This window comes from Clostridium moutaii, assembly GCF_041205085.1.
Lineage (GTDB): Bacteria > Bacillota > Clostridia > Clostridiales > Clostridiaceae > Clostridium_B > Clostridium_B moutaii.
Map to the genome: position 1 here is coordinate 1 of NZ_JBGEWD010000010.1, position 57,671 is coordinate 57,671.

A 57,671-nucleotide genomic window follows, 5' to 3' on the forward strand; every position below is an offset into this window, starting at 1 on the left:
TTCTTATATAAGTTTTCCTTATATTTTATTCTGTTTAATTTTCAAAGATCATCTTCAATAATCAAGAACTACTTTAGTTTATCACATTAGTTCAAGATTATCAATACCTTATAAACACAAACTTTTAACAAAGTTTCAATTTATACAGCTTTTATATTCTATCACCTTAATTAGATGGAGTCAACATGTTTTTTGATTTATTTCTATTAATTTTAAAAGTCACTTGCCTTGATTTATATATGGGATTTCCATACTCAAAAATAAATAGTGAAATATTTTAACTTTACTAAAATATTTCACTATTGAAAAAGCTGTATTTATTATTATGGTAAAAAACTATTCATCTTTAACTTCATCTTTAATTTCATCGCTACAATTTATTTTAGCAATTGCAACAACTCTTTGTTCATCACCTGTTTTCATAAGTGTGACACCCATAGTATTTCTACTTGTAGTTGATACTTCAGATACATTAAGTCTTATAGCTACATTACTGCTATTTATAAGCATAATTTCATCCTCATCTTTTACAATTCTAGCTCCAACCATTAATCCTGTTTTTTCTGTAACCTTATAAGTTATAATACCTTTTCCACCTCTTCTATGGATGGTGTATTCACCTATAGGAGTTCTCTTACCAAATCCATTTTCACTTATAACAAGAACATCCTGACTTTCATCTACAATATCCATTGCAACAGCTATATCTCCGTGCCTTAAAGTTATAGCTTTTACACCTGTAGTATTTCTACTTGTAGATCTTACATCTTTTTCACTAAACCTTATTGCATATCCATTTTTAGTAAAAACAAGTATTTCACTCTGCCCAGTAGTCATTTTAACTTGTATAAGTTCATCTTCATCTCTTAAATTTATAGCATTTAGACCACTTTTTCTTATAGAAGCATATTGGCTTATTTTAGTTTTTTTAATTAAACCATTTTTAGTTGCCATTATAAAGTAATTATCTTTATCTTGGTCAATTTCTTTAAAAGCTATGACAGCTTGAATCTTTTCACTTACATCTAAAGGCAGTAAATTAACTAAATTTGTACCTTTAGCAGTTCTGCCTGCTTCAGGGATCTCATATCCTTTTAATTTATATACCTTACCTTTATTTGTAAAAAATAAAATATGACTATGAGTTGAGGTGATAAATATATGTTCTACAAAATCATCTTCTTTTGTAGCCATGGCCTGTATTCCTCTTCCTCCCCTTCTTTGTGAAGAATAGGTATCAGCAGAAATTCTCTTTATGTACCCCTCATGGGTTAAAGTTATTACCACTTCTTTTTCTTCAATAAGATCTTCAATATTAAAATCATCATTGCTTATCTGTATCTCAGTTTTTCTTTCATCACCATATTTATTCCTTATTTCAATTAATTCATCTTTAATTATACTTAATAAAAGAGATTTATTTTCCAAGATTTCATTAAGATGTTTTATTGTTTCCATCAATTCATTATATTCATTTTCAATTTTCTCTCTTTCAAGTCCCGTAAGCCTTTGAAGTCTCATATCCAAAATAGCTTGAGCTTGTTTTTCTGAAAGATTAAATTTAATCATCAAACCATTTCTAGCATTTTCTGTAGTTTTAGATGCCCTTATTAAACTTATTACTTCATCAATATGATCTAATGCTATTTTTAATCCCTCAAGAATATGAGCTCTAGCTTGGGCCTTATCTAAATTAAATCTAGTCCTTCTTGTTATAATTTCTTCTTGAAATTGCAGATAATACACAAGTATTTGCTTTAAATTTAATACCTTCGGTTCATTATTTACAAGAGTTAGCATTATGATTCCAAAAGTATCCTGCATTCTTGTATGTTTATATAATTGATTGAGAGTTACATTTGGATTCGCATCCCTTTTTAATTCTACAACAACCCTCATTCCCTCTCTATCTGATTCATCTCTAATATCTGATATTCCATCTATTTTTTTATTTTTCACAAGTTCAGCCATATTTTCTATAAGTTTTGATTTATTAACTTGATATGGAATTTCAGTTATCAATATTCTATTTCTTCCATTTATCTCTTCAATTTCAGTTTTTGCTCTTACTAATATCTTTCCTCTTCCAGTTTCATAGGCACTTTTTATACCAGATGTACCAATTATTAATCCTGCTGTTGGAAAATCCGGACCTTTTATACATGTCATAAGTTCACTAATTGTAACTTGTGGATTATCTATTATCATTATCACACCATTTACAACTTCAGTTAAATTATGAGGTGGTATGTTGGTAGCCATACCAACAGCTATTCCAGCAGATCCATTTACAAGCAAATTTGGAAATCTGGATGGAAGAACAGAAGGCTCTTTTTCTTCACCATCAAAATTTGGAACAAAATCTACCGTATTTTTATTTATATCCCTTAACATTTCAAGGGTTATTTTATTCATTTTAGCTTCAGTATACCTCATAGCTGCAGCACTATCTCCATCTACTGAACCAAAATTTCCATGACCATCAACTAAAGTATACCTAATTGAAAATTCCTGTGCCATTCTAACTAAAGCATCATAAACAGCAGTATCACCATGAGGATGATATTTACCTAATACATCTCCAACAATTCTTGCACATTTCCTATATCCCTTTTCAGGAGTCAATCCCAATTCATACATAGAAAATAATATTCTTCTGTGAACTGGCTTTAATCCATCACGCACATCTGGAAGCGCACGACTTACAATAACGCTCATAGCATAATCTATATAACTTTTTTTCATTTCCTTGCTTATGTCTACTGGTAAAATTTTACCTTCATCAAACATCAACTACACCTCTTTACTATATATCTAAGTTTACAACCTTTTTAGCATTTTGCTGTATAAATTCTCTACGAGGTTCTACTTTATCACCCATAAGTATAGTGAAAATTTCATCAGCAGCCATGGCATCATCTACGTTTACTTGAATAAGTGTCCTAGTTTCAGGGTTCATTGTAGTATCCCAAAGCTGTTCTGAATCCATTTCTCCAAGTCCCTTATATCTTTGGATGTCAACGTTATTATCTTTTCCTCCTATTTCATTCAGCAATACTTCTAGTTCCTTATCTGAATATGCATAATACTCTTTTTTACTTTTAGATATCTTGTATAAGGGTGGTTGAGCTATATAAACATGACACTTTTCAACTAATTCTTGCATATATCTATAAAAAAACGTAAGCAATAATGTTCTTATGTGTGCTCCGTCTACATCTGCATCTGTCATTATTATTATTTTGTTATACCTTATTTTAGTAATATCAAATTCTTTTCCTATACCTGCTCCAAAGGCTGTTATCATAGCCCTTATTTCCTCATATCCAAGTATTTTATCCAATCTTTGCTTTTCAACATTCATTATTTTTCCTCTAAGTGGAAGTATAGCCTGAAACTTTCTATCTCTACCTTGTTTAGCTGATCCACCTGCTGAATCACCCTCTACCAAATATATCTCACATTCGGATGAATCTTTAGATGAACAATCTGCAAGTTTTCCTGGGAGAGATGTATTTTCAAGTATAGATTTACGTCTCGTTAATTCCCTTGCCTTTCTTGCCGCTTCTCTAGCACGAGATGCCATTAATGATTTATCCAATATTAATTTTGCTATTTGGGGATTTTCCTGCAGGAAATTATTAAGCGCTTCTCCCATTATACTATCAACTATACCACGTACTTCACTATTCCCAAGCTTTGTTTTCGTTTGACCTTCAAATTGGGGATCCATAAGTTTTATAGATATAACAGCAGTAAGGCCTTCCCTTATATCTTCTCCTGACAAGTTTTTATCATTTTCTTTTAATATTCCAAATTTTTTTGCATAATCATTAAAAACTCTAGTTAGTGCAGATTTAAATCCAGCTAAATGAGTGCCCCCTTCTACTGTATCTATATTATTGGCAAAGGAAAAAATATTTTCAGTATATCCATCATTATATTGAATAGCAATTTCTACAGAGTAGTCATCCTTTTTACCTTCTACATATATGGGATCTTTATGAATTGTCTGCTTATTTCTATTAAGATAAGTCACAAATGATTTTATTCCACCTTCATAGTGAAAAAGCTCTTCTCTATCATCTCTTCTATCTTTTAAAGATATTTTTATTCCCTTATTTAAAAAAGCCAATTCTCTAAGTCTTTGAGATAATATATCAAAATCAAACTCTATTTCATCAAATATTTCTGAATCAGGTTTAAAATGTATTTTCGTTCCACTCTCTTCGCTATCACCTATAATATCTAATCCAGTTACTACTTTTCCTCTTTTAAATACTTGTTTCCATATATGACCTTCTCTTTTTACTTCAACCTCGCAAATCTCAGATAAGGCATTTACAACTGATGCACCTACTCCATGAAGTCCACCGGAAACTTTGTATCCGCCGCCGCCAAACTTTCCTCCTGCATGAAGTATAGTCATTATTACTTCTACCGTTGGTTTTTTCATCTTATGATGCATTCCAACAGGCATTCCCCTACCGTTATCAATAACTGTTATAGAATTATCCTCGTGTATAGTTACATCTATTTTATCACAGTATCCTGCCAATGCTTCATCTATACTATTATCGACTATCTCATATACTAAATGATGGAGTCCTCTTGAACTGGTACTTCCAATATACATTCCAGGTCTTTTTCTAACAGCTTCTAAACCTTCTAACACCTGTATTTGATTTTCATCATAAACTTGTTTTTTTTCTTGTAGCATACCTATCCTCCTATTTATCTTAAAGTCTATAATCTAAAGCTTTTGATCTTTTAGTTAACGTGGATGAAGATATAGGTGATAAATAAATTTTACTTTTTTTATTTACTTCAGCAATGATAAAAGATTTAGGTTTATCTTTTGTGATCTTTTGAACAAATCCATCTTCTTCAGCCATCCTTAAAAATTGAGTTGTATCAGAGTTATATGTTGAAGTTTCAACATCAAATATTCCGATTACATCCTTTATTGGAACAACTATATTTTCACCTAAATGTAAAAACATAAATAATCTCCTTTCAAAAACTAAGTCATAATTACTTTACCATTCTTTACAACGAACAAACATGCTTTATCTTGAGAATCCTTTTTAATGTCATCAATTCCTGTGCAAGTTATAAATGTTTGTATTTTATTTATAGAGCCTAGTATATATCTTTGTCTATTTGCATCCAGTTCAGATAAAACATCATCTAATAGCAAAACAGGATATTCACCTATAATTTCCTTTATTATCTCAAGAGAAGCAAACTTCATAGTTAACACTGATGTTTTCTGTTGACCTTGAGAGCCAAAATTTCTAACATTAATGCCATTTATTCTTGTAACAAAATCATCCCTATGTGGGCCATAAAGTGTAGTACCTCTATCTATATCATTTTTTCTATTAATTTTTAATATTTCAAACAAATTATCTTCTGTTTTATTTAAATCTTCTAAGGGTGTTATATATTTAAATTCTATATCTTCAGCTCCCGAGGTTATGTCCTTATGAATAACTTTTCCTTTTTCACTAAGCCTTTTTATATATTTATTTCTCATATCTATTATAATCCCACCATATTTAGATAATTGCCTGTCATATACCTCAAGAATATCATCATTGCAATCTCTCCACCTTTTAAGTAAAGTATTTCTTTCATTTAAGTTCTTGTTGTATTGAACCAAATTAAAATAATATTTTTTACTGAATTTGCAAAGCTCGATGTCTAAAAATTTTCTTCTAAAAACCGGCGATTCTTTTACTATTTTTAAATCTTCTGGAGAGAACATTACTACATTAAAAACTCCCATAAGTTGAGATAACTTATTTACTTTTATAGAATTTATATTTATTCCCTTTTTACCTTCTTTAAATATCTTTATTTCTATATTTTTATCCAATGATTTTTTTTCTATATAAGCTTCTATATAAGTTTCTTTACCTTCCCAATTTATCAGTTCCTTATCTTTATTTGTCCTAGGAGATTTACCTATACTGCAGTAATATATACTTTCAAGTAAATTCGTTTTTCCTTGGGCATTATCTCCTGTAAATATATTCACACCTTTACTAAATTCAATATCAAGATTTTTATAATTTCTAAAATTTCTAAGTTTTAAATATTTAATATACATTTAAAAAACACCTATTTATAATTATATCACAATATGTAGTATACAATTAATAATAAATTTTTAATGCAGCTAAATAATTTTATAAGTTTCCTTTTTAAATTCAACGGTAAATCCTTTATAAAGTTTTTTACTCCGTCTTGTTTCCACTTCTCCATTTACCCTTACCATACCATCTTTTATAAAAAGCTTAGCTTCAGATCCTTGTGAAACAGCTCCACACCATTTTAAAAATGAGTCTAATTTTATTACATCTGTGTTAATTTTAATTTCATTCATTTTCTATTATCTCCAATTTATTTATTTTTAACTATTTAAAAGTCTAACTGGTAAAACTAAGTAAGTACAATCATCGTTAATTTTATTTTTAATTATACATGGACTTACACTGCTTGAAAATTTCAAAACAATTTCTTCTTCATCCATTATTTTTAAAACATCCATTAAGTATTTTGAGTTAAATGCAATTTGTAAATCATCTCCCTGCAAAATTATATTTAATTCTTCTCTTACCATTCCCAATTGAGAATTAGATGTTATTATCATAGTATTTTCTTCCAGTTCTAATTTCACCAAATTAGTATTGCTATCTTTAGCCATTAAAGATGCTCTTTCAATACAATTTAAAAGTTCATCTTTTTTAGCAGTAGCTATCATGTTAAATTCTTCAGGAATTATGGAATTGTATTTTATAAACTCGCCTTCTAAAAGCCTAGATATGATTTTTGTATTAACTAAATTAAACAGTATATGATTAGGTGTAAATGTTATATTTACACTCTTGTCATTATCCTCTAAGATTTTAGACACTTCATTCAGAGTTTTTCCTGGAATTACAGCATTTATTATATTGTCGGTGTTTAAATACTCTGATTTTAAGGCCAGTCTGTATCCATCTAAAGCTACTAAATTTAATTTTTTATTTTTTATTTCAAATAAGACTCCTGTAAGAATAGGTCTTGTTTCATCTTGAGCCGTAGCAAATATAACACTCTTTATCATATTTTTTAATATTTTTTGAGGTATTGAAAAAATCATATTTTCGTTTATATTAGGTATTTCAGGAAAATCTTCAGCATTCATATGTATGAGATTAAATTTTGATTTCTGACACAATATTTCTATAGAATTATTTTCTATAGTTGAGATACTTATATTGTCATCAGGCAATTTTCTTATAATTTCTCCAAATAATCTTGCGTCAATTACAACTGTTCCCTCTTCTTCAACTACTGCATCTATTTTAGTTTCTATACTTAGATCTATATCAGATCCTATTAATGTAATTTGGTTGTTGAAAGCAGTTATTTTTAATCCGTTCAATATAGGCATACTGGATTTTCCGGTTATTGCTTTTTGAGCTATAAATATAGCTTCCTGTAAATATGTTTTTTTACATATGATTTTCATTTTTATAGCATCTCCCTTATTGACAATATATTTTCTTAATAGAAATAGATAATTAACTTATTATTAGTAATAATAGTAGTAGAGGCTGTTAGTATGTTGATAAGCTATAGAAGCGTTAATATCACTGAAAAAAGTGAAAAAAATAACTGTGGATAAATAAGTATTAAAAAATAACATTATCCACATGATAAGAAAAAATAATAAATATATCATAATATCAACAATGTATCATAAAATAACTAATAACATCTGTTGATAATTATTTTTGATTTAGACGCTTTGTTAAGTCGCTTACAGCATTTTGAAGACTTTCATCTTGTTTTAAATTACTTGATATTTTTTCATAGGCGTGTATTACAGTAGTATGATCCCTACCTCCAAATTCTTCTCCTATCTTGGGTAGAGACATATCTGTAAGTTTTCTACATAAATACATTGCTATTTGTCGTGGAAAAGCTACATTTCTAGTTCTTCTGGCCGATTTGAAATCAGATACTTTTAAGTTGTAGTAATTTGCTACTACATCTTGTATTAGATCTACTGTAACCTGTTTTGACTGTTTACTTGAAATTATATCTTTTAATGCTTCTATAGCTAGATCTATGCTTATTTCTTTGTTTGTAAGTGAAGAAAAGGCAACTATGCGTATTAAGGCTCCTTCTAATTCTCTTATGTTTGATTTAATTTTTGTAGCTATATATACCATAACTTCATTTGGGATATTTAATTTTTCTACATCAGCTTTCTTTTTTAATATAGCCATTCTAGTTTCAAAATCTGGTGGTTGAATATCTGCTATAAGTCCCCATTCGAATCTGGATCTAAGTCTATCTTCTAGTGTAGGAATTTCTTTTGGTGGTCTATCACTTGACAGGATTATTTGTTTATTTGCTTCGTATAAGGCATTAAAAGTATGGAAGAACTCTTCCTGAGTTCTTTCTTTACCTGCTATAAACTGAATATCGTCTATTAATAGCACATCTACATTTCTATATTTGTTTCTGAATTCTACGTTTTTATCATCTTTTATTGAATTTATAAGTTCGTTGGTAAATTTTTCAGATGAAACGTAGGTTACTTTAGATTTATTATTATTATCTAATACATAATGACCTATAGCATGCATTAGATGGGTTTTTCCCAGACCTACTCCTCCATATATAAATAATGGATTATATGCTTTAGCAGGAGATTCAGCTACGGCAAGAGATGCAGCATGGGCAAATCTATTGCTGTTTCCTATAACGAAAGAATCAAAAGTATATTTGGGATTTAACATGGTAGACATTTCATCATTTATTAATACCGATTTCTTGTTATATCTTTTAGGTTTATCATCTGATGTTAAAGCTTCTTCAGATTCAGATAAAACTAAAAATTTAATATTATATTTTTTTGAAGTAATTAATTTTAATGCATTTGATATTAAATTTGTATATTTACTAGATAATATTCCTTTAGTCAAATCATTTGGTACACTTAATATAAAATTGTCATTTTCAATGGATACAGGAGTAATACTTTTAATCCATGTGTTAAAACTTACTTCGGTAATTTCACCTTTTATTATATTTAAAGATTGTTCCCATATTTCTTTTGGATGGGCATTCATTTTGTATCCTCCAGTCTTAGAAAAATAATTCCCAGTTTAGATGCTTCATTATTATATTTTGTTGACATATGTGTATAAAAATATTCACATGTGTATAATTAAGTTTATAATTTTAAAATAAAAAAATTGTAATTTTAATTATAGAAATAAATATTAACATTATTTACAATGAATAATGTTAGTGAAATAGTCAAAAATATAAAAATAAATATAATTTAAACAAGTTATGCACATTTTTATCCACAACTGTGGATAAGTAGTATATATTTTTAAAGTTATTAACAAGCCTCTATTTATAATATCAAAACCTAACAACCTATTCAAGAAATTATCCACAAAATATATATAAAAAATATTGATTATAAAACTTATACTTTTTAATTTGTATTGACATTGTAAGTTAGTGAATATATAATTTAATAGTAAAACTTTAGAATTTAGACTGAAAATAGATTAAGCTTTTTAAGAGTATGCTATTTAAATTATTTTCGTTTTATATTTTAGAAAGTTAAAACGATTATTTTGGGACTGTTTATTTAATAATGAGAATATTAGATTCCATATATAAAAACTGGACCTAGAAAGTCAATGTTAAATTTAGAAAGGAGTTGTATAAGATTATGTGGATGACTTATCAGCCAAAAAAGAAACAGAGAAAAAGAGAACATGGCTTTAGAAAGAGAATGAGAACTTTATCGGGAAGAAATGTTATTAGAAGAAGAAGACAAAAAGGTAGAAAGAAATTAACAGCATAGGCCGCTTTTGTGGCCTTTTTCTGCAAGCAGAAAAAAAGGAGCAAAAATGAAAGTTTACAGAATAAAAAAAAATGCAGAATTTCGTGTTGTATATAAGAGAGGAAGATCTTTTTCTAATAATTTGCTAGTTTTATATATCTACAGAAACAGGAAGAATATAAATAGATTGGGTATATCCATAAGTAAAAGAGTGGGAAAAAGCGTTGAGAGAAATAGAATAAAACGATTGATTAAAGAGATCTGTAGATTAGATATAAAGGATGTAAAAATAGGCTATGATTTGGTATTTATAGCTAGAAATTTATCAAACGGTAAAAATTATATAGAGATAGGTAATTCCACAAAAAATTTAATCAAAAAAGCAGGCTTATATAATAAATGAAAAATTTTTTAATTTTTTTAATTAGACTATATAGAAAATATATATCACCTCTAAAAAGACCATGTTGTAGATTTTATCCTACTTGTTCACAATATGCATTGGAAGCATTACAAAAATATGGTATCATAAAAGGTGGATTTATGTCCATAAAAAGGATATTGAGGTGTAATCCATTTTTCAAAGGCGGATATGATCCAGTTAAATAAATTTCAGGAGGTTTAATATTTTGCAATACTTAAATAATGCTTTTGTTCGGTTTTTTGATTTTTTACATAGTAGTGTAACTTCGTTTGTACCTAATCAAAATCTTTCCTATGGTATAGCAATAATTTTAATGACTATAATAATTAGGATTATAATACTTCCATTGGGAATAAAACAATTGAAATCTTCATTTGCCATGAATGAAATTCAACCGGAAGTTAAAAAACTACAGGAAAAATATAAAAAGGATCCACAAAGAGCACAAAAAGAAATGATGAAATTGTATAAAGAAAAAGGAGCAAGCCCTTTTAGTGGATGTTTACCACTTCTTATTCAGTGGCCTATTTTAATAGCTCTCTACTATGTTTTTAATAATTTATCTGGAATAAATGGTGTTAGTTTTTTATGGGTGAATGATTTAGCTAAGACAGATATATTTCTTGCTGTTATATCAGGAATAACTACTTATTTATCAGGGTTTTTAGTAATGCCTTCTACGGGTGAACAGGCAAAACAGAGTAAGATGATGAATATAGGAATGTCTGTATTCATGGTATATATGAGCATGAGATTTAAATCAGCATTAGTATTGTATTGGGTTGTTAGTAACTTAATTCAAATAGCACAAACTTTAGTTATTAAAAAGATTGAAATGAGTAAAAAAACTAGTAAGGCTTAGGGGGTGGCTATGTGGCATGAAGGTTATAGAAACCACAGGAAAAACTGTTGAAGAGGCACTTAAAAATGCACTATTAGAATTGAAAGTTGAAAAAGATAAAGTGGAAGTTGAAGTATTAGATGAAGGCAATAAAGGCTTTTTTAATTTTATAGGGGTACGACCAGCTAAAATAAAAGTTAAATTAAAAAGAGATTATATATATGATGCAAAAATATTTTTAAAAAATATTTTAGATAAAATGAAAGTAGAAGCTGAAATAAAAATAAAAGAAGAAAATAATGTAATAAAGGTATACTTGACTGGTTCAGATATGGGAATACTTATAGGCTATAGAGGAGAGACTCTGGATGCACTTCAATATCTTTTAAGTCTTGTAATAAATAAGAATCATGAGATGGAATATAAAAGAGTGGTTTTAGATACAGAAAATTATAGAGCAAAAAGAGAAGAAACATTAAAAAGACTTGCTAGAAGAGTGGCTGAAAAAGTTAGAAAAACAGGCAGAATAGTTAAGTTAGAACCCATGAATCCTTATGAAAGAAGAGTAATTCATTCTGCTCTTCAAAATGATTTTTATGTAAATACCTATAGTGAAGGACAGGAGCCTTTTAGAAGAGTTGTAGTTGATTTGAAGAAAGCCTAAAGGCTTTCTTTTTTACATGTTCGAGAAAATTGGTGAAAAGTTTGCTACAGTTTATGCATTAGAGATTAAAGGGAAGTGAAATGTGAAATGATGGAAAAGGTTAATACAATAGCAGCTATAGCGACGGCGTTAGGGGAAGGTGGCATATCAATTGTAAGAGTTTCTGGTGAAAATTCTCTTAAAATAGTAAATGAAATATTTAAGGGAAAAGATAATAGAAAACTGTTGGATATAAAACCTTACTCAATGAGATATGGTTTTATAGTGGAAAAGGAAACTCAGGAATTATTAGATGAAGTACTTATAAGTTTTATGAAAGCCCCTAGAAGTTATACGGCTGAAGATACTGTTGAAATAAATTGCCATGGTGGAATTTTAGCTGCTAAAAAAGTACTTGAGGAAGTTATTAAATCTGGAGCTAGGATGGCAGAACCAGGGGAATTTACTAAAAGGGCATTTCTAAATGGGAGAATTGATTTAAGCCAGGCAGAAGCGGTGATAGACATAATTAATGCAAAAACTGAAATCTCAATGAAATCTGCAGTGCAACAATCAAAGGGAAAAATTTCTGAGGAAATTAACTCATTAAGAGAAGAGCTTTTAAAAATAATTGCATCTATTGAAGCTACGGTGGATTATCCAGAAGCTGATTTGGAGGAAGTAACAGCTAATGAAGTATCTATAAAATTAAATAAAATATTAGATAGGATAAATTTTATATTGAGTACTGCGGAAGAGGGGAAGATAATTAGAGAAGGTTTAAATATAGTAATTGTCGGAAAACCAAATGTAGGCAAATCATCTCTCTTGAATTCATTGATTATGGAAAATAGAGCTATAGTTACAAATGTACCAGGTACAACCAGAGATGTTATAGAAGAATATATGAGTATAGAGGGGGTACCTGTAAAAATAATTGATACTGCAGGAATTAGAAAGACTAATGATCTAGTAGAAAAAATTGGAGTCAAAAAATCAAAAGAGAAAATAGATGATTCAGATTTAATCATACTGATGTTGGATTCAAGCAAAAAATTAGATGCGGAAGATAAGAAAATTATAGATTATATAAATAAGAAAAAATATATAATTTTATTAAATAAAACTGATCTAGGTGATAAAATAGATTTAGATGATATTTATAAATTGAATTCAAAATTTATAATAAAAACTTCAATTAAATCCGGCAGGGGATTAGATAAGGTTAAAAGTTGCATTAAAGATTTGTTTTTTAAAGGTGAAATTAAATCCACGGATCTATTTGTAACTAATATGAGACATAAAGAAGGTTTAATTAGAGCTAAAGAAAGCTGTATTGAAGCTTTACAAGTATTGAAAAATACTTCAGCCATAGATTTAGCCTCTATAGATATAAGGAATGCTTGGGCTAATCTTGGCAAAATAACTGGTGATACTTTAGAGGAGAATATAATTGATAAAATATTTTCACAATTTTGTTTAGGAAAGTAGGTAGTTAAGATTGGAATACTTTTCAGGTAAATATGATGTAATAGTTGTGGGAGGTGGGCATGCTGGTTGTGAAGCAGGACTTGCCGCAGCTAGAATGGGATGTAAGACTTTAATGTGTACCATGAATCTAGACAGTATAGGATTTATGCCTTGCAATCCTAATGTTGGAGGAACAGCTAAGGGACATTTAGTACGGGAGATAGATGCATTAGGTGGAGAAATGGGTGTAAATATCGACCATACATTTATACAATCAAGAATGCTCAATACCTCAAAAGGACCGGCTGTACATTCATTAAGAGCTCAGGCTGACAAAAGAAATTATTCAGGGAGAATGAAAAAGGTACTTGAGAGGCAACCTAATTTATATTTGAGGCAAATAGAGGTAATAGAAATAAGAACAGATAAATATGGAAAGATTAGTGGAGTACTTACCAAAAATGGAGCATATTTTGGAACAAAGGCTGTGGTTTTAGCTACAGGAACGTATTTAAAGGGGAAAGTGATTATAGGAGATGTAAGCTATAGTTCAGGTCCAAATGGATTTATGCCATCTAATGATCTTTCACAAAGTTTACTTAATTTAGGAATAGAACTTAGAAGGTTTAAAACAGGGACACCAGCTAGAATAAATAAGAGAAGTGTAAATTTTTCAAAAATGATAGAACAGCCTGGTGATAAAAAGATAATCCCATTTTCTTTTATGAGTGAAAACATAGATAGGGAGCAGGTGCCTTGTTATTTAACCTATACTACAAAAAGTACATTGAAGGTTATAAGAGATAACATAGGTAGATCACCACTTTACAATGGATCTATTAAATCCGTAGGTCCAAGATATTGTCCATCTATTGAAGATAAAGTGGTTAGATTTCCTGATAAGGAACAACATCAAATATTTATAGAACCTGAAGGAGAAAATACAGATGAATTGTATGTAGATGGTGCATCTACATCAATGCCAGAAGACGTGCAGATTGCCATGTATAGAACTATAGAGGGACTTGAAAATGTAGAATTTTTAAGAAGTGGTTATGCTATTGAATATGATTGTATAAATCCACTTCAGTTAAAACTTTCATTAGAGTTTAAAAAGATTGAAGGCCTATTTGGAGCGGGTCAGTTAAATGGAAGTTCTGGGTATGAAGAAGCAGCATCTCAAGGAATAATTGCAGGTATTAATGCTGCCCTTAAAGCTATGGAAAAAGAACCCCTTATTTTAAAAAGATCTGATGGTTATATAGGTGTTTTGATAGATGATTTAGTTACAAAGGGAACTGAAGAGCCCTATAGGATGATGACATCTCGTTCTGAATATAGACTGATACTTAGACAGGACAATGCGGATTTAAGGCTTACGGAGATGGGACATAAAATAGGATTAGTTGATGAAAAAAGATATGAGAAATATTTAAATAGAAAGCACAATATAGAGAAAGAATTAAAAAGAATTAAAAATGTTCAAATAACACCAAAAAAATATGTAATTGATTTTTTGAATTCGTTGAATTCTTCTGAATTGAAAAAGAGTGTTAGTTTATATGAGTTAATTAAAAGACCTGAGCTTGATTATTTTAATCTAGAACCTCTGGATGTAAATAGATCTGAATTGTGTCAAGATGTTCAGGAAGAAGTAAATATTATTTCAAAATATGAAGGATATATAGACAAACAGCTTGAACAAGTCAGTCAATTTAAGAAATTTGAAGATAAGTTTATACCAGAGAATATAGATTATCATGAAATTAAAGGATTGAGAATAGAGGCTATACAAAAATTAAATAAAATAAGACCTATGAATATTGGTCAGGCTTCCAGAATTTCTGGAGTTTCACCAGCGGATATTTCTGTTTTGCTAATTTACATGGAAAAAAGAAGCAGGGAAAAGGCCTTATCCGATGACTAGTATTTTGCTAAGATCCTCGCTTTATAAGATGTTGGATAAGTAATGATATACCTCTGGATAAGTTCCTCTAAGGTTCAGGCTGAGAAAAGTATTTCTTATGAGAAAACTCTACCTGAACCCAAGAATCACTTGATAGTTATTAAAATAATGATAAGTTTGGAGAAATATTATGAAGTATTTTCAGAGTATGAATGCAGCGTGTAATGATGTTGGGTTGAGTTTTAATGAAGAAAAATATAATAAGTTTATGAAATATAAGGATATACTTAAATCATGGAATAATAAAATAAATCTTACTGCAATAGTTGAGGATGAAGATATTGTTAAAAAGCATTTTATAGATTGCATAGAAATATTTAAGTTCTCACCTATAAAAGACATTTCAAATATTATTGATATAGGAACAGGAGCTGGATTTCCAGGTATACCTATGAAGATAGTTGATGAAGAAAAAAAAATCACACTTTTGGATTCATTAAATAAAAGGATAAATTTTTTAAATCAAGTTATATTAAGTCTTGAATTGAATAATGTAAATTGTATACACGGAAGAGCGGAGGATTTTTCTAAAGAATTGGAATATAGACAAAAATTTGATGCAGCTGTATCAAGGGCGGTGGCGAATTTAACCGTTTTAAGTGAATTTTGTATTCCATATGTAAAAATAGGTGGTTATTTTATAGCTATGAAAGGTCCTGCAGTAGAAGATGAAATAAAAGAGAGCAGAAGTGCAATTAATATTTTAGGTGGTAAAATAGAAGATATAATAAAAGTAGAAAATAATAATTTTAATCACAATTTAGTCATAATAAAAAAGATTAAAGGAACTCCCAAAGCTTATCCAAGGAAGCCGGGAATAGTTTCTAAGAAACCATTAAAATAAATGTAACAATTTGTCATACGAAATTTATATAAACTAGCAGGATTTTATAAAAAAATAAAGAAATGTTAATAATAGGAAACATAAGAGGGATGGTTAAATATGCAAAAAAATGTTAATTATATACCTGTAGATTTAATTTTACCTAATGTATATCAACCAAGAAAATATTTTGATGAAGAGAGTTTAGAAGGATTAGCTCAATCTATAAATGTATATGGAGTAATTCAGCCTTTGTCAGTGAGAAAATTAGGTGAAAATAAATATGAATTGGTTGCTGGGGAGAGAAGACTTAGAGCGGCAAAAAAGGCGGGATTAACTGAAGTACCTGTAATAATAGTAGATATAAGTGATAAAGAATCTGCGGCAATAGCACTTTTAGAAAATTTACAGAGAGAGGATCTTAATTTTTTAGAAGAAGCAGAGGCATATTATAATTTAATAAAAGATCATTCATATACTCAGGAAAAATTAGCTGAAGTTATAGGAAAGAAACAATCTACTATTGCAAATAAGATTCGATTACTTAAATTGGATAAGGAAGTTAAAAATGTATTATTGGACAAGGGTCTAACTGAAAGACATGCAAGAGCATTATTAAAGCTCCCAACATTAGAACTTCAGAAAAAAGTATTAAAAGACATAGTTAAAAAAAATTTAAATGTAAAAAAGACAGAAGAACTTATTAACAGGGAATTAGATAAAATTATAAGTAATAAAGCAAAGAAAAGCAAAACAAAAAAAATAAAGGGTATATTTTCTCCTAAAGTTTATATAAATACAGTTAAACAGATATTTGACAAGTATGGCTTAAATGCGAATTATGCTTCACAGGATCTTGATGAAGAAATACAGATAATAATTACTATTCCTAAAAAGTGATATGTTTCATGTGAAACATTTAGTATTTGTGGATTAAGTTTAATTAAATAATGAAAATTATCAAACCGTATGTCCGAATTAAAATGGTGTACGGTTATTTTATGCTACTTGAAAATAATTTATTTTTAAGTTAAATTTATATGAAAACTCTTTTATTATTTTAAATAAAAATATATAATTAAAAATAAGGTAAAAGGTAAGTCGAGGGGGTGATTAAGATAAAAGTGATATCAATATTTAATCAAAAAGGTGGAGTTGGAAAAACTACTACATGTATTAATTTAAGCGCATACTTAGCTATGCAAGGATATAAAGTATTGGATATAGATATTGATCCACAGGGCAATACTACCAGTGGATTGGGAATTGACAAAAGAAATGTGGAGAGTTCTATATATGATATATTAGCTTCAGAGGCTAATATGGATGAAATTATAAAAAAGTGTGAACTAATAGATAATTTTTATATAATTCCTTCTACTATGGAATTAGCTGGAGCTGAAATAGAACTTATAGATAGAAGAAGCAGAGAAAATATACTAAAGAATAAATTAAAAAGTTTAAAACAGAAGTTTGATTTCATATTTATAGATTGCCCTCCATCATTAGGTTTATTGACTATAAATGCACTTACGGCATCTCGTAGTGTTATTATTCCTATTCAATGCGAGTTTTATGCGTTAGAAGGAGTTGGACAACTAATAAATACCATACAATTGGTTAGAAAATCATTAAATAGTGGTTTAAAAGTTGAGGGAGTAATTATGAGTATGTGTGATATGAGAACCAATTTGTCCACCCAAGTAGTTTCAGAAGTAAAAAAGTTTTTTAAAGATAAAGTATATGAAACTACTATACCTAGGAATATAAGGTTGGCGGAGGCTCCAAGTTTTGGACTGCCTATAGTGCTTTATGATGATAAATGTAAAGGCGCAGAGGCCTATGAACTATTGACTAAGGAGTTTTTGCATAGGCAGGAGGAGTGAACAGAGTTTGAGTAAAAAATATGGATTAGGTAAAGGACTTAAAGCATTAATACCTGATAATACTTTTGAGAATGTAGGAAAAGGCGAAGGCAATATAAATTATATTAATGTTGATTTTATAGAAGCTAATGGGGAGCAACCTAGAAAAAATTTTGACAAGGATAAAATTATACAGCTTTCTCAATCAATAAAAGAACATGGTATAATACAACCACTTATACTTAATAAAATTGGAGATGATACATATAGTATAGTAGCAGGCGAGAGAAGATGGAGGGCTGCTAAACTTATTGGTGTTAAAGAAATACCTGCCATTATAATGAATTTGTCAGATGGAGAGATTTTAGAAATTTCCCTTATAGAAAATATACAGAGACAGGATTTAAATCCTATAGAAGAGGCTTTAGCTTATAGAAAATTAATTGATGATTTCAATTTAACTCAGGAAGAATTAAGTAATAAAATAGGAAAATCCAGAACTGCAATTTCAAATTGTATGAGACTTTTGAATTTGGATGACAGGGTTCAAAGATATCTTATAGATGGAGTTATAAGTGAAGGGCACGGAAGAGCGCTTTTGAGAATAGAAAATGGAGAAATGCAATATAAATTAGCTGAAGAAATAATAGATAAAGATTTAACAGTCAGAGATATAGAAAAAATTATTAAAAATTTAGATTCTAATGAAACATCTAAAGAAAAGGTTATTAAGAAGCAAAATATTTACTATTTGGATATAAAAGAAAAATTGGAAAATTTGTTTGGAACTAAAGTTTTGCTAATGGATAAAAAAAATAAAGGAAAAATAGAAATAGAATATTATTCTCAAGAAGATTTACAGAGAATATTAGACATACTAGAAATTTAACAAGTTTTTAATGTTTCACGTGAAACATTCGTATAATGGGAAGGGAGAAAAATATGCAAAATATCATTAATTTAATGAACAGTTTACAGCTATATGTTGTAATTGGCTTATTTGTAGTAGCAATAATACTGATAATTATGAATGTAATAATTTTTAAATCATTAAATAGATTAGAAAAAAGATATAAAAGACTTATGCGAGGTTCAAATAATAAAAATTTAGAAGAACTTATTATAAAATATCTGGACAATATAGATAATGTTAAAAAGGAATCTGAAGATATTAAAAAGTTATATGATAATTTAAGTTTAAGGATAAAATACTGTATTCAGAAAATATCAATTATAAGATATAGGGCTTTTGAAGATGTAGGCAGTGATCTGAGTTTTTCAATTGCATTGTTGGATGAAAAAAATGATGGTGTAATAATTACTGGAATATATGGAAGAGATGAAAGCACTACTTATGCAAAACCTATAGACAGTGGAATGTCCAGATATGAATTATCTCAAGAAGAGAAACAGGTTTTAGAAGAGTGTATAAATAAAAGAATATAATGTTGTTTACATAAAAAAACTCCTTAAGGGAAAATTATTTTCTAAGGAGGTTTTTTATATGAAAATATATATTCCAAGTGATTTAAATTATATAGGAAATGAATTACAAAAAAGAGGATATAAAATAATAAATGACAGTGAAGATACAAAATATGATACTATAATTTGTAAATTAAAAGATAACGGGCTTGCAAATTTACATATAAAAAATAAAAATACTTTAATAATAGATTTAGGAAGAAAAAATATAGAAGAAATAGAATATATACTTAAAGATAGAGCTTTCTAAGGCATCAAGCTTCTATATTTTGAAGAAGATTATTTGAATTTTTTCCTCCAACAGTTTTTAATATGGAATGATATACTCCTCTGGAGATTGTGTCAGCAAGCTGCATAACAGTAAATAACCTGGTATTTTGCAATACCATAAATTCCATAGCACCACATATATTTACGATACCTGTAATACTTAAATCTCCCACCTGGGGCAGAGATTTATTCATAGCAGATCCAGGATGAAGTGGTTTGGTTTCTATTATTATTTTACCAACATTTTGTATTGCACCTAGACAGGCATCAATTGCTATAATAAATGGATTATTATATTTAGAATGTATTTCGTTTATAACATCTGCAATATTCTTTGCATGTACTGGATATTGTAAATTACCGTATAATTCAACTTTATTTCGTATTAAAAATTTCAATTTATCTCCTACTATAGGGCCTAAACTATCTCCAGTAGATCTGTCAGTACCTATGCAGAGTATTATTATGGTTTTTCCAGATCTCATAATAGGATATATTTCATTGCTTATGACATCTCTTAAAGTAAATATTGAGTTTGAGGATGCCGGATCTATTACCATTTTTTTAATCATAATAAAACCTCCTATAATGTAGTTTTTACCATAAGGAGGTTATTTATACATATAATTATATATTTTAACTTAAAATCCTATAACATATCCAATTTTCTAAATATGTTAAAAAAGATAACTAATGATATACAGAATATCACTCCTAAAAGTCCATTGATCTTCAATCCAATAAATAAAGATGCTAAGACTGCTACAGGATGTATGCCCAGAGAGGAAGATACTATTTTAGGTTCAATAATTTGTCTTATAATTGACACTAAAAGATAGGATATAATTAGTCCGAGGCAAATAACGTAGTTATTCGTTGCAAATAAATAAATAAGAGCAAGAGGGATATATATAATTCCGATTCCTATAATAGGAAGTATATCTGCTATAGCACAGATAGTGCTTAGTATTAAAGCATACTTAATTTTAAATATTGAAAATACCAGCAAGGTCTCTATAAAGGTAAGAGATATAATCATCATATATGATAATAAATAATTTCCCAGCATTTTTTTACTTTCATTGTATATTCTTAACACTTTAGTTGTTTTATTATCAGACAGCAAATTGGATATATTCATTTTGGATGAAGTCATGTCTTTTGTAAAAAAATATGTAGTTAGCAGTGTAAAAAGTATTACCATTAATAAATAGGGTATTGTAGCTACTAAATTTACCAGATAACTTACTAATTTACCGGAAAAGCTTACTGCCAGATTTGATGCTTTATTAATAAATCCTGCAAAGTTCTTTTCAATAGAATTTATTATGTATGGATCTAAATTATTATAATATTTTTGAAGACTATACAAAGAATCCTCTATATTAGCTGAGTTACCAGATATATATACCTGAATATTCTTTCCAAATTGAATAGCTTCTTGAGTTAATACTATTATACCAAAAGATAGAACAACCAATATTACTGAAAAAAATACCGTGGTTGTAATTAAGGAAGCAATGCCATTGTTGATTTTAAGCTTTCTTGTAATAAGCAGAGTTGGTTTTCTGAGTATTAAAGCACATATTAAAGCTAGCACAAAAGGTAATGTGTAATTAATGGTACCAAAAAATAATAAAAAGATTATTGTATAAATTATAAAAAATAAAAAAATTTTATCGATTTTGTTTATCAGTTCTTTCACAGTGGTAATAACAACTCCTTTTTTATTTATTCACTGGCTATTAATGGTATACAGAAGTAATTGCAGAGTTGAAGAAGTTTTGTAAAATAATTATAAACATCTTATAAAATATTTTATAAACTTGTAATGATATTTCTGCTATAATAAATATAAAATAGTAGATTACTTATATACAATAATTATAAACTAATAAATTATTGTTGTATATAATAATAGTAAAATTTTACAGGAGGTTACAGTTCTATTGGAACTGTTTTATGATTATGAGGGAATATTATATAATAACTTTTAAGAATACCCATGGAGCCATAAATGGTGAAAAACTTTTAAAAGAAAAAGGTATAAAGGTTAATGTAATGCCAACTCCAGCGGTTATTACTAAGAGTTGTGGAATAAGTATAAAAATTGATGCTGAATATATAGAAATGATAGGGGAATTAGTTAATCAAGGACAATTAGTTATTAAAAATATTTATAAAAGAAGTGATACAGGATATACGCAATTGTAATTTTGGAGGTAAAATATGTTGGGCAGTAGTGTTTTTTCTTTTTTAAAAATTATTGTAGAAAATGATGTTGTTAAAATAGGAAGAATATCCATATACAAAGAAAGTATTTTTAATTTTGCAGAAGTGATTTTTAAAATAATATTTATATTGATAATTATGTATTTAGTCATTAAGTTGGGAAGTAGAATTATAACCAAGTATGTTTCCAGACAGAAGGATTTTAGAATTTCATTAAATGATAAAAAGGCTAAGACAGTTGGAGCTGTTTTAAAAAGTATATTGAGATACTCAGTATATTTTTTTGGAATATTTACTATAATTACAGTAATATCACCAAAGGCAGGTGCTACCGGTTTGACTTTTGCGGGAATAGGTGGAGTGGCAATTGGTTTTGGTGCTCAAAGCTTTATAAAGGATGTTATCAATGGCTTTTTTATACTGTTTGAGGATCAATTTTCAGTTGGAGACTACATTAATATAGATGACAAAAGCGGTGTTGTGGAAAGCATAGAGCTTAGAATTACTAAAATAAGGGATTTTAATGGGGATTTGCACATAATTCCCAATGGCATTATTACAAAAGTTACTAATCATTCCAGGGGAAATATAAGAATTATTGTAGATACAGATATTTCTTATAATGAAAATATTAATGAAGTTATAAAATTAATGTCCAATTTATGTGATAAATTTAAGGAAGAAAATAATGCCATTACAGAAGGACCTGTTGTTCAGGGTATTACAAATATAGAAGATGATAAGGTAACAATCAGAATATCCGGTAAAACTAAACCAATGACACAATGGAATATGGAAATGAAGCTTAGAAGGGAAATTGGAGAAATGTTGAAGGCAAAAAATGTAAAAACTCCTTGCTTATCAATAAAATTATTAAAGGAGGGATAAGGCATGAAAAAGGTTTTTTATATGGGTGATATAGTAGAAATGAAAAAGGGTCATCCCTGTGGAAGTAATGAATGGCAGATAATAAGGCTTGGAGCTGATATAAAAATTAAATGCTGTGGATGTGGAAGGATAGTAATGCTTCCAAGAAACAAATTTTCTAAGAATGTAAAAAAAATTATTAAACAGAATGCTGTTGACACAAAAACTCCGTGAAAAGTGAAATATAAATTAATTGATTTTATATTTCATGAGTGGTAAAATAAGAAATTGTAGTCCCTGCTGTGAAAGTTACAGCCATTAGTCCAGAGGGAGGAGGTGGAATCAATGAAAAAATACGAAACTATATTTATATTACATCCATCATTAGATGAAGAAGCTTTTAAATCTAATGTAGAAAAGTTCAAAGGTGTAATAGAAAATGGTGGAGGAGTAATAGAAAACGTTGATGTTTGGGGTAAGAGAAAACTTGCCTATGAAATAAATAAGATTAACGAAGGATATTATACCTTAATAAATTTTAATGGCGATTCTGAATTGCCAAAAGAATTAGATAGAGTGTTTAGAATTACAGATACAGTTATAAGACATATAATAGTAAAGGATGAAAAATAGGTGGTGTTTTAATTGAATAAAGTTGTTTTAATTGGAAGATTAACTAAAGATCCAGAGCTGAGATTTACACCAGGAATGGGTAAAGCAGTTACCACCTTTACTATAGCCGTTGATAGAAGGTTTTCTAAAGATGGACAGAAAGAGGCAGATTTTGTTCCCATTGTCGTGTGGGGAAAACAAGCTGAATCTACGGCAAACTATATGAGTAAAGGAAAGCTTATAGGAATTAGCGGTAGAATCCAAACTAGAAGTTATGAAGCTAAAGACGGTAGTAGAAAATATGTTACTGAAGTTATTGCAGAAGAGGTTCAATTTCTTGAATGGGGAGAAAAAACTTCAAGAAACTCACATAATGAGAATTTAAATGAAAATTCATCTGCAGATGCGGATAAAAACAAAGGTTTTAATGAAGAGATTTATGGAGAGGATATTACACCGGTTGATGATGGAGATATCCCATTTTAAAAGTAAGGAGGATAAGCTTATGGCAAATAGAGAAGGCGGAAGAAAAAGCTCTGGAAAAATGAGAAGATCCAAAAGAAAAGTTTGTGCTTTTTGCGCGGATAAATCTGAGTTTATAGATTATAAAGACATAAATAAATTGAGAAAATATGTTACAGAGAGAGGAAAAATTCTTCCAAGAAGAATTTCTGGAAACTGTGCAAAGCATCAAAGAGAGCTTACTGAAGCTATAAAAAGAGCTAGGAACATAGCGTTGTTGCCTTTTACAACAGAATAAATTTGAGAAGTGAAGAATTTTTATTCTTCACTTTTTTATATTTTAAATAAATAATAATTTTTAAATTACTATTTTAGCTTAATATTATATTCTAACTTATGTATAATATTATTATACATAAGTTAGAATTATAAAATAGAATTTATTGTATAAGAATATGAAAGAAGCTAAAATGGAATCAGAGGTTGGGAGGGAGATTGTATGAATAAGGAGAATTTTAACATAATGTATAATGTTAAGATAATAGAAGACTTAAAAGCAGATCTTTTGTGCATAATAGGAGATTTTTTTAAATTGCTTACAAGAGGAAGTAATGTAGCACAGGAATCTATACTGGATTGTATTTCCGGGGCAATAATAATTTTATATTTACTTGCAGAAAGATTGGGATATTCTCATACAGCAGTAGATGAAACCATGAAAAAGAAATTAAAAATTGGTATAATTGAGGAAGATAAAATAGAGCAACATGGAAAAGATTTAAGTAAATTATATAATCATCTCAAAGAAAAGGATTAACGGAGGTAAAAATGCAAAAAAAGATGTATGATACGAAAGCTCTAATTGAAGCTAGTTTGACCACAGCACTTACAGTAGTAATAATGCTCATAAGTATATATGTACCTGTATTTTCTATATTTGCTAATTTCATATTGCCGGTACCTATAACAGTATTGTATATTAAACAAAATTATAAGGTTACTTTGATTTCTATCATAGCAAGTGGTATATTGATATCAATGCTTTATAATCCTATAGCTGCATTATCTTTAATAGTGTCAATAGGATTGACGGGAATGACTTTAGGGTATTGTATAAAAAACAAAAAAGAATTTGGAACTACCATAATACTTTTATCTATATCAATGGCGGTGGGAATGATTTTTTATCTAGTTGTCTATGTAATGCTCATGAGTAAGGGAGGATTATATGGATTTGTCAATAATATGGTGGAAACTTTTAAGCAATCAATGAATTTGAGTAAGAGTATGTATGAAAAAGCCGGTGTATCCAGCAGTCAACTTGCTTCCGTGGAAAATATGGTCAAAGTATTTACACCAGAATATATTATGAAACTTATTCCTGCGGGAATAATAATTGTATCATTTATTTTATCATATCTAAATTACATAATAACCAGAGCCATACTTATAAAGTTAAAATATGAAGTTAATGAGATTAAACCTTTTAATCAATGGTATATGAATACCAGATTAGGTACTTTAGGGGGATTGATGCTTGTTATAGGAATATTGCTTAACAGAAAGAATATGGCTATTGGACAATATATGATTACCTCTTCAGAGCTTATATTACAGCTTATCTTTTTTATAGATGGATTAGCACTGATAACATACTATCTAATGAAAAAATTTAAAATGTCTAAAAAAATTACTGCTATCGTTATAGTATTGACGGCTTTATCCAGTTTATCATTATTTTATGTCTTAGCAGGATTTATAGATATGATATTTGATTTTAGAAAGCTTGACCCTTATAAAAAATTAAAAAAACAGTAACTGGGGGCTTATTTAATGGATAATAAGTACAATTACTTTATAAATAGTAGTAAAGTATACATGGTAATAATTGCAGTGCTTATTTTAATGTTAATACTATATGGAAATAGAACTATAGGCATTATAGCTACTTGTCTATATGTATTTCTCGTGATCTATAATATAAAGAATACCAGATCCAGAAAAGACAAATGGAAAGAATTTATAGAAAATTTTTCATCTAAACTTGATATAGCTACTAGAAGTACCCTTGTGAAATTGCCATTTCCTCTTGTTATAATAAAAATGACCGGTGATGTACTTTGGTATAATCAAAATTTTTCATTTATATTAAAGGGGAAAGATATATTAGGTCAAAATATTAAAAATATAGCTAGAGATTTTAACGTTAAACAGGCCGCAAATGGCAGGGAAAATATATTTAGATACATAAAAATTAAGGATAAACATTATGATATATATGCTAATATAGTTGATACTTCTGAAGACTCCAAAGATAAAATTATGATATTATATTTTTATGATGTAACAAATTCATATAGTATTATGACTTCCATAAATGAAAATAAAAGTACAATAATGCTTATGGAGGTTGACAATTTTGACGATGTTATAAAAACTATGGAAGAGGATGATAAACCTCTTATAATAGCTGAAATAGAGAGAACCATAAATATTTATGCCCAAAGTTTAAATTCCATGGTAAGAAAATATGAATCAAATAAGTATGTGTTCTGCATACAAAATAAATATATAGAAAAAGAAATGGAAAAAAGATTTGAAATACTTGATACTGTGAGAGAAATAAACATGGGAAATAAGCTTTCAGTAACACTGAGTATTGGTGTGGGCAGAGGCGGAGAAACTCCTCAGGAAAATGAGGAATTTGCAGTGTCAGCTAAAGAACTGGCACTTGGAAGAGGTGGAGATCAGGCAGTAGTAAAAAGTAAGGATAAGTTATTATTTTATGGAGGAAAAACTAAGGAAGTAGAGAAAAGGACTAAAGTAAAGGCAAGGGTGATAGCTCAGGCACTTGTAGATATAATAAAGGACAGCAGTAATGTATTTATTATGGGACATATCAATCCCGATATAGATTGTCTGGGTGCATCGGTGGGACTCCATAGTGTAGTCAGCCAATTGGATAAAGAATGTTTTATAATACTGGATAATAGCAATGAAAGTATAAAGCTTATATTAAATAAAATAAAGGAGGAAGAAGAGTACCATAATGTTTTTGTACACAGTAAGGATTGTGAAGATAAGATAAATGAAAATAGCCTTCTCATAATTGTAGATGTTTATAGTGAAGGGTATGTACAAAACATGGAGCTAGCCAGGAAGTTTAATAGAATGGCTATAATTGATCATCATAGAAAAGCTCCAGATTTTATAAAGAATTCTCTTCTGAATTATATTGAACCATATGCCTCATCTACCTCGGAGCTGATTACTGAGATGTTACCTTATATGATAGAAAAACCAAAAATAAAGGTAATAGAAGCAGAAGCTCTTCTTGCAGGCATATGTGTGGATACCAAAAACTTTTATTTTAAAACTGGAGTGAGAACTTTTGAGGCCGCATCCTTTTTAAGAAGATTGGGAGCGGACACTATAGATGTAAAAAAATTTTTTTCTGATGATCTGGATACTTACTTGAAAAGAGCTGAAATTATAAAATCAGTTAAAATATATAATAACATTGCTATAGCAGTGTGTCCTGAAAAAATAGGAAACATGTTATTGACTGCTCAGGCGGCAGATGAACTGCTAAATATTACAGGTATTCAAGCATCTTTTGTTTTTGTTAAAATAAAAAATGAAGTATTTATCAGTGGAAGATCTCTAGGCGATATAAATGTACAGATTATACTTGAAGCTTTAGGGGGTGGTGGTCATATGACTATGGCAGGAACAAAATTAGAATCTGTAACTATAGATGAAGCCTTGGAAAAATTAAAAAATGCTATAAGGAAATATGTTGAGGAGAGTGAAGATTAAATGAAAATTATATTACTAAAAAATGTAAAATCCTTGGGGAAAGAAGGGGAAGTAGTAAAAGCTTCAGATGGATATGCAAGAAATTATTTAATACCTAAAGGACTTGCTGAAGAGGCAAATGATGCAAATCTTCATATATGGAACAATAAAAAAGAGGCAGAAAGAAAACAGAAACTTTCAGAGATAGAAACAGCACAAAAACTTGCTGAAAGCTTGAAAGGAAAAGAAATAAATTTAACTGTCAAGTCAGGGGAAAACGGGAGATTATTTGGCTCTATAACTGGCAAAGATATTTCAGATGAACTTAAAAAGAAATTTAATATAGACGTAGACAAGAAGAAAATAGTAATCAATAATATAAGACAACTTGGTATCTATTATGTAGAAATCAAATTGTATCCTGAAATATCCACTAAAATAAAGGTAGTTATTGGAGAAAAATAAGGAGGAAAGTCTGTGAAACTACAATTTGTCGATGGATTAAATAAAGAACTTAATAACTCTATACCTGTAGATACTCAAATAAAAGTATTGAATAATTTATTAAAGAAAATGATGGATGAGGGTACTATAAAATCTAGAATAGTGAAGTATAAGCTTCAGAATTATATAGATAGTAAAAATGTATTGGAAAGACTATATGCTTTAAATAAAATAGTAAGTGATGGAAAAGGGTTGGACATTGTACCAGATCAATCAGATGTACATGATGCACTGGAAGATACTAATAATTGGATTGCAGAAGTACTGGCAGAAAGGTATGTTAGAAATAGCATTGAAAAAGAAGTGGAAAAAAATCTTACAGAACGTCAAGATAAATATATGGATGATATCAGGCTCAGTATTATAAAAAAACAAAAGGGACCTGAAAATGCAAAGACCTTAAAGAAATATGCAAAGCTGGAAGTGTTGGATTCTAAAGTATTTAGTAAAAATATCCAGAAGCTTTTAAGGCCTGAAACCTTTGAAGAAATTATAGGTCAGGAAAGAGCTATAAAATCAATACTCTCGAAAATAGCATCACCATATCCACAGCATATAATTTTATATGGACCACCAGGAGTGGGCAAGACTACAGCTGCTAGAATTGCACTGGAAGAAGCTAAAAAGTTGAAGTTTACACCTTTTAGCAAGGATGCAAAATTTGTGGAAGTGGATGGTAGTACTTTAAGGTGGGATCCTAGAGAAATTACAAATCCTCTTCTAGGTTCTGTACATGATCCTATATATCAGGGCACAAAAAGAGATCTGGCGGAAGTTGGAATACCAGAGCCCAAATTGGGACTTGTTACAGAAGCACACGGAGGAGTACTTTTTATTGATGAAATAGGGGAACTGGATGAAATGCTTCAAAACAAGCTTTTAAAAGTACTGGAAGATAAGAGAGTTGAATTTTCATCTTCATATTATGATCCTGATGATGAAAATATTCCCAAGTATATAAAATATTTATTTGAAAAGGGAGCTCCAGCAGATTTCTTGCTTATAGGAGCTACAACTAAGGATCCCAGTGAAATAAATCCTGCTCTCAGATCTAGATGTACTGAAGTTTATTTTGAACCTCTTTCTGCAAAAGATATAAAAAAAATAGTAGAAAATGCAGCTGTGAAGCTCCATATAGAAATTGAAGATGGTGTATCCGAGCTCATAAGTAAATATACTATTGAAGGAAGAAAAGCCGTTAACATATTATCAGATGCTTATGGTTATGTACTTTATAATAGCGGAGTCAGGGACTTAAAAGATGAAATCAGCATCTCAGTAGATGATTTAAAAAAAGTTATATCCATAAGCAGACTTGTTTCTTTTGAGGAAGTGACTTCAAAGAAAAAATATGAGGTAGGACATATTTATGGATTGGGTGTAATGGGGTATGTAGGTTCTACTATAGAAATAGAATCAGTGGCATTTAAGGCTAAGGAAAGTGGAAAGGGAATTGTAAGGTTCAACGATACAGCAGGAAGTATGGCAAAGGATTCAGTGTTTAACGCCGCTTCAGTCATAAGAAAGATTACTGATAAAGATATAAGCGATTATGATATCCATGTAAATATAATAGGAGGAGGGAAGATTGACGGCCCTTCAGCAGGAGCTGCTATTACGGCATGCATCATAAGCTCCCTTTTGGATAAACCTTTAAGACAGGATGTAGCTGTGACAGGAGAAATATCCTTAAGAGGTAATATAAAGCCTGTAGGAGGTATTTTTGAAAAGATTTATGGTGCAAAAAGAAATGGAATAAAAACTATATTGGTGCCTGAAGAAAATTTAAAAGAAGTACCTGCGGATATTGAGGATATAAAGGTCAAAGTCATATCCAATATTGAAGAACTTATAAAAATAGTATTCAAGTAGATATTATGGGTATTAGAGAGCTAAATAAATTTACTTATTATTAAAAGCTGAGGAGTGAAGTTTCCATGGATGTACCTTTTAAAAGCATACCTCATAATATAGAAGCTGAACAAAGTGTAATTGGTTCGATGCTCATTGATAAAACTGCCATAGTTGAATCTATACAAGTTTTAAAAATTGAGGATTTTTATAAAGATGCCCATAAAGTTATATTTGAATCCATACTTGATCTATATAAAAAGGATGTAGCTGTAGATATAATAACATTAACAGAAAATTTAAAATCAAAATCTAAACTTGAGGCCGCAGGTGGAATAACTTATATAAGTGAACTAAGTGGATCCATCGTGTCCACAGTTAATTTGCAATCTTATATAAAAATTATAAAGGATAAATCTACTCTTAGAAAGCTCATTAAAGCTTCTACAAAAATAATAGAAGAAAGCTATAATGGTCAGGATGATGTAGAAAAAACTATCGATATGGCTGAAAAATCTATATTTGATTTATCCAATAATATGAAGACTTCAGATTTTGAATCCATGAATGCTGTGCTTGAAAGAGGATTTTTAGAAATAGAAAGATTATTTAATAATAAAGGAGAAACTACAGGGATAGCTTCAGGATTTAGAGAATTGGATGCTAAAACTTCCGGTTTTCAAAAGGGAGACATGGTTTTGGTGGCAGCAAGACCTTCTATGGGTAAAACAACTTTTGCATTGAACATAGCGGAATATGCAGCTTTAAGAGAAGGAAAAAAGGTAGCTATATTTTCTCTTGAAATGTCAAAAGAGCAACTGGCATATAAATTATTATGTTCGGAGGCTCATATAGATATGCTAAAGCTTAGAACTGGAGATCTAGAAGATAAAGATTGGGAAAATATAGCCAGGGTTTCAGGACCTCTGGCTGCATCAAAGATATTTATAGACGATACGGCGGGTATATCAATTATGGAAATGAGATCTAAATGCAGGAGATTGAAAATAGAACAGGGTATAGACATTATAGTTGTGGACTATCTTCAACTTATGAGTGGAGGAAGAAGTTCAGAAAATAGACAACAGGAAGTATCGGAAATATCCAGATCAATTAAAGCTCTTGCCAAGGAGATGCAGTGTCCGGTTATTGCATTATCTCAGTTATCCCGTGCCCCTGAGGCAAGGACAGATCACAGACCCATGCTTTCAGATCTAAGAGAGTCTGGTTCAATAGAACAAGATGCAGATATAGTCATGTTTTTATATAGAGATGAGTACTATAATAAAGAAACAGAAGAAAAAAATGTAGCAGAATGTATTATTTCAAAACAGAGAAATGGTCCTACAGGTACTGTAAAACTGGCATGGATGGGGCAGTTCAGTAAATTTGGAAATCTTGATGTAATTCATCAGGAATAAAACAATAAGTCATTATAAAAATTATTCATAATGACTTATTGTTTTGATACTTATTTGTGGACAATAATATTATAAAATAAATTAATTTATATTTGATTATAATCAGGATTTGTATTAAAATAATAATGTGTCTTTGCTCCTATAGCTCAGTTGGTAGAGCAACTGATTCGTAATCAGTAGGTCACAGGTTCGACTCCTGCTGGGAGCACCAGATAAAACAACGGCTGTAATTTCTACAGCCGTTGTTTTTGCAATATTTTTCTAGGCTTTTATTTAAAGGTAATTCCCTCCGATTCCAGAAGGGACCTTTGAACTAAAATAGTTTGACTAAAATAAAACTAGCTTTACTTAAGCTAGTTTTATGAATGCCCATGTTAAAAAAGGATTGTTTAGTTATTTACAAGAGACTTTAAATATGGAAGCACCTTTGATTTATCAAGTGCCTTTAGAAGTATATACCCTAAAGTTGCTCCCATTAGGGATGCGGGAATGAAAAAGGGGATATAAGTGAAGACTGAAGTTTTGGGAAGTCCGTAAAAAGCTCTCATAAATGGGTATGAAATGATTGCACTTAAAATTCCTGTTCCAATTACTTCTCCCACTACTGCCCAGATGAATTTATGAAATTTTTTGTACAGCAGTCCTGAAAGAAATGCCCCTACTACAGCTCCTATTACAGCCAAAATTGTGCTTCCGTTTAATATCATTCTCATAAGTCCTGTCATAAGAGCACAATTGAATCCCCAGAGGGGTCCCAGAAAAACTGCACCTATGACATTTGCAAAGTGTTGAAATGGAGCCATTCTTGGAAAGGATACAAAAGTACTGAGTACGTAGGATATACTTGCCAGCAGTGCTGTAAAAACTTCCTTTTTGATAATGGATTTTTTCATTTTGTTTACTTGCCTCCATTCATTTCAGGATGATGTTTTTTCGTCTTTTTCTCAATACTCCAGACACCTTCTGGGTTGTAGCTTATTTTAATGTAGGACATTACACTTGGTGCCCCCTGTTCTATACAGATGATCTGACACCTTTTTACTATATCCATGAGCTGGTCATAATCACCTTCAATTGTGGTTTCAAAAGGGCCTACGAATATGTTCAAACCGGTACTCTTGATATAGGCAATAACTTTGTCCACAATGGAGATTACATCTTCACCCTCTACTTTTGGCAATACCTGAATTGCTACACTTGCATTCATTTTATCAATCCTCCTAGATATTATTTATAAATAAAAAAAGCATAAAAAGTAAATACGCCCGCGGTGGTGTACCCCTTTTCATGCTTTTTAAATTTGCATAAAAGTTATGTAGTGCTATTTATTTTGTTTAATATTATAAAAAGCTGTTCTAATCGTATAGATTAAAACAGCTTGATTCCAATATCAGAATTATGTTTTGACTTCCTACGACAGTATTAACTGACAGGTTCTAAGGGTCAGGTTTTTAATCCTTCTCAACTATATTAGTCCCCCTGTAACTACTATTAAATTTTATTTAATTATACCACTAATTTGCTGGGAAGACAATACCTGTAAAGGTATTTAAAATGGTAAATTTTTATCTAATTCTTTAAATGTGATATGAAAAGATGGAGATTCATTTCCTATAAAACGTGATATCTATTAATGTATGCTCAGCTTGACAGATCTAAATTTCAATTTAAAACAATAAAAGGAATGCAGAAGAAGATGTTAAAGGTCACCCACTGGTTATAGTGGGTATTTTTATATATAAAAGTTTATGATCATACTGCATAAGTATTTGTTAAATATATTTAACCATAATATAAACCTTTATTAATATTGGTGGGGTAGTATATATTTGTAAATAAAATTAATGGAGGTATCTAAATGGAAAAAGCAGCACAACAGATGAATTTAACTCAAAATAAAACTGTTGAAAAGAAAAAAATTATAAATATTTTGGAACCATATTTATATATTATCCCTTGCATAGGCATATTTATAGGATTTACTTATTTCCCATTTTTCAAAACTATATATTTAAGTTTATTTAATACAAATGCCCAGGGAGAGACAAGTTCTTTTGCTGGATTATCTAATTATGTTGATTTATTTAAAGATCCTTCTTTTATTAATAGCGTGATTGTCACTTTCAAATATGTCATTGTGACTACAATACCGTCTATATTAATTGGACTGATGTTAGCACTTGTATGTAACAACAAATTAAAATTCAAAGGGTTATTCAGCACTATGTATGCCATGCCTATGGCAGTGTCTTCCGCATCAGCTGCAATAATATGGATGCTTCTATTTAATCCAAGTATAGGGTTTATAAATTTTTTGTTTAAAAGGAATATAGGATGGCTTACGAGCCCGTTCTGGGGATTTATTGCAGTTTCCATAGTTGGCATATGGCTCAACAGTTGTATAAATTTTATTTTTATAACTTCTGGGCTTAAAAATATTCCGAAGAAGTTAATGGAAAGTGCATCTATAGATGGAGCAAGTTATTTTCAACAATTAAAAAATATAATATTGCCATGCCTTTCACCTACACTTTTTTTTGTACTGATTATCAATATTATAAATGGATTTCAAACCTTTGGACAGATAAATATAATGACACTGGGGGGACCTGGGGAAGCTACCAATGTACTTGTCTATTCTATTTATAGAAATGCGTTTTTTAACAACAGGTTTGGCATAGCAAGTGCGGAATCAATAATTTTGTTTTTATTGATGCTTGTAATAACATTAATTCAATTCAGATATGAGGATAAAAAGGTGTTTTATAAATAGAAACTAAAAATAAATATGGGAAGGTATAATATATGAAAAAAAGTATAAATAAAACAGTCCTTTATATAGTAAACACAGTATTTGGTTTGATAGCAATATCTCCTATTTTATATGCTTTAGCTATTAGCTTTATGCCCCCCGATCAGATATTTTCCTATCCTCCGAAACTGATACCTAAAAAATTATATTTTCAAAATTATATAGATGCACTAAATGCAGCACCTATAATAAAATTTATAATCAACAGTTTTATCGTATCTTTAGGAGTAACTGTAGGACAAGTTGCAACATCGTGTTTAGCGGCTTTTGCATTTTCATTTTTTAACTTTAGGGGTAAAAAAATATTATTTATAATCATTATTGCAACTATGATGATACCGGCGGAATCCATTATGATATCCAATTATTTGACCGTTGGATCTTTTGGATGGCTGGACAGCTATAAAGCACTTATCATTCCGTATTTAAGTGCTGCTATGGGAATATTTATGATGAGGCAGTATTATCTTACTTTTCCCAGAGAACTTTACGAGGCTGCAAAAATAGATGGTTGCAACAGCTTCAAGTTTTTTACTAGAATAGTGTTTCCAATGTCAAGACCTATTATAGGATCTCTTGGTGTGTACACTTTTTTAGTTACATGGAATCAGTATCTCTGGCCGCTGCTTGTAACCAGCAAAGATAGCAGCAGAACTGTGCAGATAGGTATAAGCATGCTGCAGTTTTCTGAAAATCAGTCTTTTGGATTGATAATGGCTGGTATTATAATGGTACTAATGCCTTCAATTATAATTTTCATATTTGGTCAGAAACAGCTCATAGAAGGAATGACATCCGGTGCAGTAAAAGGCTAATTATGAACTTATATAAATTACATGCAAGTAATCAACTTTGAGGGGAGAAAGATAATGAAAAAGAAATTTATAAGTTTATTAATGGTTTCATTGATGGCAGTAGGTGCCTTAACTGGTTGTGTCAATAGTGGAGGTCAGGCTTCAGGCGGCAGCAAACCTGTACAGATTACATTCTGGCATTCAATGTCCGGCAAAAATGGTCAGGCACTTACAAAGATGGTAAATGACTTCAACAGTTCTCACAAGAATATCAAGGTTAATGCACAATATCAGGGAAAATATGATGAAGCTATAAATAAATTGAAAAGTGCAGAAAGAACAAAAAATGGACCTGATGTCATGCAAACCTATGATATAGGTACCAGATTTATGATAGACAGCGGGTGGGTCAAACCGATGCAGGATTTTATAGACAGTGAAAAATATGATACATCAAATTTGGAACCAAATATAGAAGGATATTATACTGTAAATAATAAATTGTATTCAATGCCCTTTAATTCATCAACTCCTATACTATACTACAATAAAGATGCTTTTAAAGCAGCAGGATTGGATCCCAATAATCCACCTAAGACATTTTCAGAGCTTGAAAGTGCAGCAGCAAAATTAACTAAAAAGGATGGCTCTGGAAAAGTTACCCAATATGGATATTCAATGGCTATATACGGTTGGTTTTTTGAACAATTTATAATTAAGCAGGGACAAAATTATGCAAATAACGGCAATGGAAGGGAAAAAGCTCCAACAGCTGTAGAATTTGATAAAAATGGTTCAGGATTAAAAGTGCTAAATGAATGGCAGAAATTAGTTGAATCTGGTAATGCAGGCAATTTTGGAAGAAATGAAGATGATACGGAAAATGCATTTATAGCAGGTAAAACCGCTATGTATATTGAATCCACAGCGGATTTATCAGCTGTACTGAGCGGTGTTGGAGGAAGATTTCAGGTTGGAACTGGATTTTTACCATCCTTTGATGGAACACAGGATGGAGGTGTTTCAATAGGTGGGGCTTCATTATGGGCGCTTGACAGTAAAGACAGTGCAAAAGAAAAGGCAACCTGGGAATTTATAAAATATATGGTATCACCTGATGAACAGGCTTATTGGGCTACGCAGACAGGATATTTTCCTGTAACTAAAAAAGCCTATGATGTACAACTTATGAAGGATAATTTAAAGAAAAAACCACAGTTTCAAACTGCTATAGATCAGCTTCATGCGTCACCTAAAACAGCTAAAGGAGCACTTATGTCAGTATTTCCTGAGGCAAGGCAGACTGTTGAATCCAATATAGAGCAAATGCTTCAAAACAAGCAATCTGCTGAACAGGCTGTAAAAAATTCAGCGGACAGCATAAATTCGACTATCCAAAAATATAATCAGGATAATAAGAAATAATATATAAGAACAAAGAGGCGATTAGAAGTATGATTAAAACTTTGAATATTGCGCACAGGGGTTTTAGCGGATTGTATCCTGAGAATACAATGCTGTCTTTTAAGAAGGCAGCAGAGGCAGGTGCAGATGGAATAGAAACGGATCTGCATGTAACAAAAGACGGTGTTATAGTTATATGTCATGATGAAACTATAGATAGAACTACAAATGGAAGTGGGTTTATAAGGAACCATACTTATGAAGAAATAAGGAAATTTAATGCTGGAGAAGGAGAAAAAATTCCCAGTTTGGATGAGCTGTTAAGTTATGTGAAGGATAAGGATCTGCTTTTAAATCTTGAACTTAAAAATGATATTATTCATTACAATAATTTAGAAAAAAATACGATAGATAAGATATACCAGTATAAACTAGAAAAAAATGTGATAATATCTTCTTTTAATCATAAGTCTATGCAAAAAGTGAAGCAGTATGACAATAGTATAAAAACAGGATTATTATATGGAACAGCTATTTATAAACCGGAAGAATATGCGAAGAAAATGGGAGCTGATGCACTTCATCCACTTTTTTCACTGGTTATGGATGCAAAAATAGTTCAGGATATTAAAAAAAGCGGTATACTCATAAACACTTATACGGTGAATAGAAAAAATGATATGAAAAAGCTTATAGATCTAGGAGTAGATGGTATCATAACAAATTATCCCAATATACTTAAAAAGTTGATCTAAGGAATGGCATTTAATAGAAAGGGAGTATGGTAGAGTGGCAAACTTATCCTTAAGACATATACATAAAATATATTCAGATAATGTTGAGATCATTAAGGATTTTAATCTGGAAATAAAAGATAAAGAATTTATAGTATTTGTAGGGCCTTCAGGTTGCGGTAAATCTACTGTACTTAGAATGATTGCAGGACTTGAAGAAATAACAGGTGGAGAGCTTTATATAGAAGATGGGCTTGTAAATAAAGTATCACCTAAGGATAGAGATATTGCTATGGTCTTCCAAAACTATGCATTATATCCTCATATGACTGTATATGACAATATGGCTTTTGGACTTAAAATGAGGAGATTATCAAGGCCTAAAATAGATGAAAAAGTTAAAAATGCAGCTGAAATACTGGGTATATCTGATTTATTGAATAGAAAACCTAAAGAACTATCGGGCGGTCAAAGACAAAGAGTTGCTATGGGAAGAGCCATAGTGAGAAATCCAAAGGTATTTTTAATGGATGAGCCCCTGTCAAATTTAGATGCTAAGTTAAGAGTTCAGATGAGAACGGAAATATCTAAGCTTTATCATAAATTGGAAACTACATTCATATATGTTACTCATGACCAAACAGAGGCAATGACACTTGGTACAAGGATTGTTGTTATAAAAGATGGTGTTATTCAGCAGGTTGATACTCCACAGAAAGTATATATTCATCCTGTAAATGTATTTGTAGCAGGATTTATCGGAAGTCCCCAGATGAATTTTATAAATTCCAGAGTGGAGAAGGTAAATGGAAAACTGGCAATTTCATTTGAAGAGCAACAAATAATATTACAGGACAGTGTATCAAAGATTTTAAAAAAGAAAGACTATGTAAATAAGAATATAATAATTGGAATAAGACCTGAAAATATAGGAATTCCACAGAATTCTTCGGAGGATAATCTGATTGAATTCAATGTGGATTTAATAGAACTTATGGGGGCGGAAAGTTATATATATTTATCAAAAGGCAGCTCCAATATTATAGCCAGAGTCGAAGGAATAGTAGATTCTAGACCGGGAGATAAGGTTAAATTCACTTTAGATTGGAATAAATTTCATATATTTGATAAAGAAACACAATTGGCAGTTTTATAGCATAAATTTAATATTTTAGGTAAAGTGATATCTATTTCATAAAAATAACGGTTGTAGAAATTACGACCGCTATTTTTAATGGTGCTTCCAGCAGAGGTGAAACCTGTGACCTATTAATTATAAATAAGGAGAAATAGTATGGGAAGCTCTGAAGAATATTATTAAAATATCATTGACAAAGAGAAGAAAAATTCATATAATGTATTTAACATATGAAATAGCATTTCATATATAAAATGATGAGGTGGATTGTTTGAATAAGGCAATTTTAAGAGGATTAGATATTTTAAAATTTATCGGCGAAAGTGAAGAGTCTGTTACCATAGCTGAATTAAGCAGGTGTCTGGAGATACCTAAAACCAGTGTATTTAATATTGTAAATGCATTGGTTGAAAGGGATTTTCTTTCAATAGAGGATAAAAAATTAAAAAGTTATGAATTGGGAATTGGGGCATTTAAACTTGGAAGTTTATATTTAAATAAAACTGAATTGGTTAACATTGCAGATCCTATTTTAAAATGGGTGGCTGATAATGTTTTGGAAACTGTATTTTTAGCTATAGTAAATAGTAATGAGCTTGTATATATAGACAAGAAAGAATCAAAAAAGGCTTTGAGAACAACTGCCAATTTGGGATCAATAATGCCCCTTTATTCTACAGGCTTGGGCAAAGCTGTTTTGGCAACCTATAGTGAAACAGAGATGAATGAATATTTATCCAAGATTAAATTACTGCCAAGGACAAAGAACACATTGATAAATCCAGAGGATTTATTAAAGGATTTGGAAGCAACGAGGCAAAGAGGGTATTCTATATCTGATGAAGAGAATGAAGATGGCATATTTTGTATAGGTGTTCCAGTATACGATAATACGGGAAAAGCCATAGCTGCAGTATCCATCTCAAATTTAAAAATAAAGAAAAATAATGAAAGTGCGGAAAAACATAAGGAATTTGCAATAAGGGCAGCTTTAGAAATTTCTAAGAAACTTGGTTATACAAAAGAAAGATTGTTTTAAGATTTTTAGTTGACTTAATTTAAGTCAACTAAAAATATAATCTACATATAAAACGTTATTCTAAATATGAAACAAGATAAGGAGGAAATTGTGATGTTCAAAGGAATTTATACACCAATGCTCACTATTTTTAATGATGAAGGAGGTATCAATAAAGAGGCTACTAGTGCTTTAATTGAAAAATTAATTTCTGATGGTGTTGATGGTATTGTGGCACTGGGAAGCACAGGAGAATTTTTTAGTTTATCACTTGCTGAGAAAAAAGAATATGTAAAATTTGTGGGTGAAGTTATTTCAGGAAGGATTAAATTCTTAATTGGTACAGGATCTAACAATATAGAGGAGGTCATAGAGCTAAATCACTTTGCTGAGGAGATAAATGCAGATGCTGTTTTAGTTGTAACTCCATACTATTTTAGCCTGAATGAACAGCATCTCTATGAATATTATTCAATTATAGCTAGGAATACGAAACTACCTATAATTTTATACAATTTTCCGGATAGAACCGGTACTAATTTATCAGCGGATTTTATATATAGACTGGTTACTGATTTTAAAAATATTGTTGGCGTAAAGGATACTATTGATTCTATAAGCAACGTAAGAAAGTTCAGCGAAAAAATTAGAAAAATTCGCAGTGATTTCTCTATATTTTCAGGATTCGAAGAATACTTGATACCTAATCTTTTATCACAAGGTGCTGGAATTATAGGCGGTTTAACAAATGTGAATGCAAAGGTATTTATAAATACTTATAAAGCCTTTTTGGATAAGGATGTTGATAAATTATTGATTTGTCAAAGTAAAATAAATAAGTTAATGGAAATGTATAGTCTGTTGGATCCTTTTATAATAACATTAAAAGAAGCAGTTAGCATACGTTTAAATATAAATATAAATACATCCTTAAAAAATTACAGTATTAAAGCGGATGAAGATATCAGAAATAAAATAAAAGATCTGATAAATATAGAATAAAGAGGATGATTGTATATGGTTTATACTCAAAAATGTAAGCATGCAAGACAAATTTGGTCACAACATGATGCATTACAACTGGGAATGGATTGGGATGAGGAAGACTTAGAAAAGCCTCAAATACTTATAGATGATGTGTTTGGAGAGAGTCATCCGGGAAGTTTTCATCTATCAAAATTGGCCAAGGAAACCAGCATAGGAGTATATGAAAAAGGTGGCCGTCCAGCAAATTTTCATGTAACAGATATTTGTGATGGATGGGCTCAAGGACATGATGGTATGAATTATATTCTGGCTTCAAGAGAAATTATAGCAGATATGGTGGAACTTCATGCTTCATGTTCGCCATGGGACGGGCTAATTCTTATTTCCTCTTGTGATAAAGCGGTACCGGCTCATTTGAAGGCAGCAGCCAGATTAAACTTGCCTACAATTTTTATTCCAGGAGGAAGTATGAGACCCGGACCCGATATGTCCACATCTGTAAAAGGCGGGGAGGTCTCATTAAGAGAAGAGGAAAATGATATTTCGAAGCAGGAGATTATGAATTATAAATTAACTGGATGCCCTTCATGCGGCTCCTGTCAGTTCATGGGAACTGCAAGCACTATGCAGTGTATGGCTGAAGCACTTGGCTTGGCTTTGCCCGCCGCAGCATTATCACCTGCAACTATGAGAGATATCACAGCAATGTCTAAACTAGCTGGACGTCAAATTATGAATCTAATTGAAAAAAATATCAGGGCTAGAGATATATTGACGCCAGAAGCTTTTAAAAATGCTATTATTGTACATGCTGCTATTGGTGGTTCTACTAATGCATTAATTCATCTTCCGGCAATTGCGCATGAAATGGGTTATAAATTAAATCCTGCAATTTTTGATGAAACAAATCATAAGATTCCCCATATTTGCAATATAGCACCTAGTGGAAAATATCCTACTGAAACATTATGGTTTGCAGGTGGGATTCCAATGGTCCAATGGGTACTTAGAGATTATCTGGATTTAAATGTTATGACAGTTACGGGAAAAACACTAGGAGAAAATCTGGGAAAGTTGCATAAGGAAGGATTTTTTGATAGAATATATGGATATTTGCGTAACTACGGGTTAAAAAGAGAGGATATCATAAAACCTATAAATGAAACAAAAACCTATGGATCCGTAGCTGTGCTTAAAGGAAATTTGGCGCCAGAAGGAGCGGTAATTAAATATTCGGCAGTATCTAAAGATATGATGCACCACATGGGTCCGGCAAAAGTATTTGATTCAGAAGAAGATTGCCATGAAGCAATTGTAAAGGGAAAAATAGAACCTGGAATGGTATTGTTTATTAGATATGAAGGACCGCGTGGTTCAGGTATGCCTGAAATGCTTATGACTACAGAGGCTATGATGTGTGATCCTAAAATAAGTGGTTCTACTGTATTGATCACGGATGGACGTTATTCTGGTGCTACAAGAGGACCTTGTGTGGGGCATGTATCTCCTGAAGCTGAAGTTGGTGGTCCCATTGCACTGGTGCAGGATAATGATTTAATTGAATTGGACATAGATAGCAGAACATTACGGATAATAGGAATAAAGGGAAAAGAATGTTCAGCAAAAGAGATTGATGAAATATTGCTGAAACGTAAAGCAAATTGGAAGCCACCTAAGCACCATGAACGTTATGGAGTTTTTAAACGATATACTGAACATGCTGCATCAGCAATGAGCGGAGCATATATGGAATAAAAGATGTTACAAGATCCTAATTAAATAATATTGTCAGGAGGAGGATAATGGATAAACCTAAAGTATTTATAGCGAAACCTATTCCAGAAAAGGTAGAAGCCTTTATTTCAGAATACTGTGAATATAGAAAATGGGATTCTGATGAAAGAATACCTAAGGATAAACTTATTGAAAATTTAGCTGATGTGGAAGGTCTTTTAACTTCAGGTACGAAAATTGATGAGGAAATATTGTCTTATTCACCTAAGCTTAAAGTTGTCAGTGATATTTCTGTTGGTTATGATAACTTTGACATAGAGGCTATGAAGCGCAAAAGTGTCATGGGAACTAATACTCCTTTTGTATTGAATGAAACGGTGTCAGATTTGGTTCTTGCACTTATGATTTCAGCGGCCAGAAGAATTACAGAATTGGATCAATATGTAAAACAAGGCAGATGGAAAAAAGAAATTGAAAATGATGGCTTTGGAGTTGATATGAATCATGCTACTTTAGGGATCGTTGGCCTGGGAAGAATTGGGGAATATGTTGCCAGGAAGGCAAAGCTTGGTTTTAATATGGATGTTCTGTATTACAATAGAAATAGAAGATTAAATATTGAAAAAGAGCTGGGAGTAGAGTATGAAAATTTTGATGATTTGTTGAAAAAATCTGATTTTATTTCAATAATGGTTCCTTATAATAAGCATACCTATCATATGATTGATTACAGGGAATTTGATATGATGAAAAAATCAACGATTTTTATAAATACTTCCCGAGGGCAAGTAGTTAATGAAAAGGCATTAATAGATGCCCTCAATAACAAAAAAATACTTGCTGCAGGATTGGATGTTTATGAAACAGAGCCGGTAAGTCCTGACAACCCTCTTTTAAAAATGCCAAATGTTATAACTGTGCCGCATATTGGTTCAGCTACAGCAAAAACTCGTTTTGATATGGCAATGCTTGCTGCAAAAAACCTAGTGAAAGCAGTGCTTGGTGAAGTTCCACCAAATGTAGTACCTGAATTAAAAGATCTATTATAGATTTATATTATTATTGCATAAGTATATTTAGGGCTTAAAACAAAAATGCTTCATACTGTTTTGAAGATCCCATAATCATTGGGGTTTCTCAACAATTTGAAGCATTTTTTATTTAAAAGGTATAGGATGATATTATAATGTAAATGGAAAAAATTTTATTCAATAATCCCAATCATCAAAATCATCAAAATCTCCAAATGGGAATACAATTGGGAATATTATTGGACCCACTCCAGGGAAAAATGAATTTCTACGTCTTCTTCTGCGTCTTCTTCTGCGCCTTCTGCGCCCGTTCTGCCTGTATGCTGAATCAAGATCATTTGGTTCCTCTGGGCCTTCTTCATCATCATATTGGTCCATCATTGATGAGTCATAGGGACAATTGTATAGAGGGCAATAGTAGGGTGGATAAGTATTTCTAGGATAATCATAATCTTCAATGGATTCTTCTTTGATGTCTTTACTATCGTTGTTGTTCATTAGGTACCTCCATAAAATTTACTACAATATATATTATGAAAGTAAAGTCAAAATGTTAATAAAATTGTATTATAATTTTACAAATTATAGCTAAAATTAAAATATATGTTTTAATACAATTTACGAATTTTGACACGAAATTTATAAAAAATATTCGCATTTTTTATTGACTGTAACATTTAATTTTGATACCATATTGAAGGAGGGATGCTACTTGAAAGAGAAATATGATGTTATAATAGTTGGAGCTGGCCCTGCAGGAATATTTACTGCCTTAGAGCTTACAAAACTTAATAAAAAAATGAATATATTAATAATTGATAAAGGCAGAAATATAGAAAGCAGGAAATGTCCTGCAAGAATAACAGGGAAATGTGTAAATTGCAATCCATGTGGTATTACTTCTGGCTGGTCTGGTGCAGGAGCTTTTTCTGATGGAAAACTTTCTTTAAGCCCGGAAGTGGGAGGAAGAATTCTAGAATATTTTTCAGAAGATGAATGTAAAAAGCTAATAAAATATTGTGATGATATATATTTGAATTTTGGAGCTAATAAAACCATATATGGGTTGAATAACGAGAAAATAGATAAGATAAAATATGAAGCAAGTAAATACAATATCAGGCTCATAGAATGTCCGGTTAGACATTTGGGAACAGAATTGGCCTATGAGATACTAAAAAAAATGTACTACCATCTTTTAAATAATACAAACATGGAATTTAGTGAACTCACAATAGTAAAGGATATATTGGTTGAGAACAACAAGGCTATTGGAGTAACTGTCAAAAATAAGGATGGAGAGAGAAATATTCTGGCGGATTATGTAGTAGTTGCTCCAGGTAGAGCTGGTGCAGAATGGTTTACAGTTCAATCCAAGAAATTAAATCTGAAAACTACTAATAATGCTGTAGATATAGGTGTAAGAGTAGAAGTTCCAAATTCTATAATGGATAATTTAACCAGGGATCTATATGAGGCAAAACTTGTATATTATTCAGATACATTTGATAATAAAGTTAGAACTTTTTGCATGAACCCAGGTGGAGTTGTATCGGAAGAACATTATGATGGTACAATAGCAGTGGTAAATGGTCATAGCTATGAGGAGAAAGAGCTTAGAACAGAAAATACAAATTTTGCCATGCTGGTTTCTACATCTTTTACCAAGCCATTTAATCAGCCGATAACTTACGGTAAATATATTGCAAAGCTTGGTAATATGCTTACAGGAGGAGGCATAATGGTTCAGAGATTGGGAGATCTGTTAAACGGAAGACGAACGGATTATTCCAGGCTTAAAAAATCAACTACAATACCAACTTTAAAATCTGCAGTACCTGGAGATTTGAGTTTTGTCTTGCCTCAAAGATATTTGACATCTATAGTCGAAGCATTAAAAGCTTTTAATAATGTTGCACCAGGACTCTATAGCAAAAATACACTGCTCTATGGTGTAGAAGTGAAATTTTATTCTAGTAAATTTGAAACAAATGGCAAATTTGAAACATCTATAAAAAATTTATATGCAATGGGAGATGGAGCCGGAATTACAAGAGGTCTTATGCAAGCTTCAGTAACAGGGGTAGTAGTTGCCAGAGATATACTTGGAGAATAATATAAATACCTATTGCTCTTGTAATTACAAATATTTATCAAATATTAACCTATATAAAAAGGGGAGGAAATTCTTATGTCAGCATTTATTGTTTTAGGAGCCCAATGGGGTGACGAGGGAAAAGGCAAAATTACAGATTATCTTGCTAAAAGTGCAGATATGGTTGTTAGATTTCAAGGCGGTAGTAATGCAGGTCATACAGTTGAAGTGGGAGATAAACAGTATAAACTTCATCTTGTACCATCTGGGATACTTTATATGGATAAAATTAATGTAATAGGAAATGGAGTAGTGCTTGATCCAAAGGCTCTATTTGAAGAAATAGATTATTTAAAAAAATTAGGTGTGCATATTTCACCTAAGAATTTGATAATTAGCGATAGGGCGCAGCTTATTATGCCCTATCATAAAGTGTTAGACGGTATTAAAGAGAGAGCCAGAGGTAAAAAGGACATAGGAACTACAGGAAAGGGAATCGGGCCTTGTTATACGGATAAAATGGAGAGAAGCGGTATAAGAGTATGTGATCTTATGCATCAAGATGTATTTGAGGGAAATTTAAGAGAAAATTTAAAAATAAAAAATGATATAATAACAAAGGTTTATGGAGAAAAACCTTTAGATTTTGATTCAATATACAATGAATATGTTAATTATGGAAAGGCATTGGCTCCTTATGTAAGGGATGTATCTGTAAAAGTTTATGAAAATATAAAAAGCGGCAAAAAAGTGTTATTTGAAGGAGCGCAGGGAACTCTGCTGGATATAGATTATGGCACCTATCCTTATGTTACTTCTTCCAGTACCATTGCAGGAGGAGTTTGTATTGGTTCGGGAATAGGCCCTACTATGATAGCAGGTGCGGTAGGCGTGGCCAAAGCTTATACTACAAGGGTAGGAAAAGGACCTTTCCCTACAGAACTCTTTGATGAAACGGGGAATTGGATTAGAGAAAATGGGCATGAATATGGAGTTACTACAGGCAGAGCCAGAAGGTGCGGATGGCTGGATCTGGTAATACTTAAAACCAGCAGCAGGCTTTCAGGACTTACAAGTTTTGCTATTACTAAAATAGATACTTTGGCAGGACTTGAAAAGGTAAAAATTTGTACTGGATATAAAGTTAATGGAAAGATTATAGATTATGTACCTGCAAGTCTAGAAGATTTAGCTAAATGTGAGCCTATATATGAAGAGTTTCAAGGATGGAACAAAAGTATAGAAAATGCCAGAACTTATGATGAATTACCAGAAGGTGCTAAGAAATATTTAAGTAGAATAGAAGAGTTTACAAATACAAAAATATCTATAGTTTCTGTGGGACCGGGCAGGGATCAGACAATAGATGTAAGTCATATATAAAATATATATTTAAATATCATCTTTAGATAAGCTTTCACAGTAAAACTTATTTAAAGATGATATTTTATTCTATGGAAAAAATAGAGATTATATTATAATATATAATTATAGTGTACAATTGAAGATGAAAATAAATTTACACATTATATTTTGAATATTATAATTAAGAATAGGAAGTGAGAGATAATGAATAGATCAATTGCTGAAAAAGAATATGAAGTGAATTACTACGAAATAGATTATGAAGAAAGGTTGCTGATAACCAGCCTTGTAAATTATTTCGGAGATATAGCTACCAAACATTCTCAGGATTTAGGAGGTGGCTTGAGTTATTCAAAGAAAAATGGAGTGGCATGGGTTTTGTATAAGTGGGATATAGATATAGAGCAATACCCCAGATATGGTCAGAAAGTTAGGGTGAGGACCAATGCTTGTTCATTTAGAAAATTCTATGGTTATAGAACTTTTGAAGTTTTGGATCAGGAAGATAATGTTATAGCTAAGGCTAATTCAATATGGCTTTTGATAGATATTAATAAAAGGAAAATACTTAGAATAACTAAAGATATGTATAAAATTTTTGGATTAACTGAAAATGACAATAAGCCTTTGCCTATTAAAAATGTGAAGTTACCTGAAAAGTTTACCATTGAGAAAAGTTTTAATGTAAGATATAGTGACATAGACACTAACAGACATGTTAACAATGTTAAATATATAGATTGGATTGTAGAAACTATACCTTTGGATATAATACTTAAATATACTATAAAACATATAAATATAACCTATGAAAAAGAGGCATTATACGGGGAAAAAATAAAGATATTTACTGAATTAAAAAAACAAGATGGAAACTATGTATCTTTACATAAGATTATTGATGACAATGGCAAGGAACTATCCGTTATAGAGGCCATCTGGCATAGTAATGAAATATAAAAATAGAGGGAAATGCTGATGAATTATGTTTCAGCAGCACTTTTTCCTGCCATAAATCCAGAACTCCATGCCCATTGTAAATTGAAACCACCGCAGTCTCCATCTACATCCAACACTTCACCAGCCAGATACAAATTTTTTACTTTTTTGGATTCCAGGGTATTACAGTTTACTTCATTTGTATTAATGCCACCACAGGTAACTTGTGAATTTCTGAATGAATTAGTATCATATACAATGAATTCCCAGGACTTTAATAAATTATATATATTCTTTTTTTCTCGCCAATCCAGTTCATAACAAGGCTTATGAATATCACTTATTGAAGCTTCCTTTAGAAGTATTGGTATGACTTTCTTATTTATTATTCCTATAAGAGAATTATAGACACTCCTATAACTAAAAGTTCCCCAATGATTTTCTAAAAACTCAGGTAGTTTTTCTTTTTGTAAATTTGGGAACATGTCAATCCTGATTTTCACAAATTTATTATCCAATAAATTACAGGAAGCTATACGGCTTATTTCCAATATAGGAGGACCTGATATGCCGTAGTCTGTAAATAGAATTTCACCATATTCATGTTTTTTTAATTCATCATCTATCAATATATCCACATATCCATTGAATTTTACCCCGGAGAGAGCCTTCAAGTGGTCATATTTTAGTTTTAGCTGTACCAGGGCAGGAAGAGGAGTTATCATGCTGTGGCCTAATTTTTTGCATATGTCAAAGCCTGAACCATCAGAACCAGTATGGGGGGCAGATTTGCCACCAGTGCATAATATGAGTTTGTTACACTCATAGACTTCATTATCACAGAAAATTTTAAAGGATTTCTTGTCATAAATTACATCGGTAACTTTAGAATTAAAATAAATGGGTATGTTCCTATCTTCAACTGCCATTTTTAATATATCCAATACAGATGATGACTGAAGGGAAAGAGGATACATTCTTCCATTTTCCAAGGTTATAAGGGGAAGTCCTAGGGACTCAAAAAATGTAATTGTATCTTTAACTGAAAATTTATTTAAAATATTTTCGGCAAAATGAATATTTTTACTATGATATTTAGTAAGATTTATATTTTTATTTGTTATATTACATCTACCATTTCCAGTAGATAGGATTTTATTTCCCATTCTATTTTTGGATTCCAATATTGCTACGTTTTTTCCATTATCTTTTGCAGTAATTGAAGCCATGATGCCAGAAGCACCTGCACCAATCACAATTATTTCATAAAACAAAAGTATACCTCCTTATTTTAATAAACTTTATAATATATATTTTAACTTACTTATGGTATTTTTAATATAGCTTGTAATTTTAAATTACTGTAAAAATATATATATTTACGAAAAGTTGTTTATAATAATACTAGAGATGAAATTATTAAAATTTATTATGAAATATTATTATGGAAAGAGGAGATAAGGATGAAAGCTTCTAATTTGCTATATTATAAGAATTGGGCAGTTATTGGAAATGTTTCTAAGGAGGGGAAATATGCATTTAAGATATTAAATTCTCTAAAAGCTGCAGGGTTTAATGTAGTTGGAGTAAACCCGAGGGATATTGCTGGAAGTATTTATGATTCTTTGGAAAAGGTGCTTCCTAAGGTACATGTATTGGATTTATGCATAAACCCTGCAGTGGGAATTGATATAGTTAAAGCAGCTAATAAGTTGGGAATAGATAAAATATTAATACAACCTGGTGCAGAAAGCCAAGAAATATTAGATTTTTGTAATAATAATGGAATAGATGCTGTTGAGGGATGCGCACTTGTAGAATTATCAAAAAGACATCAAAAGTAGGAGGGCTTATTTATGTTAAAAATATATGCAGTATCTGACTCTATAGGTGAAACAGCAGAACTTGTAGCTAAGGGAACTGCTTGTCAATTTTATTCAGACATAGAAGTTCATAGGGTTCCATATATAAAGAGTTTTGAAGATGTAAATGAATTTATAAATGGATTAGACAGTAAAGAAAATATTATGATTATATCTACAATTGTACTTGTAGAAGTAAGGGAATTTTTAATTCAAAGGTGTATAGAATCCAATATACCTATAAGTAATATCCTAGGACCTTGTATAAGTATGGCCTCTAGATTGTTAAACAAGATACCTGAATACAGACCAGGTGCTATATGGGAGATAGATTCTCAATATTATAAGAAAATAGAAGCAGTAGAATTTGCTATTCAATATGATGACAGTAAGGATAACTCAGGTATCAAACATGCAGATGTAGTGTTATTGGGTCTTTCTAGAACATCTAAGACGCCACTGTGCATGTATCTGGCAAACAAGGGGATAAAGGCTTTAAACATACCACTTATGCCGGAAGTACCGGTGCCAGAAGAATTATTTCAAATTGACAGAAGAAAAATTGTGGCGCTTACTATAGATCCACTACATTTAATAGAAATAAGGAAACATAGAATGGATAGGTATAATATGATGTCAACAAAATTGAAGTATGCCAATGAAGAGAGAGTTCTTCAAGAATTAGAGTTTTCGGACAGGCTTATAAAAAGGTTACATTGTAAAGTAATAGATGTGACAAAAAGGGCTATTGAAGATACTGCATTGATAGTAATGGAATATATAGGTTATATGGGCACAAAGAATTATTAATCTTAATAGATACAGGCTTGTAAATAAAAAGTTGTATAATTAATTTAAAACCTGGAAATTTTCTTAAAGTGTTGATATATAAGGATTTTAGAGGTAATATGGGGAAATATATTTGAGAATCTGAAAAAAAGGTGTTGACACTTTAACGAATATTTTGTATTATAGACTATGTCAGGTCGCCAGATATGACTTGAAAGAATATATAAGGCCCCTTGGTCAAGCGGTTAAGACACCACCCTTTCACGGTGGTAACAGCAGTTCAAGTCTGCTAGGGGTCACCAATATTATATGGGCGCATAGCTCAGCTGGGAGAGCATCTGCCTTACAAGCAGAGGGTCATAGGTTCGAGCCCTATTGTGCCCACCATGTAATATTATTATTTAATATGGCTCAGTAGCTCAGCTGGTTAGAGTGCCGGCCTGTCACGCCGGAGGTCGAGGGTTCGATACCCTTCTGAGTCGCCATGTATACAGATATGTATATATTTGTAAAATCAATAATTGATTAACTTAAATGAGAAGTCTACTCTAGGGGGGAGATTTACTCATTTAGGTTGAGAATTATAATATAATTTTATTTTTCATAAGGCCCCTTGGTCAAGCGGTTAAGACACCACCCTTTCACGGTGGTAACAGCAGTTCAAGTCTGCTAGGGGTCACCAATATTATATGGGCGCATAGCTCAGCTGGGAGAGCATCTGCCTTACAAGCAGAGGGTCATAGGTTCGAGCCCTATTGTGCCCACCATGTAATATTATTATTTAATATGGCTCAGTAGCTCAGCTGGTTAGAGTGCCGGCCTGTCACGCCGGAGGTCGAGGGTTCGATACCCTTCTGAGTCGCCATATCTGCTGGCATAGCTCAGTTGGTAGAGCAACTGACTTGTAATCAGTAGGTCGTGGGTTCGAAGCCTACTGCCAGCACCATGGATAAGCCTTGCAATTAAAAAATTGCAAGGCTTATATTATATATGTAGGAAATAAATTATACTATCTTATATTAAAAGGTCCTTTAAACAGTATTTTGATCATTAGATTGATTAAATCTTCAGGATCTGCTTTCATACCTGTTTCNTGGATAAGCCTTGCAATTAAAAAATTGCAAGGCTTATATTATATATGTAGGAAATAAATTATACTATCTTATATTAAAAGGTCCTTTAAACAGTATTTTGATCATTAGATTGATTAAATCTTCAGGATCTGCTTTCATACCTGTTTCAACCCAGTAAGTCATAACTCCTATATTTGCCGAGGATATGTATTCCAGCAAGTACTCATTTAAATTTCCAAGGCTTCTCTTCTCAGCTTTAAATTTTATAGAAAGTTTCATTTTCATGGCATTTTTTATCTTGTGTATAAATAGACTATCCCCGTTTTTGCCAACGAGAGCTTTGAAATAATTGCTATGCTCTCTTATGTAATTGAATAATTTTTTTATGGTTTCTAAAAAGATATTAAGATCTTCTTGTTTGTGAATTATAATATTTTCTGTTTTCATTATGTTTACTACATCAGACAGTAATTCTTCTTCTATTTCTTCCAGCAGATTATCTATATTTTCATAATAACTGTAAAAGGTTCCGCGATTTAGACCGGATTTCTGGCATAGTTCCTTTACACTTATTTTATTTATAGATTTATAGATATACAGCTCAATAAAGGTATCTTTAAGCAATTGGTTTGCTTTTGAGGTCATGAATGTTCACTTCGCTTTCGCTTGAATTCATGTAATATTTTACACGTAAAGTAAAACAAAAATCAACAAAATTAGAAAAAATGTTTATTATGAATAGCCATCTCTGTAGTATAATCAGCTATGAGGAGGAGTACTATGGAGCATAATTCTTGTAGTATAGTAGTTGAAAATGTGGATAGGTATTTTGGAAAGCAGCAAATACTTTACAATATAAATCTGAAAATATCATATTCTCAGATTTTTGGTTTACTAGGGCCTTCCGGTTCTGGAAAGACAACTCTTGTGAAAATGATTTCAGGTATTGATATGCCCACCCATGGACAAATTTATGTATTGGGCGAGAAGATGCCAAAGCTTTCAATGATGAATAAAATGGGATATATGGCCCAATCCGATGCCCTCTATGGGGATATTACCGCAGAGGAGAACTTAAAGTTTTTTGCAGCCATGTACAATATATCTAAAAGGGATTGCACAAAACGTATTGATGAAGTTATGGAATTAGTAAATTTATCTGAGGATTTAAAGAAAAGGGTTAGCCAATATTCAGGGGGTATGAAGCGGCGCTTATCCCTAGCTATTGCAATGTTAAATCAACCTCCAGTACTTATTTTGGATGAACCTACAGTAGGGATTGACCCCGTACTTCGTAAATCTATATGGGATGAACTTAATGGCTTAAGTAAAAAAGGAACTACCATTATAATTACAACACATGTGATGGATGAGGCTGATAAATGTGATAACCTTTGTATGATTCGTAATGGAAGGGTAATTGCGGTGGGTACTCCTGAGATACTGAAAAAAGATACTGATTCCAATACTATAGAAGAAGCTTTTTTGTACTATGGAGGTAAGAGATGAAAGTTATTGCACTCACTATACGTATTTTGCGCCAGCTTAGAAATGACAAGAGAACTATTGCACTTATGATACTGGCACCTATTTTCATATTGACATTGATGTCTTATATTTTTAATGGGAAACAGTATCATCCTAAGATAGGAGTTATAAATGCACCCCAAGAATTTATAAATAGATTAGAGGATGAGGATGTAGTTGTAGACAGATATAGTGAAAGTGAAGCAGATATACTTATAAGTGAATCAAAATTGGATGCAGTTATAGATTATAAAGGGGGGATTCCATATATTACACTGGAGGGAAGTGATCCAGGAAAAAGTAAAGCAGTTATTGCAATGGTTCAAAATAGTATTCAGGGGGCAAATTTAGGAATTAAGCCGGATATAACTTATTTATATGGTTATAAAGATATGTCTTCTTTTGACAATTTCGGGCCTATACTTATCGGGTTTTTTGTATTTTTCTTTGTATTTCTAATATCAGGTGTTTCTTTCCTGAGGGAGCGAACTCAGGGTACTCTTGAGAGACTGCTTGCAACTCCAGTACGCAGATGGGAGATTGTTCTTGGTTATATTTTAGGATTCGGTATATTTACTATAATACAGGCAGTTCTTATAGCGTGGTTTTCAGTTCATATCATTCATATGATGATGGTGGGATCTTTTATTCTAGTACTTATAATTACTTTTTTAACTGCCATGGTGGCACTAACTATGGGAACTGCACTATCTGCATTTGCAGAAAATGAACTTCAGATGATACAATTTATACCACTTATTGTAGTTCCACAGGTGTTTTTTTCTGGAATATTTGATATGAGTACAATGGCACCCTGGCTCCAGGCAATTGGAAGATTTATGCCTTTGTATTATTCCGCGGATGCTCTTAAACAGATTATGATACGTGGAAAAGGTCTGAATTCAATTTGGATAGACATCTTTGTTTTAGTAGGAATCTGCATTGCTTTTATTATATTGAATATATTGGCACTTAGAAAATACCGCAGGATTTAAAATAAGATTATTTTAGGATGAGAGGTGGTTTTATGAGGCGAATATGGATGTGCATTTTATTTGCTGCAGTTATATTAACAGGTTGTGGGAACAGGTCTTCGCTAACTTTAAAAGGTGACATTGAAAATAATACTATTTCTGCCAATAGTACTGTCAGTGGAAAAATCATAAGTATGAATAAAAATCAAGGTGAACAGGTGAAAAAAGGTGATATAATTGCCCTTGTAGATAATTCTAATCAAAAATATCAGGTGGAGCAGTTACAGGCGGTAGTTGATATGAAAAAAGCAAAATTATCTGAATTAAATGCAGGTGCACGTCCTGAACAAATTGAACAAGCTAGAGCACAAGTTAAGGCTGCAAATGCACAGGTGGATTTGTTAAAGTCAGGGAATAGACAAGAACAGATAAATCAGTCACAAAACAACGTTTCAATTGCCCAGCAAGATTTAAATATTGCTCAAACTACATATGATAACTCCAACTCGGATTATGAAAAATACCTGCTCTTAAATAAATCAGGAGCAATATCTCAGAAAGAATTAGATGATGTCAAGTCTAAAATGGATACTTCAAATTATACACTTTTTTCTGCAAAGTCAAAGCTTGATAATGCTATGCAACAGCTTGATTTAATGAAAGAAGGTTCTACTTCCCAGGCCATTGAAACTGCAAGTGCAAACTACGAAGCTGTAAATGCACAGTTAAAACTTCTGGAAAATGGAGCTACTGGTGATGAAATTAAAGCAGCACAAGAGGATCTAAATCAATCTGTGGCTCAGTTGAATCAAGCGAAAAATGAACTTGATAAATACAATATAACTGCATTATCTGATGGAATTATAATAAGTAAGAATTTTCAATTAGGGGATATTGTAACTACTGGAAGTAATATTGCAGATATAGCTGTAAAAAATGATTTGTATGTTATATGTTATTTACCAGACAAATATCTGGATAAAGTACATTATAATCAATCTATAGCTGTTAAAACTTCACTGGGTGCACAGAAGGGAAAGATAAATTATATCGATTTAAAGAAGGAGTATACTCCTAAAGATAAACAGTCAACTTCAGATGAAGATCATATAGCTACCAAAATAAAGATTTCCATAAAAGATAAAAGTGGGGTGTTAAAGTCTGGTATGACAGCAGAAGTTGAAATTCCATTAAATAAGTAAAAGTAAAAATTTTTTGACATTTCCATGTAAATTTAAAAAGTACAGGAGGATGAGCATAGATTCATGTAAAAAATCTAACCTGTACTTGTTTCATGGATCTATTATGATACGGCTGTTTTTATTTTAAATTTTTATTTTGTATGTTTTGCTTTATTCGTATATCCTCTCCAAAAAATTTACATAATGTAAAGTCTCCTAATAATCTGGAGGAAATTCTTTCTGAATAGGATTTTAAAAGTTCTTCTAAATCACAATTAGTTGATATGAGCATTTTTTTTTGCTTTAATAACTTTCTATTTAGGATATTGAATAATTCAGTCTTAGAAAAATCTGTTATTTGTTCTGATCCCAAATCATCTATTATAAGTAAATCACAATTCATAAGAAAATCTTCTAAATCATTGTCATTTTTGAATCTTATATTTCTTAAATCCTCTATGAGGGCTTCTGAGGTTCTGTAAACAACTAAAAAACCTCTATCTAATAGCTCTTTTGATATACAATTTGATAAAAAGGTTTTACCTGTACCGGGATTACCGTAAAATAATAGGTTTTCATTGGAAGAAGAAAAATTTTCTATATAACTCCATGATATAGAAGCTATCTTTTCTATGTTTTTTCTAGGGCTGGTTGGGTTTTCCTTACCTTTTAAAGAGGAATATAGTTGAAAATTAAAATTATCAAAATTGTTTTTATTTAGTATATTTATTAGCTCCGAATTATTATAGTATAATTTGATAAGCTTTTGTTTATAACAGCTGCATTTTTGATTTCCCATAAATCCGGTGTCTTTGCACTTGGGACATTGATAATGTATTTCCAGATAATCTATGGGATAATTATTAACTGCTAAGATCTCAGATTTTTTAATTTTCAGATCTGTAATTTTTTCTTTTAGTTCCTTTAGATATCTATCTTTATTTTCAACATTATTTAATATATTTATTGATAATTTCAAACTTAGTTTTCCTATAAATCTTTGAATATCCATTACTTCAGGAATTTTTTTTTCAATTTCCTTTTTCCGTGCGCTCAAGGATCTTTCATCTTCTTCTCTTATTTTTTCATAAGTTTTCATTATCCGTGAATGGTAACTTTTAATCATTTTTATCCCATCCTAACAATTTTTTTTCTAAATCTTTAAAGTCATAATCCCTTTGCTTAAAATTATTGAAAGTACCTTTAGAGTTTTTGTTTTCTGCACCTTTGTTGGTATTTTTAAAATTAGTATAATTGGATTTTTTTACATCTTTTTTTTCAATATCTTCTAGGGTTTTAATTTTATCCTTATTCCAGCTGGTTAATATTCCGTCAATATATTTAAAATCAGCTTTATTTATTCTCTGAAAACATATATCACAAGCTTTATATATTATTTCTAAAGAAAAATTATAGCTTTCAGTCCATTTTGAAAGCAGTTCTTCCTGTGGTTTCATTACTTCTCCATCTTTTATACCAAGGTAATTTAAAATTTTTCTTATTTTAATCCACTTGTCCTCATGTTTTTTTATGAAAATTTGAGCATCATTTATATCTTTTATTTTAGCGTCAAACCAGGACATGGCAGTTCTTTCTATATATCTGCTGTTTGTTTTACCCTTTAATGTACAATATTGGACTAAAAGAAGTATAATTTCTGGAGAAAAATTTAAATCATTCAGCCAACTTATATACATAGTCATTTCTTTTGAAGATAGAGGTCTTCCCATGGATTTCTCTATATCTTCAAGCATATCTTTAATAGAATTTTTACTTAGTTCTTCTAATAAGTTTATATTATCTTCTTTTTCTATCTCCCTATCTGTTAAATCCAGAAATTCTATATTGTAATTTCCCATGTTGTCAACTGGAATCATTTTAATGACATTTTCATCATTCCAATAATTCCAAGCGTTTAGTACATCAGTTTCTAAAAGATGCAAAGCGCTCGCCATGATTTGTGAGCTAACGCCAAATTCACCAGATTTGCAATATTTTAGTCCTAGGATATATACTTTAACAAATTCTCCACGGGCTTTAGGCATAAATTTATCTATAAAAACATTACTTACAGGAGTATAGTTGATTTCTTTAGTTTTAAATAAAAAAGTACTCATATTTTTTTACCTGCCTTTTATAAGTTCCATTTTAAAAAAGCTGTTCTAATAAACTATTATAGCAAAATAAAAAAAGTATAACAATGAAATGGATGGCTAATATGAAATTTGTTGTATATTGACAAGTATTTTTTGCTATGATAAAGTTAAATTGATTAGTTAATCTAATTTCCAGATTATCCATGTGAAAGTTATAATAATACTAGCTGGAACTGATGTATTTTGTTGAATGTAAAGTATAAAATTCATTGAACTGTAAAGCTTTTATAATAGGGGGAAAAGGTAAAGATGATATTGCTTAAAAATATTGATTTTGTTTATACTTTTAATGATAGAGATGATATATTAAAAAATTGTAATATACTTATTGATGGGCCCAAGATTATAAAAATAGGAAATGATTTTTCAGTATCTGGACAATGTGAAAAAATAGATTGTACAGGCCTTATTGCACTTCCGGGTTTTGTAAATACCCATCATCATTTATATCAGACCTTATTTAGGGGAATTAAGGAGGTGCAAGAGCAACCTCTTTTTCCATGGCTTATGAAGCTTTATGATTATTGGAAAAATATAAATCCAGAGGCGGTTTATTATGGTGCAATAGTAGGATTTAGTGAGCTTTTAAGAACAGGGTGTACTTTAACTTCCGATCATCATTACGTATTTCCGTCTGATCAACCAGATACTTTAAT

General features: G+C 30.8%; 59 protein-coding genes, 8 tRNA genes and 1 riboswitch (1 of these 68 running past the window's edge). Of the genes, 51 read left to right on the top strand and 16 right to left on the bottom strand.

Annotated elements, in window-relative coordinates:
* Positions 1 to 336: 336 nt before the first annotated feature.
* The 7 genes from gyrA to dnaA form a co-directional block, all read right to left on the bottom strand.
* Entirely contained in the window at positions 337 to 2,790 is a 2,454-nt protein-coding gene (gene gyrA / locus AB8U03_RS11030) for a DNA gyrase subunit A (RefSeq protein WP_369704613.1), read from the bottom strand.
* A 16-nt stretch (positions 2,791 to 2,806) separates the two neighbouring features.
* Positions 2,807 to 4,720, bottom strand: a complete 1,914-nt coding sequence (gene gyrB, locus AB8U03_RS11035) for a DNA topoisomerase (ATP-hydrolyzing) subunit B (protein WP_369704614.1) — start codon at positions 4,718 to 4,720, stop codon at positions 2,807 to 2,809.
* A gap of 19 nt (positions 4,721 to 4,739) precedes the next feature.
* A complete protein-coding gene (gene remB, locus AB8U03_RS11040) occupies positions 4,740 to 5,003 on the bottom strand; it encodes an extracellular matrix regulator RemB (protein WP_369704615.1) in 264 nt (87 codons plus the stop codon).
* A gap of 20 nt (positions 5,004 to 5,023) precedes the next feature.
* On the bottom strand, positions 5,024 to 6,115 hold the full coding sequence (recF, locus tag AB8U03_RS11045) for a DNA replication/repair protein RecF (RefSeq protein WP_369704616.1): 1,092 nt from the start codon (positions 6,113 to 6,115) through the stop codon (positions 5,024 to 5,026).
* A 69-nt stretch (positions 6,116 to 6,184) separates the two neighbouring features.
* Positions 6,185 to 6,391, bottom strand: a complete 207-nt coding sequence (locus AB8U03_RS11050) for an RNA-binding S4 domain-containing protein (RefSeq protein WP_369704617.1) — start codon at positions 6,389 to 6,391, stop codon at positions 6,185 to 6,187.
* A gap of 27 nt (positions 6,392 to 6,418) precedes the next feature.
* Entirely contained in the window at positions 6,419 to 7,522 is a 1,104-nt protein-coding gene (dnaN, locus tag AB8U03_RS11055; RefSeq protein ID WP_369704618.1) for a DNA polymerase III subunit beta, read from the bottom strand.
* Between the two features lie 259 nt (positions 7,523 to 7,781).
* The gene (gene dnaA / locus AB8U03_RS11060) at positions 7,782 to 9,134 is read right to left on the bottom strand and encodes a chromosomal replication initiator protein DnaA (RefSeq protein ID WP_369704619.1); all 1,353 of its coding nucleotides are present in this window, start codon (positions 9,132 to 9,134) and stop codon (positions 7,782 to 7,784) included.
* Between the two features lie 620 nt (positions 9,135 to 9,754).
* Between dnaA and rpmH the strand changes: the two genes are divergently transcribed.
* The 13 genes from rpmH to AB8U03_RS11125 all read left to right on the top strand — a co-directional run bounded on the left by rpmH (position 9,755) and on the right by AB8U03_RS11125 (position 19,635).
* The gene (rpmH, locus tag AB8U03_RS11065; protein ID WP_369704743.1) at positions 9,755 to 9,889 is read left to right on the top strand and encodes a 50S ribosomal protein L34; all 135 of its coding nucleotides are present in this window, start codon (positions 9,755 to 9,757) and stop codon (positions 9,887 to 9,889) included.
* Between the two features lie 46 nt (positions 9,890 to 9,935).
* Positions 9,936 to 10,271, top strand: coding sequence for a ribonuclease P protein component (gene rnpA, locus AB8U03_RS11070; RefSeq protein ID WP_369704620.1), 336 nt, complete (start codon positions 9,936 to 9,938; stop codon positions 10,269 to 10,271).
* On the top strand, positions 10,268 to 10,477 hold the full coding sequence (gene yidD, locus AB8U03_RS11075) for a membrane protein insertion efficiency factor YidD (RefSeq protein ID WP_369704621.1): 210 nt from the start codon (positions 10,268 to 10,270) through the stop codon (positions 10,475 to 10,477). The genes rnpA and yidD overlap by 4 nt, the downstream gene beginning before the upstream one ends.
* 20 nt (positions 10,478 to 10,497) lie before the next feature.
* Positions 10,498 to 11,154 (top strand): membrane protein insertase YidC, encoded by a 657-nt coding sequence (locus AB8U03_RS11080; protein WP_369704622.1) that lies wholly within the window; start codon positions 10,498 to 10,500, stop codon positions 11,152 to 11,154.
* A gap of 16 nt (positions 11,155 to 11,170) precedes the next feature.
* Positions 11,171 to 11,797 carry an RNA-binding cell elongation regulator Jag/EloR gene (gene jag, locus AB8U03_RS11085; RefSeq protein WP_369704623.1) on the top strand — a complete coding sequence of 209 codons (627 nt, stop codon included), beginning with the start codon at positions 11,171 to 11,173 and terminating at the stop codon, positions 11,795 to 11,797.
* 90 nt (positions 11,798 to 11,887) lie between these two features.
* The gene (mnmE, locus tag AB8U03_RS11090) at positions 11,888 to 13,267 is read left to right on the top strand and encodes a tRNA uridine-5-carboxymethylaminomethyl(34) synthesis GTPase MnmE (protein ID WP_369704744.1); all 1,380 of its coding nucleotides are present in this window, start codon (positions 11,888 to 11,890) and stop codon (positions 13,265 to 13,267) included.
* Between the two features lie 10 nt (positions 13,268 to 13,277).
* A complete protein-coding gene (gene mnmG / locus AB8U03_RS11095; RefSeq protein WP_369704624.1) occupies positions 13,278 to 15,173 on the top strand; it encodes a tRNA uridine-5-carboxymethylaminomethyl(34) synthesis enzyme MnmG in 1,896 nt (631 codons plus the stop codon).
* A 169-nt stretch (positions 15,174 to 15,342) separates the two neighbouring features.
* A complete protein-coding gene (gene rsmG, locus AB8U03_RS11100; RefSeq protein ID WP_369704625.1) occupies positions 15,343 to 16,056 on the top strand; it encodes a 16S rRNA (guanine(527)-N(7))-methyltransferase RsmG in 714 nt (237 codons plus the stop codon).
* A gap of 99 nt (positions 16,057 to 16,155) precedes the next feature.
* Complete coding sequence (gene noc, locus AB8U03_RS11105) at positions 16,156 to 16,935, top strand: nucleoid occlusion protein (RefSeq protein ID WP_369704626.1); 780 nt, start codon at positions 16,156 to 16,158, stop codon at positions 16,933 to 16,935.
* A 218-nt stretch (positions 16,936 to 17,153) separates the two neighbouring features.
* Positions 17,154 to 17,921, top strand: coding sequence for a ParA family protein (locus AB8U03_RS11110; RefSeq protein ID WP_369704745.1), 768 nt, complete (start codon positions 17,154 to 17,156; stop codon positions 17,919 to 17,921).
* 7 nt (positions 17,922 to 17,928) lie between these two features.
* A complete protein-coding gene (locus tag AB8U03_RS11115; RefSeq protein WP_369704627.1) occupies positions 17,929 to 18,789 on the top strand; it encodes a ParB/RepB/Spo0J family partition protein in 861 nt (286 codons plus the stop codon).
* 53 nt (positions 18,790 to 18,842) lie between these two features.
* A complete protein-coding gene (locus AB8U03_RS11120; protein WP_369704628.1) occupies positions 18,843 to 19,346 on the top strand; it encodes a DUF4446 family protein in 504 nt (167 codons plus the stop codon).
* A 58-nt stretch (positions 19,347 to 19,404) separates the two neighbouring features.
* Positions 19,405 to 19,635 (top strand): YkuS family protein, encoded by a 231-nt coding sequence (locus AB8U03_RS11125; protein ID WP_369704629.1) that lies wholly within the window; start codon positions 19,405 to 19,407, stop codon positions 19,633 to 19,635.
* A 4-nt stretch (positions 19,636 to 19,639) separates the two neighbouring features.
* Here the strand turns inward: AB8U03_RS11125 and yyaC are convergent, their stop codons facing one another.
* The gene (gene yyaC, locus AB8U03_RS11130; RefSeq protein WP_369704630.1) at positions 19,640 to 20,227 is read right to left on the bottom strand and encodes a spore protease YyaC; all 588 of its coding nucleotides are present in this window, start codon (positions 20,225 to 20,227) and stop codon (positions 19,640 to 19,642) included.
* Between the two features lie 77 nt (positions 20,228 to 20,304).
* On the bottom strand, positions 20,305 to 21,360 hold the full coding sequence (ytvI, locus tag AB8U03_RS11135) for a sporulation integral membrane protein YtvI (protein WP_369704631.1): 1,056 nt from the start codon (positions 21,358 to 21,360) through the stop codon (positions 20,305 to 20,307).
* 263 nt (positions 21,361 to 21,623) lie between these two features.
* On the opposite strand from ytvI, the gene AB8U03_RS11140 reads away from it, so the two are divergent.
* From AB8U03_RS11140 to AB8U03_RS11200, 13 genes are all read left to right on the top strand, one after another.
* Positions 21,624 to 21,869, top strand: a complete 246-nt coding sequence (locus AB8U03_RS11140; RefSeq protein ID WP_369704632.1) for a DUF3343 domain-containing protein — start codon at positions 21,624 to 21,626, stop codon at positions 21,867 to 21,869.
* 15 nt (positions 21,870 to 21,884) lie between these two features.
* Positions 21,885 to 22,775 (top strand): mechanosensitive ion channel family protein, encoded by an 891-nt coding sequence (locus AB8U03_RS11145; RefSeq protein WP_369704633.1) that lies wholly within the window; start codon positions 21,885 to 21,887, stop codon positions 22,773 to 22,775.
* Between the two features lie 3 nt (positions 22,776 to 22,778).
* Complete coding sequence (locus AB8U03_RS11150; protein WP_369704634.1) at positions 22,779 to 22,988, top strand: DUF951 domain-containing protein; 210 nt, start codon at positions 22,779 to 22,781, stop codon at positions 22,986 to 22,988.
* A gap of 111 nt (positions 22,989 to 23,099) precedes the next feature.
* Positions 23,100 to 23,387, top strand: a complete 288-nt coding sequence (rpsF, locus tag AB8U03_RS11155; protein WP_369704635.1) for a 30S ribosomal protein S6 — start codon at positions 23,100 to 23,102, stop codon at positions 23,385 to 23,387.
* Between the two features lie 12 nt (positions 23,388 to 23,399).
* Positions 23,400 to 23,852, top strand: coding sequence for a single-stranded DNA-binding protein (locus AB8U03_RS11160; protein ID WP_369704636.1), 453 nt, complete (start codon positions 23,400 to 23,402; stop codon positions 23,850 to 23,852).
* A gap of 19 nt (positions 23,853 to 23,871) precedes the next feature.
* Positions 23,872 to 24,126, top strand: coding sequence for a 30S ribosomal protein S18 (gene rpsR / locus AB8U03_RS11165; RefSeq protein WP_369704637.1), 255 nt, complete (start codon positions 23,872 to 23,874; stop codon positions 24,124 to 24,126).
* Between the two features lie 201 nt (positions 24,127 to 24,327).
* Positions 24,328 to 24,645: a MazG-like family protein gene (locus tag AB8U03_RS11170; RefSeq protein ID WP_369704638.1), complete on the top strand. Its 318-nt coding sequence runs from the start codon at positions 24,328 to 24,330 to the stop codon at positions 24,643 to 24,645.
* 11 nt (positions 24,646 to 24,656) lie between these two features.
* A complete protein-coding gene (locus tag AB8U03_RS11175) occupies positions 24,657 to 25,646 on the top strand; it encodes a YybS family protein (RefSeq protein WP_369704639.1) in 990 nt (329 codons plus the stop codon).
* A 15-nt stretch (positions 25,647 to 25,661) separates the two neighbouring features.
* Positions 25,662 to 27,647 carry a DHH family phosphoesterase gene (locus AB8U03_RS11180; RefSeq protein WP_369704640.1) on the top strand — a complete coding sequence of 662 codons (1,986 nt, stop codon included), beginning with the start codon at positions 25,662 to 25,664 and terminating at the stop codon, positions 27,645 to 27,647.
* Positions 27,648 to 28,091 carry a 50S ribosomal protein L9 gene (gene rplI / locus AB8U03_RS11185; protein WP_369704641.1) on the top strand — a complete coding sequence of 148 codons (444 nt, stop codon included), beginning with the start codon at positions 27,648 to 27,650 and terminating at the stop codon, positions 28,089 to 28,091.
* A gap of 12 nt (positions 28,092 to 28,103) precedes the next feature.
* A complete protein-coding gene (gene lonC, locus AB8U03_RS11190) occupies positions 28,104 to 30,002 on the top strand; it encodes a Lon family ATP-dependent protease (RefSeq protein WP_369704642.1) in 1,899 nt (632 codons plus the stop codon).
* 65 nt (positions 30,003 to 30,067) lie between these two features.
* Entirely contained in the window at positions 30,068 to 31,402 is a 1,335-nt protein-coding gene (locus AB8U03_RS11195) for a replicative DNA helicase (RefSeq protein WP_369704643.1), read from the top strand.
* A 135-nt stretch (positions 31,403 to 31,537) separates the two neighbouring features.
* Positions 31,538 to 31,613 (top strand) — tRNA-Thr (locus AB8U03_RS11200).
* A 178-nt stretch (positions 31,614 to 31,791) separates the two neighbouring features.
* On the opposite strand, the gene thiW is transcribed toward AB8U03_RS11200, so the two are convergent.
* Positions 31,792 to 32,295 (bottom strand): energy coupling factor transporter S component ThiW, encoded by a 504-nt coding sequence (gene thiW / locus AB8U03_RS11205; RefSeq protein ID WP_369704644.1) that lies wholly within the window; start codon positions 32,293 to 32,295, stop codon positions 31,792 to 31,794.
* Positions 32,296 to 32,300: 5 nt separating this feature from the next.
* Complete coding sequence (locus tag AB8U03_RS11210) at positions 32,301 to 32,609, bottom strand: thiamine-binding protein (protein WP_369704645.1); 309 nt, start codon at positions 32,607 to 32,609, stop codon at positions 32,301 to 32,303.
* A 184-nt stretch (positions 32,610 to 32,793) separates the two neighbouring features.
* A riboswitch (TPP riboswitch) is annotated at positions 32,794 to 32,893 on the bottom strand.
* Between the two features lie 367 nt (positions 32,894 to 33,260).
* Here AB8U03_RS11210 and AB8U03_RS11215 point away from each other — a divergent pair.
* From AB8U03_RS11215 to AB8U03_RS11255, 9 genes are all read left to right on the top strand, one after another.
* The gene (locus tag AB8U03_RS11215) at positions 33,261 to 34,175 is read left to right on the top strand and encodes a carbohydrate ABC transporter permease (RefSeq protein WP_369704646.1); all 915 of its coding nucleotides are present in this window, start codon (positions 33,261 to 33,263) and stop codon (positions 34,173 to 34,175) included.
* 32 nt (positions 34,176 to 34,207) lie between these two features.
* Complete coding sequence (locus AB8U03_RS11220; RefSeq protein ID WP_369704647.1) at positions 34,208 to 35,029, top strand: carbohydrate ABC transporter permease; 822 nt, start codon at positions 34,208 to 34,210, stop codon at positions 35,027 to 35,029.
* Positions 35,030 to 35,083: 54 nt separating this feature from the next.
* Positions 35,084 to 36,433: an ABC transporter substrate-binding protein gene (locus AB8U03_RS11225; protein WP_369704648.1), complete on the top strand. Its 1,350-nt coding sequence runs from the start codon at positions 35,084 to 35,086 to the stop codon at positions 36,431 to 36,433.
* 29 nt (positions 36,434 to 36,462) lie between these two features.
* A complete protein-coding gene (locus AB8U03_RS11230; protein WP_369704649.1) occupies positions 36,463 to 37,167 on the top strand; it encodes a glycerophosphodiester phosphodiesterase in 705 nt (234 codons plus the stop codon).
* Positions 37,168 to 37,201: 34 nt separating this feature from the next.
* Positions 37,202 to 38,302: an ABC transporter ATP-binding protein gene (locus AB8U03_RS11235; RefSeq protein ID WP_369704650.1), complete on the top strand. Its 1,101-nt coding sequence runs from the start codon at positions 37,202 to 37,204 to the stop codon at positions 38,300 to 38,302.
* A 244-nt stretch (positions 38,303 to 38,546) separates the two neighbouring features.
* Positions 38,547 to 39,323: an IclR family transcriptional regulator gene (locus tag AB8U03_RS11240; RefSeq protein ID WP_369704651.1), complete on the top strand. Its 777-nt coding sequence runs from the start codon at positions 38,547 to 38,549 to the stop codon at positions 39,321 to 39,323.
* A gap of 93 nt (positions 39,324 to 39,416) precedes the next feature.
* On the top strand, positions 39,417 to 40,304 hold the full coding sequence (locus tag AB8U03_RS11245; protein WP_369704652.1) for a dihydrodipicolinate synthase family protein: 888 nt from the start codon (positions 39,417 to 39,419) through the stop codon (positions 40,302 to 40,304).
* A gap of 15 nt (positions 40,305 to 40,319) precedes the next feature.
* Positions 40,320 to 42,044, top strand: a complete 1,725-nt coding sequence (ilvD, locus tag AB8U03_RS11250; RefSeq protein ID WP_369704653.1) for a dihydroxy-acid dehydratase — start codon at positions 40,320 to 40,322, stop codon at positions 42,042 to 42,044.
* A gap of 47 nt (positions 42,045 to 42,091) precedes the next feature.
* Positions 42,092 to 43,072 (top strand): 2-hydroxyacid dehydrogenase, encoded by a 981-nt coding sequence (locus tag AB8U03_RS11255; protein WP_369704654.1) that lies wholly within the window; start codon positions 42,092 to 42,094, stop codon positions 43,070 to 43,072.
* A 159-nt stretch (positions 43,073 to 43,231) separates the two neighbouring features.
* Here the strand turns inward: AB8U03_RS11255 and AB8U03_RS11260 are convergent, their stop codons facing one another.
* Positions 43,232 to 43,552, bottom strand: a complete 321-nt coding sequence (locus AB8U03_RS11260; RefSeq protein ID WP_369704655.1) for a hypothetical protein — start codon at positions 43,550 to 43,552, stop codon at positions 43,232 to 43,234.
* A gap of 214 nt (positions 43,553 to 43,766) precedes the next feature.
* Between AB8U03_RS11260 and AB8U03_RS11265 the strand changes: the two genes are divergently transcribed.
* The 3 genes from AB8U03_RS11265 (at position 43,767) to AB8U03_RS11275 (ending at position 47,474) form a co-directional block, all read left to right on the top strand.
* Complete coding sequence (locus AB8U03_RS11265; protein WP_369704656.1) at positions 43,767 to 45,170, top strand: NAD(P)/FAD-dependent oxidoreductase; 1,404 nt, start codon at positions 43,767 to 43,769, stop codon at positions 45,168 to 45,170.
* 75 nt (positions 45,171 to 45,245) lie between these two features.
* Positions 45,246 to 46,532 (top strand): adenylosuccinate synthase, encoded by a 1,287-nt coding sequence (locus tag AB8U03_RS11270; RefSeq protein ID WP_369704657.1) that lies wholly within the window; start codon positions 45,246 to 45,248, stop codon positions 46,530 to 46,532.
* A gap of 186 nt (positions 46,533 to 46,718) precedes the next feature.
* A complete protein-coding gene (locus tag AB8U03_RS11275) occupies positions 46,719 to 47,474 on the top strand; it encodes an acyl-[acyl-carrier-protein] thioesterase (protein ID WP_369704658.1) in 756 nt (251 codons plus the stop codon).
* 23 nt (positions 47,475 to 47,497) lie between these two features.
* On the opposite strand, the gene AB8U03_RS11280 is transcribed toward AB8U03_RS11275, so the two are convergent.
* The gene (locus AB8U03_RS11280; protein WP_369704659.1) at positions 47,498 to 48,727 is read right to left on the bottom strand and encodes a BaiN/RdsA family NAD(P)/FAD-dependent oxidoreductase; all 1,230 of its coding nucleotides are present in this window, start codon (positions 48,725 to 48,727) and stop codon (positions 47,498 to 47,500) included.
* 189 nt (positions 48,728 to 48,916) lie between these two features.
* Between AB8U03_RS11280 and AB8U03_RS11285 the strand changes: the two genes are divergently transcribed.
* The 9 genes from AB8U03_RS11285 (at position 48,917) to AB8U03_RS11325 (ending at position 51,050) form a co-directional block, all read left to right on the top strand.
* Positions 48,917 to 49,297, top strand: coding sequence for a CoA-binding protein (locus AB8U03_RS11285; protein ID WP_369704660.1), 381 nt, complete (start codon positions 48,917 to 48,919; stop codon positions 49,295 to 49,297).
* A gap of 12 nt (positions 49,298 to 49,309) precedes the next feature.
* Positions 49,310 to 50,125, top strand: coding sequence for a pyruvate, water dikinase regulatory protein (locus tag AB8U03_RS11290; RefSeq protein WP_369704661.1), 816 nt, complete (start codon positions 49,310 to 49,312; stop codon positions 50,123 to 50,125).
* A gap of 206 nt (positions 50,126 to 50,331) precedes the next feature.
* Positions 50,332 to 50,406, top strand: a tRNA-Glu gene (locus AB8U03_RS11295).
* A gap of 9 nt (positions 50,407 to 50,415) precedes the next feature.
* Positions 50,416 to 50,491, top strand: a tRNA-Val gene (locus tag AB8U03_RS11300).
* A gap of 21 nt (positions 50,492 to 50,512) precedes the next feature.
* Positions 50,513 to 50,589, top strand: a tRNA-Asp gene (locus tag AB8U03_RS11305).
* 122 nt (positions 50,590 to 50,711) lie between these two features.
* A tRNA-Glu gene (locus AB8U03_RS11310) sits at positions 50,712 to 50,786 on the top strand.
* 9 nt (positions 50,787 to 50,795) lie between these two features.
* Positions 50,796 to 50,871, top strand: a tRNA-Val gene (locus AB8U03_RS11315).
* A gap of 21 nt (positions 50,872 to 50,892) precedes the next feature.
* Positions 50,893 to 50,969: transfer RNA gene (locus tag AB8U03_RS11320), tRNA-Asp, on the top strand.
* 5 nt (positions 50,970 to 50,974) lie between these two features.
* Positions 50,975 to 51,050: transfer RNA gene (locus AB8U03_RS11325), tRNA-Thr, on the top strand.
* Positions 51,051 to 51,261: 211 nt separating this feature from the next.
* On the opposite strand, the gene AB8U03_RS11330 is transcribed toward AB8U03_RS11325, so the two are convergent.
* Entirely contained in the window at positions 51,262 to 51,822 is a 561-nt protein-coding gene (locus tag AB8U03_RS11330; protein ID WP_369704662.1) for a TetR/AcrR family transcriptional regulator C-terminal domain-containing protein, read from the bottom strand.
* A gap of 135 nt (positions 51,823 to 51,957) precedes the next feature.
* Here AB8U03_RS11330 and AB8U03_RS11335 point away from each other — a divergent pair, with 135 nt between their 5' ends.
* Genes AB8U03_RS11335 through AB8U03_RS11345 form a run of 3 tightly spaced genes read left to right on the top strand, consistent with a single transcriptional unit; the run spans position 51,958 to position 54,880 of the window.
* Entirely contained in the window at positions 51,958 to 52,686 is a 729-nt protein-coding gene (locus AB8U03_RS11335) for an ABC transporter ATP-binding protein (RefSeq protein ID WP_369704663.1), read from the top strand.
* Entirely contained in the window at positions 52,683 to 53,699 is a 1,017-nt protein-coding gene (locus tag AB8U03_RS11340; RefSeq protein ID WP_369704664.1) for an ABC transporter permease, read from the top strand. The genes AB8U03_RS11335 and AB8U03_RS11340 overlap by 4 nt, the downstream gene beginning before the upstream one ends.
* A gap of 32 nt (positions 53,700 to 53,731) precedes the next feature.
* A complete protein-coding gene (locus AB8U03_RS11345; RefSeq protein WP_369704665.1) occupies positions 53,732 to 54,880 on the top strand; it encodes an HlyD family secretion protein in 1,149 nt (382 codons plus the stop codon).
* A gap of 118 nt (positions 54,881 to 54,998) precedes the next feature.
* On the opposite strand, the gene AB8U03_RS11350 is transcribed toward AB8U03_RS11345, so the two are convergent.
* Positions 54,999 to 55,985: an ATP-binding protein gene (locus tag AB8U03_RS11350; RefSeq protein WP_369704666.1), complete on the bottom strand. Its 987-nt coding sequence runs from the start codon at positions 55,983 to 55,985 to the stop codon at positions 54,999 to 55,001.
* On the bottom strand, positions 55,978 to 56,976 hold the full coding sequence (locus AB8U03_RS11355) for a DnaD domain protein (protein WP_369704667.1): 999 nt from the start codon (positions 56,974 to 56,976) through the stop codon (positions 55,978 to 55,980). The genes AB8U03_RS11350 and AB8U03_RS11355 overlap by 8 nt, the downstream gene beginning before the upstream one ends.
* Before the next feature lie 288 nt (positions 56,977 to 57,264).
* Between AB8U03_RS11355 and AB8U03_RS11360 the strand changes: the two genes are divergently transcribed.
* Positions 57,265 to 57,671 carry the 5' end (the start) of an 8-oxoguanine deaminase gene (locus AB8U03_RS11360; RefSeq protein WP_369704668.1) on the top strand. Its footprint extends 946 nt past the window's final position, so the window shows 407 of its 1,353 coding nt (coding positions 1–407); it begins with the start codon at positions 57,265 to 57,267; its stop codon lies off the right edge, out of view.

Bases quoted from the DNA above. Each gene is read 5' to 3' on its own strand.
- gyrA (WP_369704613.1), bottom strand. From the start codon at position 2,790: ATGTTTGATGAAGGTAAAATTTTACCAGTAGACATAAGCAAGGAAATG.
- gyrB (WP_369704614.1), bottom strand. From the start codon at position 4,720: ATGCTACAAGAAAAAAAACAAGTTTATGATGAAAATCAAATACAGGTG.
- remB (WP_369704615.1), bottom strand. From the start codon at position 5,003: ATGTTTTTACATTTAGGTGAAAATATAGTTGTTCCAATAAAGGATGTA.
- recF (WP_369704616.1), bottom strand. From the start codon at position 6,115: ATGTATATTAAATATTTAAAACTTAGAAATTTTAGAAATTATAAAAAT.
- AB8U03_RS11050 (WP_369704617.1), bottom strand. From the start codon at position 6,391: ATGAATGAAATTAAAATTAACACAGATGTAATAAAATTAGACTCATTT.
- dnaN (WP_369704618.1), bottom strand. From the start codon at position 7,522: ATGAAAATCATATGTAAAAAAACATATTTACAGGAAGCTATATTTATA.
- dnaA (WP_369704619.1), bottom strand. From the start codon at position 9,134: ATGAATGCCCATCCAAAAGAAATATGGGAACAATCTTTAAATATAATA.
- rpmH (WP_369704743.1), top strand. From the start codon at position 9,755: ATGTGGATGACTTATCAGCCAAAAAAGAAACAGAGAAAAAGAGAACAT.
- rnpA (WP_369704620.1), top strand. From the start codon at position 9,936: ATGAAAGTTTACAGAATAAAAAAAAATGCAGAATTTCGTGTTGTATAT.
- yidD (WP_369704621.1), top strand. From the start codon at position 10,268: ATGAAAAATTTTTTAATTTTTTTAATTAGACTATATAGAAAATATATA.
- jag (WP_369704623.1), top strand. From the start codon at position 11,171: ATGAAGGTTATAGAAACCACAGGAAAAACTGTTGAAGAGGCACTTAAA.
- mnmE (WP_369704744.1), top strand. From the start codon at position 11,888: ATGGAAAAGGTTAATACAATAGCAGCTATAGCGACGGCGTTAGGGGAA.
- rsmG (WP_369704625.1), top strand. From the start codon at position 15,343: ATGAAGTATTTTCAGAGTATGAATGCAGCGTGTAATGATGTTGGGTTG.
- noc (WP_369704626.1), top strand. From the start codon at position 16,156: ATGCAAAAAAATGTTAATTATATACCTGTAGATTTAATTTTACCTAAT.
- AB8U03_RS11120 (WP_369704628.1), top strand. From the start codon at position 18,843: ATGCAAAATATCATTAATTTAATGAACAGTTTACAGCTATATGTTGTA.
- AB8U03_RS11125 (WP_369704629.1), top strand. From the start codon at position 19,405: ATGAAAATATATATTCCAAGTGATTTAAATTATATAGGAAATGAATTA.
- yyaC (WP_369704630.1), bottom strand. From the start codon at position 20,227: ATGATTAAAAAAATGGTAATAGATCCGGCATCCTCAAACTCAATATTT.
- AB8U03_RS11140 (WP_369704632.1), top strand. From the start codon at position 21,624: ATGAGGGAATATTATATAATAACTTTTAAGAATACCCATGGAGCCATA.
- AB8U03_RS11145 (WP_369704633.1), top strand. From the start codon at position 21,885: ATGTTGGGCAGTAGTGTTTTTTCTTTTTTAAAAATTATTGTAGAAAAT.
- AB8U03_RS11150 (WP_369704634.1), top strand. From the start codon at position 22,779: ATGAAAAAGGTTTTTTATATGGGTGATATAGTAGAAATGAAAAAGGGT.
- rpsF (WP_369704635.1), top strand. From the start codon at position 23,100: ATGAAAAAATACGAAACTATATTTATATTACATCCATCATTAGATGAA.
- rpsR (WP_369704637.1), top strand. From the start codon at position 23,872: ATGGCAAATAGAGAAGGCGGAAGAAAAAGCTCTGGAAAAATGAGAAGA.
- AB8U03_RS11170 (WP_369704638.1), top strand. From the start codon at position 24,328: ATGAATAAGGAGAATTTTAACATAATGTATAATGTTAAGATAATAGAA.
- AB8U03_RS11175 (WP_369704639.1), top strand. From the start codon at position 24,657: ATGCAAAAAAAGATGTATGATACGAAAGCTCTAATTGAAGCTAGTTTG.
- AB8U03_RS11180 (WP_369704640.1), top strand. From the start codon at position 25,662: ATGGATAATAAGTACAATTACTTTATAAATAGTAGTAAAGTATACATG.
- rplI (WP_369704641.1), top strand. From the start codon at position 27,648: ATGAAAATTATATTACTAAAAAATGTAAAATCCTTGGGGAAAGAAGGG.
- AB8U03_RS11195 (WP_369704643.1), top strand. From the start codon at position 30,068: ATGGATGTACCTTTTAAAAGCATACCTCATAATATAGAAGCTGAACAA.
- thiW (WP_369704644.1), bottom strand. From the start codon at position 32,295: ATGAAAAAATCCATTATCAAAAAGGAAGTTTTTACAGCACTGCTGGCA.
- AB8U03_RS11210 (WP_369704645.1), bottom strand. From the start codon at position 32,609: ATGAATGCAAGTGTAGCAATTCAGGTATTGCCAAAAGTAGAGGGTGAA.
- AB8U03_RS11215 (WP_369704646.1), top strand. From the start codon at position 33,261: ATGGAAAAAGCAGCACAACAGATGAATTTAACTCAAAATAAAACTGTT.
- AB8U03_RS11220 (WP_369704647.1), top strand. From the start codon at position 34,208: ATGAAAAAAAGTATAAATAAAACAGTCCTTTATATAGTAAACACAGTA.
- AB8U03_RS11225 (WP_369704648.1), top strand. From the start codon at position 35,084: ATGAAAAAGAAATTTATAAGTTTATTAATGGTTTCATTGATGGCAGTA.
- AB8U03_RS11230 (WP_369704649.1), top strand. From the start codon at position 36,463: ATGATTAAAACTTTGAATATTGCGCACAGGGGTTTTAGCGGATTGTAT.
- AB8U03_RS11245 (WP_369704652.1), top strand. From the start codon at position 39,417: ATGTTCAAAGGAATTTATACACCAATGCTCACTATTTTTAATGATGAA.
- ilvD (WP_369704653.1), top strand. From the start codon at position 40,320: ATGGTTTATACTCAAAAATGTAAGCATGCAAGACAAATTTGGTCACAA.
- AB8U03_RS11255 (WP_369704654.1), top strand. From the start codon at position 42,092: ATGGATAAACCTAAAGTATTTATAGCGAAACCTATTCCAGAAAAGGTA.
- AB8U03_RS11260 (WP_369704655.1), bottom strand. From the start codon at position 43,552: ATGAACAACAACGATAGTAAAGACATCAAAGAAGAATCCATTGAAGAT.
- AB8U03_RS11270 (WP_369704657.1), top strand. From the start codon at position 45,246: ATGTCAGCATTTATTGTTTTAGGAGCCCAATGGGGTGACGAGGGAAAA.
- AB8U03_RS11275 (WP_369704658.1), top strand. From the start codon at position 46,719: ATGAATAGATCAATTGCTGAAAAAGAATATGAAGTGAATTACTACGAA.
- AB8U03_RS11285 (WP_369704660.1), top strand. From the start codon at position 48,917: ATGAAAGCTTCTAATTTGCTATATTATAAGAATTGGGCAGTTATTGGA.
- AB8U03_RS11290 (WP_369704661.1), top strand. From the start codon at position 49,310: ATGTTAAAAATATATGCAGTATCTGACTCTATAGGTGAAACAGCAGAA.
- AB8U03_RS11330 (WP_369704662.1), bottom strand. From the start codon at position 51,822: ATGACCTCAAAAGCAAACCAATTGCTTAAAGATACCTTTATTGAGCTG.
- AB8U03_RS11335 (WP_369704663.1), top strand. From the start codon at position 51,958: ATGGAGCATAATTCTTGTAGTATAGTAGTTGAAAATGTGGATAGGTAT.
- AB8U03_RS11340 (WP_369704664.1), top strand. From the start codon at position 52,683: ATGAAAGTTATTGCACTCACTATACGTATTTTGCGCCAGCTTAGAAAT.
- AB8U03_RS11345 (WP_369704665.1), top strand. From the start codon at position 53,732: ATGAGGCGAATATGGATGTGCATTTTATTTGCTGCAGTTATATTAACA.
- AB8U03_RS11350 (WP_369704666.1), bottom strand. From the start codon at position 55,985: ATGATTAAAAGTTACCATTCACGGATAATGAAAACTTATGAAAAAATA.
- AB8U03_RS11355 (WP_369704667.1), bottom strand. From the start codon at position 56,976: ATGAGTACTTTTTTATTTAAAACTAAAGAAATCAACTATACTCCTGTA.